General features: G+C 55.4%; 48 protein-coding genes, 2 pseudogenes and 3 riboswitches (2 of these 53 cut by a window edge). Of the genes and pseudogenes, 44 read left to right on the top strand and 6 right to left on the bottom strand.

Annotation, left to right across the window (positions count from 1 at the left end; translation table 11 throughout):
* From ptsP to Q7F15_RS00565, 5 genes and pseudogenes are all read left to right on the top strand, one after another.
* Positions 1-1,208, top strand: the 3' portion of a protein-coding gene (gene ptsP / locus Q7F15_RS00545) for a phosphoenolpyruvate--protein phosphotransferase (protein WP_304414884.1). Its footprint begins 520 nt before the window's first position; 1,208 of the gene's 1,728 nt are visible here — the last part of the coding sequence; the start codon falls outside the window, past its left edge; its stop codon occupies positions 1,206-1,208.
* A gap of 15 nt (positions 1,209-1,223) precedes the next feature.
* Complete coding sequence (locus Q7F15_RS00550; protein ID WP_171563978.1) at positions 1,224-1,481, top strand: HPr family phosphocarrier protein; 258 nt, start codon at positions 1,224-1,226, stop codon at positions 1,479-1,481.
* 224 nt (positions 1,482-1,705) lie between these two features.
* Positions 1,706-3,109 carry an alanine/glycine:cation symporter family protein gene (locus Q7F15_RS00555; protein WP_304414885.1) on the top strand — a complete coding sequence of 468 codons (1,404 nt, stop codon included), beginning with the start codon at positions 1,706-1,708 and terminating at the stop codon, positions 3,107-3,109.
* A gap of 231 nt (positions 3,110-3,340) precedes the next feature.
* Positions 3,341-3,440: riboswitch (purine riboswitch) on the top strand.
* Positions 3,441-3,528: 88 nt separating this feature from the next.
* Positions 3,529-4,961: pseudogene (locus Q7F15_RS00560) on the top strand (NAD(P)/FAD-dependent oxidoreductase).
* A 206-nt stretch (positions 4,962-5,167) separates the two neighbouring features.
* Positions 5,168-6,514 carry a sigma-54 interaction domain-containing protein gene (locus Q7F15_RS00565; RefSeq protein ID WP_304414886.1) on the top strand — a complete coding sequence of 449 codons (1,347 nt, stop codon included), beginning with the start codon at positions 5,168-5,170 and terminating at the stop codon, positions 6,512-6,514.
* Positions 6,515-6,619: 105 nt separating this feature from the next.
* Here the strand turns inward: Q7F15_RS00565 and Q7F15_RS00570 are convergent, their stop codons facing one another.
* Positions 6,620-6,958 (bottom strand): winged helix-turn-helix transcriptional regulator, encoded by a 339-nt coding sequence (locus Q7F15_RS00570; protein ID WP_304414887.1) that lies wholly within the window; start codon positions 6,956-6,958, stop codon positions 6,620-6,622.
* 265 nt (positions 6,959-7,223) lie between these two features.
* Here Q7F15_RS00570 and Q7F15_RS00575 point away from each other — a divergent pair, with 265 nt between their 5' ends.
* The 7 genes and pseudogenes from Q7F15_RS00575 to Q7F15_RS00605 all read left to right on the top strand — a co-directional run bounded on the left by Q7F15_RS00575 (position 7,224) and on the right by Q7F15_RS00605 (position 14,387).
* Entirely contained in the window at positions 7,224-8,450 is a 1,227-nt protein-coding gene (locus Q7F15_RS00575) for an MFS transporter (RefSeq protein WP_304414888.1), read from the top strand.
* A gap of 34 nt (positions 8,451-8,484) precedes the next feature.
* Positions 8,485-9,453, top strand: coding sequence for a TIGR03571 family LLM class oxidoreductase (locus Q7F15_RS00580; protein ID WP_230077857.1), 969 nt, complete (start codon positions 8,485-8,487; stop codon positions 9,451-9,453).
* Positions 9,454-9,465: 12 nt separating this feature from the next.
* The gene (locus Q7F15_RS00585; RefSeq protein WP_171563987.1) at positions 9,466-10,398 is read left to right on the top strand and encodes an aldo/keto reductase; all 933 of its coding nucleotides are present in this window, start codon (positions 9,466-9,468) and stop codon (positions 10,396-10,398) included.
* Positions 10,399-10,734: 336 nt separating this feature from the next.
* On the top strand, positions 10,735-11,424 hold the full coding sequence (locus Q7F15_RS00590) for a CoA transferase subunit A (RefSeq protein WP_304414889.1): 690 nt from the start codon (positions 10,735-10,737) through the stop codon (positions 11,422-11,424).
* A gap of 12 nt (positions 11,425-11,436) precedes the next feature.
* Positions 11,437-12,102: a CoA transferase subunit B gene (locus Q7F15_RS00595; protein WP_304415507.1), complete on the top strand. Its 666-nt coding sequence runs from the start codon at positions 11,437-11,439 to the stop codon at positions 12,100-12,102.
* Positions 12,103-12,153: 51 nt separating this feature from the next.
* Entirely contained in the window at positions 12,154-13,539 is a 1,386-nt protein-coding gene (locus Q7F15_RS00600) for a GntP family permease (RefSeq protein WP_171563990.1), read from the top strand.
* A 63-nt stretch (positions 13,540-13,602) separates the two neighbouring features.
* Positions 13,603-14,387: pseudogene (locus Q7F15_RS00605) on the top strand (3-hydroxybutyrate dehydrogenase).
* A gap of 123 nt (positions 14,388-14,510) precedes the next feature.
* On the opposite strand, the gene Q7F15_RS00610 reads toward Q7F15_RS00605, so the two are convergent.
* Positions 14,511-15,131: a DUF3298 and DUF4163 domain-containing protein gene (locus Q7F15_RS00610; RefSeq protein WP_171563992.1), complete on the bottom strand. Its 621-nt coding sequence runs from the start codon at positions 15,129-15,131 to the stop codon at positions 14,511-14,513.
* Between the two features lie 231 nt (positions 15,132-15,362).
* Between Q7F15_RS00610 and Q7F15_RS00615 the strand changes: the two genes are divergently transcribed.
* From Q7F15_RS00615 to Q7F15_RS00680, 14 genes are all read left to right on the top strand, one after another.
* Positions 15,363-16,844, top strand: a complete 1,482-nt coding sequence (locus tag Q7F15_RS00615) for a methyl-accepting chemotaxis protein (protein ID WP_171564195.1) — start codon at positions 15,363-15,365, stop codon at positions 16,842-16,844.
* An 87-nt stretch (positions 16,845-16,931) separates the two neighbouring features.
* Positions 16,932-17,042, top strand: a riboswitch (SAM riboswitch).
* Between the two features lie 213 nt (positions 17,043-17,255).
* Positions 17,256-18,278, top strand: coding sequence for a BMP family lipoprotein (locus tag Q7F15_RS00620; RefSeq protein ID WP_230077538.1), 1,023 nt, complete (start codon positions 17,256-17,258; stop codon positions 18,276-18,278).
* Positions 18,279-18,355: 77 nt separating this feature from the next.
* Positions 18,356-19,885 (top strand): ABC transporter ATP-binding protein, encoded by a 1,530-nt coding sequence (locus tag Q7F15_RS00625; RefSeq protein ID WP_212133142.1) that lies wholly within the window; start codon positions 18,356-18,358, stop codon positions 19,883-19,885.
* On the top strand, positions 19,860-20,930 hold the full coding sequence (locus Q7F15_RS00630; RefSeq protein WP_230077537.1) for an ABC transporter permease: 1,071 nt from the start codon (positions 19,860-19,862) through the stop codon (positions 20,928-20,930). Before Q7F15_RS00625 ends, Q7F15_RS00630 begins: the two co-directional genes overlap by 26 nt.
* A complete protein-coding gene (locus Q7F15_RS00635) occupies positions 20,917-21,834 on the top strand; it encodes an ABC transporter permease (protein ID WP_171563996.1) in 918 nt (305 codons plus the stop codon). The genes Q7F15_RS00630 and Q7F15_RS00635 overlap by 14 nt, the downstream gene beginning before the upstream one ends.
* A 35-nt stretch (positions 21,835-21,869) precedes the next feature.
* Positions 21,870-22,532, top strand: coding sequence for a sulfite oxidase-like oxidoreductase (locus tag Q7F15_RS00640; RefSeq protein WP_230077536.1), 663 nt, complete (start codon positions 21,870-21,872; stop codon positions 22,530-22,532).
* 2 nt (positions 22,533-22,534) lie between these two features.
* On the top strand, positions 22,535-23,260 hold the full coding sequence (locus tag Q7F15_RS00645) for a nucleoside phosphorylase (RefSeq protein WP_230077855.1): 726 nt from the start codon (positions 22,535-22,537) through the stop codon (positions 23,258-23,260).
* A 102-nt stretch (positions 23,261-23,362) separates the two neighbouring features.
* A complete protein-coding gene (locus tag Q7F15_RS00650) occupies positions 23,363-23,659 on the top strand; it encodes a helix-turn-helix domain-containing protein (RefSeq protein WP_171566349.1) in 297 nt (98 codons plus the stop codon).
* Between the two features lie 17 nt (positions 23,660-23,676).
* Positions 23,677-24,522, top strand: a complete 846-nt coding sequence (locus Q7F15_RS00655; protein WP_230077258.1) for an IS3 family transposase — start codon at positions 23,677-23,679, stop codon at positions 24,520-24,522.
* 585 nt (positions 24,523-25,107) lie between these two features.
* Positions 25,108-26,175: an ABC transporter ATP-binding protein gene (locus Q7F15_RS00660; protein ID WP_304414890.1), complete on the top strand. Its 1,068-nt coding sequence runs from the start codon at positions 25,108-25,110 to the stop codon at positions 26,173-26,175.
* A 116-nt stretch (positions 26,176-26,291) separates the two neighbouring features.
* Positions 26,292-27,119 carry a carbohydrate ABC transporter permease gene (locus tag Q7F15_RS00665; RefSeq protein ID WP_304415508.1) on the top strand — a complete coding sequence of 276 codons (828 nt, stop codon included), beginning with the start codon at positions 26,292-26,294 and terminating at the stop codon, positions 27,117-27,119.
* A gap of 70 nt (positions 27,120-27,189) precedes the next feature.
* Positions 27,190-28,017 (top strand): carbohydrate ABC transporter permease, encoded by an 828-nt coding sequence (locus Q7F15_RS00670; protein ID WP_212133638.1) that lies wholly within the window; start codon positions 27,190-27,192, stop codon positions 28,015-28,017.
* Positions 28,018-28,066: 49 nt separating this feature from the next.
* Complete coding sequence (locus Q7F15_RS00675) at positions 28,067-29,392, top strand: ABC transporter substrate-binding protein (RefSeq protein WP_212133641.1); 1,326 nt, start codon at positions 28,067-28,069, stop codon at positions 29,390-29,392.
* A gap of 14 nt (positions 29,393-29,406) precedes the next feature.
* Complete coding sequence (locus Q7F15_RS00680) at positions 29,407-30,126, top strand: glycerophosphodiester phosphodiesterase (RefSeq protein ID WP_212133643.1); 720 nt, start codon at positions 29,407-29,409, stop codon at positions 30,124-30,126.
* Positions 30,127-30,239: 113 nt separating this feature from the next.
* Here the strand turns inward: Q7F15_RS00680 and Q7F15_RS00685 are convergent, their stop codons facing one another.
* Both Q7F15_RS00685 and ggt read right to left on the bottom strand, forming a co-directional pair.
* Entirely contained in the window at positions 30,240-32,228 is a 1,989-nt protein-coding gene (locus tag Q7F15_RS00685) for a methyl-accepting chemotaxis protein (RefSeq protein ID WP_171563999.1), read from the bottom strand.
* A gap of 95 nt (positions 32,229-32,323) precedes the next feature.
* Entirely contained in the window at positions 32,324-33,946 is a 1,623-nt protein-coding gene (ggt, locus tag Q7F15_RS00690) for a gamma-glutamyltransferase (protein WP_230077854.1), read from the bottom strand.
* Positions 33,947-34,198: 252 nt separating this feature from the next.
* Positions 34,199-34,288: riboswitch (cyclic di-GMP riboswitch) on the bottom strand.
* Between the two features lie 394 nt (positions 34,289-34,682).
* Here ggt and Q7F15_RS00695 point away from each other — a divergent pair.
* The 6 genes from Q7F15_RS00695 to Q7F15_RS00720 all read left to right on the top strand — a co-directional run bounded on the left by Q7F15_RS00695 (position 34,683) and on the right by Q7F15_RS00720 (position 40,856).
* Positions 34,683-36,344 carry a glutamine--tRNA ligase/YqeY domain fusion protein gene (locus Q7F15_RS00695; protein WP_171564197.1) on the top strand — a complete coding sequence of 554 codons (1,662 nt, stop codon included), beginning with the start codon at positions 34,683-34,685 and terminating at the stop codon, positions 36,342-36,344.
* Positions 36,345-36,599: 255 nt separating this feature from the next.
* Positions 36,600-37,193 carry a TetR/AcrR family transcriptional regulator gene (locus Q7F15_RS00700; RefSeq protein WP_171564001.1) on the top strand — a complete coding sequence of 198 codons (594 nt, stop codon included), beginning with the start codon at positions 36,600-36,602 and terminating at the stop codon, positions 37,191-37,193.
* A gap of 107 nt (positions 37,194-37,300) precedes the next feature.
* Positions 37,301-37,759: a hypothetical protein gene (locus tag Q7F15_RS00705; RefSeq protein WP_304414891.1), complete on the top strand. Its 459-nt coding sequence runs from the start codon at positions 37,301-37,303 to the stop codon at positions 37,757-37,759.
* A gap of 13 nt (positions 37,760-37,772) precedes the next feature.
* Positions 37,773-38,360, top strand: a complete 588-nt coding sequence (locus Q7F15_RS00710; protein WP_171564003.1) for an NAD(P)H-dependent oxidoreductase — start codon at positions 37,773-37,775, stop codon at positions 38,358-38,360.
* Between the two features lie 287 nt (positions 38,361-38,647).
* Positions 38,648-39,931: an MDR family MFS transporter gene (locus Q7F15_RS00715; RefSeq protein WP_171564004.1), complete on the top strand. Its 1,284-nt coding sequence runs from the start codon at positions 38,648-38,650 to the stop codon at positions 39,929-39,931.
* 223 nt (positions 39,932-40,154) lie between these two features.
* Positions 40,155-40,856, top strand: coding sequence for a uracil-DNA glycosylase (locus tag Q7F15_RS00720; protein ID WP_171564005.1), 702 nt, complete (start codon positions 40,155-40,157; stop codon positions 40,854-40,856).
* Between the two features lie 16 nt (positions 40,857-40,872).
* Here the strand turns inward: Q7F15_RS00720 and Q7F15_RS00725 are convergent, their stop codons facing one another.
* The gene (locus tag Q7F15_RS00725) at positions 40,873-41,517 is read right to left on the bottom strand and encodes a thiamine diphosphokinase (protein ID WP_304414892.1); all 645 of its coding nucleotides are present in this window, start codon (positions 41,515-41,517) and stop codon (positions 40,873-40,875) included.
* Positions 41,518-41,815: 298 nt separating this feature from the next.
* Between Q7F15_RS00725 and Q7F15_RS00730 the strand changes: the two genes are divergently transcribed.
* From Q7F15_RS00730 to Q7F15_RS00755, 6 genes are all read left to right on the top strand, one after another.
* Entirely contained in the window at positions 41,816-42,712 is an 897-nt protein-coding gene (locus Q7F15_RS00730) for a GNAT family N-acetyltransferase (RefSeq protein WP_212133650.1), read from the top strand.
* 359 nt (positions 42,713-43,071) lie between these two features.
* Positions 43,072-44,229 carry a THUMP domain-containing class I SAM-dependent RNA methyltransferase gene (locus tag Q7F15_RS00735; RefSeq protein ID WP_304414893.1) on the top strand — a complete coding sequence of 386 codons (1,158 nt, stop codon included), beginning with the start codon at positions 43,072-43,074 and terminating at the stop codon, positions 44,227-44,229.
* A gap of 31 nt (positions 44,230-44,260) precedes the next feature.
* Positions 44,261-47,023 carry a DUF4855 domain-containing protein gene (locus tag Q7F15_RS00740; protein WP_304414894.1) on the top strand — a complete coding sequence of 921 codons (2,763 nt, stop codon included), beginning with the start codon at positions 44,261-44,263 and terminating at the stop codon, positions 47,021-47,023.
* A gap of 460 nt (positions 47,024-47,483) precedes the next feature.
* Positions 47,484-48,344: a leucine-rich repeat domain-containing protein gene (locus Q7F15_RS00745; RefSeq protein ID WP_171564009.1), complete on the top strand. Its 861-nt coding sequence runs from the start codon at positions 47,484-47,486 to the stop codon at positions 48,342-48,344.
* 312 nt (positions 48,345-48,656) lie between these two features.
* Positions 48,657-49,877 (top strand): IS256 family transposase, encoded by a 1,221-nt coding sequence (locus tag Q7F15_RS00750; RefSeq protein WP_230076618.1) that lies wholly within the window; start codon positions 48,657-48,659, stop codon positions 49,875-49,877.
* A 48-nt stretch (positions 49,878-49,925) separates the two neighbouring features.
* A complete protein-coding gene (locus tag Q7F15_RS00755; protein ID WP_304414895.1) occupies positions 49,926-50,366 on the top strand; it encodes a C39 family peptidase in 441 nt (146 codons plus the stop codon).
* Positions 50,367-50,625: 259 nt separating this feature from the next.
* Here Q7F15_RS00755 and Q7F15_RS00760 read toward each other — a convergent pair whose 3' ends face one another.
* Positions 50,626-51,882: an MDR family MFS transporter gene (locus Q7F15_RS00760; RefSeq protein ID WP_304414896.1), complete on the bottom strand. Its 1,257-nt coding sequence runs from the start codon at positions 51,880-51,882 to the stop codon at positions 50,626-50,628.
* 632 nt (positions 51,883-52,514) lie between these two features.
* On the opposite strand from Q7F15_RS00760, the gene Q7F15_RS00765 reads away from it, so the two are divergent.
* From Q7F15_RS00765 to Q7F15_RS00790, 6 genes are all read left to right on the top strand, one after another.
* On the top strand, positions 52,515-53,627 hold the full coding sequence (locus tag Q7F15_RS00765; RefSeq protein WP_304414897.1) for an aminopeptidase: 1,113 nt from the start codon (positions 52,515-52,517) through the stop codon (positions 53,625-53,627).
* Positions 53,628-53,791: 164 nt separating this feature from the next.
* A complete protein-coding gene (locus Q7F15_RS00770) occupies positions 53,792-55,045 on the top strand; it encodes a helix-turn-helix domain-containing protein (RefSeq protein ID WP_171564013.1) in 1,254 nt (417 codons plus the stop codon).
* 354 nt (positions 55,046-55,399) lie between these two features.
* Complete coding sequence (locus tag Q7F15_RS00775) at positions 55,400-55,570, top strand: hypothetical protein (protein ID WP_171564014.1); 171 nt, start codon at positions 55,400-55,402, stop codon at positions 55,568-55,570.
* Between the two features lie 104 nt (positions 55,571-55,674).
* Positions 55,675-56,607: an RluA family pseudouridine synthase gene (locus tag Q7F15_RS00780; protein WP_304414898.1), complete on the top strand. Its 933-nt coding sequence runs from the start codon at positions 55,675-55,677 to the stop codon at positions 56,605-56,607.
* 110 nt (positions 56,608-56,717) lie between these two features.
* Positions 56,718-56,981, top strand: coding sequence for a hypothetical protein (locus tag Q7F15_RS00785; protein WP_304414899.1), 264 nt, complete (start codon positions 56,718-56,720; stop codon positions 56,979-56,981).
* A gap of 183 nt (positions 56,982-57,164) precedes the next feature.
* Positions 57,165-57,671: the 5' end (the start) of an efflux RND transporter periplasmic adaptor subunit gene (locus Q7F15_RS00790; RefSeq protein WP_304414900.1), read on the top strand. The gene runs 723 nt beyond the window's last position; the window shows 507 of its 1,230 coding nt (coding positions 1-507); its start codon is at positions 57,165-57,167; its stop codon lies off the right edge, out of view.

Genomic DNA, 57,671 nt, shown 5'->3' on the forward strand with positions numbered 1-57,671 from the left:
GCCGCTATGTCAAAGGCTTTGTCACGGACATCGGAGGCCGTACCTCCCACTCCGCCATCATGGCCCGCTCGTTGGAAATCCCTGCGGTGGTAGGGACGAAGGACGTAACCAAGGAAGCAGCAGCCGGGGTGACGATCATTCTGGACGGGCATGAAGGACTTGTCATCATCGACCCCACGCCGGAAGAGATCGAAACATACCGGAAGAAACAGGTTGAGTACGAGCGGCAAAAGAGCGAGCTGGCCAAACTGGTTCATACCGCTACCACCAGCCAGGACGGCGTTCACGTCGAGCTGGCCGCCAACATCGGCAGTGTGCAGGATCTGGCCGGTGCTCTGGAGAACGGAGCGGAAGGCGTCGGGCTGTTCCGCACGGAATTCCTCTACATGGGGCGGGATGATTTCCCGTCGGAGGACGAACAGTTCCAGGCCTACAAGCAGGTGCTGGAGCAAATGGGTGAAAAGCCCGTCGTGATCCGCACCCTTGACATCGGCGGGGACAAGCATTTGTCCTACATGAACCTGCCGCAAGAGATGAACCCGTTCCTGGGATTCCGCGCCATTCGCCTCTGCCTGGAGCAGCAGGACCTGTTCCGGACACAGCTTCGCGCTCTGCTGCGGGCAAGCGCTTACGGCAATCTGAAAATCATGTTCCCGATGATTGCCACCCTGGAAGAGTTCCGGCAGGCCAAAGCGGTGCTGGAAGAAGAGAAACAAGCCCTGCTTGAAAAGGGCATCGCTGTATCGGAACAGCTGGAAGTGGGCATCATGATCGAGATTCCGGCGGCAGCGATGATCGCCGATCTGTTTGCCAAGGAAGTGGACTTTTTCAGCATCGGCACCAACGATCTGATTCAGTACACGATGGCGGCCGACCGGATGAACGAGCGCGTCTCCTACCTGTACCAGCCCTATCATCCCGCTGTGCTGCGCCTGATCCACCGCGTCATCCAGGCAGCTCATGCGGAAGGCAAGTGGGTCGGCATGTGCGGCGAAATGGCCGGCGATCCAGTGGCCATCCCGATTCTGCTGGGCATGGGACTGGACGAGTTCAGCATGAGCGCCGGCAGCATCCTGCCCGCACGCTATCAGATCAGCCGCTTGTCCAAGGAGGCAGCGGCGGCTTACACGGACACCATCTTGTCGATGAGCACGTCGCAAGAAGTGGAAGCATTTGTTCGCAAAACCTTTGCAGGAAACAGCATGTAAGGAAGGTGTACATTCATGATCGAAAAGAAAGTGGTCGTCGAGCTGCCGCACGGTCTGCACGCGAGACCGGCAGCCAATTTTGTGCGTCTGGCATCGTCCTTTGCCAGTGAGATCAAGATTGTCAAAAACGAAAAAACAGCCAACGGAAAAAGCATCATGGGCATTATGTCCATGGCGGTCGCCAAAGGCGAGGAAATTACGCTGATTGCCGACGGTGCCGACGAAGCGGAAGCTATCGCTGCTCTGGAGAAGGCGCTGAAGGAGGAGGCGTAACGGCACCTGCCGGTATGCGCAGCGAACACTCTGTCCGGTGAGGACAGGGTGTTCTTTTGTTGTCGTGATGGGGGTAATTTCCTCGCAGCGACATATATGTTGGCAGGGTTTCTTTTTGAAAGTTTTGTGATAAACTATCTTTTGTATTAACTTTTGATATATTCATATATTCAGGCTGTGGGGTGATTGGTCTAGTGTCGTTCCTTTTTGAATTATCAGAAAAAATGATTGCGGTAACAAACGATTTGCTCTGGTCCAAGATTTTGATCGCCTTGTTGATTGTGGTAGGCATCTATTTTACTTTACGTACAAAGTTTGTACAGTTCCGATTGGCGGGCGAAATGTTCCGTCTCCTCGGAGAAGGCGCAACGGACAAGAAAAAGGGGAGCATCTCGTCCTTTCAAGCATTCTGTATCAGCACCGCATCCCGGGTCGGGACCGGGAATCTCGCTGGTGTGGCCATGGCGATTTCCGTCGGCGGCCCCGGTGCGGTGTTCTGGATGTGGCTGATCGCCCTGATCGGTTCGGCGTCCGCCTTTGTGGAAAGCACGTTGGCGCAAATTTATAAAGTGAAAGATAAAGGCGGCTTCCGCGGCGGCCCTGCCTACTACATGGAAAAAGGGCTGAAAAAGCGCTGGATGGGCATTCTGTTCGCCATACTGATCACGTTCTGCTTTGGTCTCGTCTTCAATGCCGTGCAGGCCAACACGATTTCGCAGGCGTTTCAGACGGCGTATGGCGTTCCTCCTGTCGTGATGGGGCTGATTCTGGCGGCCATTACGGGCTTCATCGTCTTTGGCGGTGTCAAGCGTGTGGCAAAAGTCGCCGAATTCCTCGTCCCGTTCATGGCGGGCGCGTACGTCCTGGTGGCGCTGTACGTGGTCGTGACCAACATCACCCAACTGCCGGGCGTTCTGCTCCTGATCGTCAAATCTGCGTTCGGCCTGGAACAGGTTGCCGGCGGCGGAATGGGCGCTGCGCTGATGCAGGGAATCAAGCGCGGTCTCTTCTCCAATGAGGCGGGGATGGGGAGCGCGGCCAATGCTGCGGCCACCGCTGATGTGACCCACCCGGCCAAACAAGGGCTGATTCAAGCGCTGGGCGTGTTTGTCGACACGCTGGTGGTTTGCAGCGCGACGGCGTTTATCGTGCTTCTGTCCGGCATGTACACGACAGAGGGGCTGGACGGCATCGCTCTGACGCAAGCGGCGCTCAGTACGCATGTGGGCGCATGGGCGAGTGTGTTTGTCGCTTTAATCGTATTCCTGTTTGCCTTCAGTTCGGTCATCGGCAACTACTATTACGGGGAGACCAACATCGAGTTCATCAAGACCGACAAAACCTGGTTGACACTCTACCGCCTGGCTGTGGTCGGCATGGTGATGTTTGGGGCCGTGGCGAAAATCAGCATCGTCTGGGATCTGGCCGACCTGTTTATGGCGTTCATGGCGCTGTTGAATCTCGTTGCGATCGCGTTGTTGGGAAAAGTCGCGTTCGCCGCATTGAACGATTATACGAAACAATTGAAGTCCGGTCAAAACCCGGTTTTCCGTGCCAGCAACATTCCTGGGCTGTCTGAGGTGGAATGCTGGCAGGAAGACAAGGCAAAGAACACGATGGCGTCGTAACAGCCGGATAAGTGAAAGGAAAAAGCGGGAGCAATCCCGCTTTTTTTATACATGCAGCGTCCTATTATACTTGATGAAATGAGCATCTGATAATGTTCGGATTTTGGTTGTCTGACGACTGTGTTTGTACATGTTATTCGCCTGTTTTTCGTGAAACACGAATAAAATTAACCGAAGTGGTTGACATGATTAACATCGTGCGTTATTATGCAAAGTGTTGTCAAACCGCATACGCATACATTTCGCACGATTCGTATATCCTCAATAATAGGGTTTGGGGGTCTCTACAAGGAACCGTAAATTCCTGGCTACGAATGGGTGTCATTGACATACCCGTTCGTCGGTCAGGATTTTTTTGTGCAGCGGTTCTGCGAACGGGATTCTTCAAGGGATTGTCCGATACGGAGGAGGTTGCGATCATGAACAAATACGATGTCATCATCGTAGGGGCGGGCCCTGCGGGAATTTTCGCCAGCTATGAGTTCACACTGAAGGCGCCGGGCGCCAAAGTGCTGTTGATTGATAAAGGGCACGACATCTACTCCAGGCGTTGCCCGATCCTGGAGGAAAAGATCAAGCTGTGTCCGCCGCCGGCCGGCAAAAGGAGTACGCCGGCTGTCTGCCCGCCTGCTCCATTACCAGCGGATTTGGCGGAGCGGGTGCATACAGCGACGGGAAATTCAACATTACCACCGAGTTTGGCGGCTGGATGACCGATTACCTCAGTCCGTCCCAGGTGCTGGAACTGATCAAGTACGTGGACCAGATCAACCTGAAGCACGGGGCGACGACGACGATCACCGACCCGACCACGGAGACGATCAAGAGCATCGAGCAGCGCGCGTACGCTGCCGGGTTGAAACTGCTGCGTGCGCAGGTGCGCCATCTGGGCACGGAACAAAACCTGCAGATTCTGCAGTCCATCTACGAGTACCTGAACGAGCGAATCGACATGATGTTCAAGACGGAAGTAGAGGATATCCTGACGGTGAAGGAAGAGGACGGGTATCGCGTCACCGGCGTGGTATTGAAGAACGGGGACGAGTATCACAGCGACCACGTGATCATCGGACCGGGGCGGGACGGTTCCGCCTGGCTGACCAGCATCCTGAAAAAACGCCGCCTGAAAATGTACAACAACCAGGTGGACGTGGGCGTGCGCGTTGAGACGTCCGATGTGGTGATGCGGGAGATCAACGAGCATCTGTACGAGGGAAAATTCATCTTCAACACGTCGGTGGGGACGCGGGTCCGCACGTTTTGCAGCAACCCGTCCGGCCACGTGGTGGTGGAAAACCACAGCGGGGTGATGGCGGCCAACGGCCACTCCTACAAGGATCCGGCGCTCGGCTCCAACAACACCAACTTTGCGCTGCTGGTGTCCCACAAGTTTACCGAGCCGTTTGACAAACCGAACGAGTACGCCCGCGAAATCTGCAAACGGGCCAACGATCTGTCCAACGGCGGCGTCATCGTGCAAAAGTACGGGGACATCCTGCGCGGCAGACGCTCCACGGAAACGCGCATCAAGGAAGGTTTTCTGGAGCCGACCTTGAAAGAGGCGGTGCCGGGCGACCTCGGTCTGGTCCTGCCGTACAACACGATGAAAAGCCTGATCGAAATGGTGGAAGCACTGGACAAGGTAACGCCGGGGATCGCGTCGGAACACACGCTGTTCTACGGGGTGGAGGCGAAGTTTTACTCGGCCCGTCCCAAGCTGACGGTCGAATTTGAGACGGAAATCAAGGGGCTGTTCTGCGGCGGCGACGGCGCGGGCATCACCCGCGGATTGGCCCAGGCCGGTGCGGCCGGCGTGTGGATGGCCCGCAATATCATAAAGCGGCTGTCGTAATCCGTCTGCTGCCTGAGCATCGCAGCGCATTGAGCCTGCCTCGACAAAAACGAGGCAGGCTCTGTTCATTGGGGCCCCGATCAACAGCGGCCGGGGTTTCTCAGAAAAAGGAGTACCTACCTTGCCGTTACCTGCTTTATAATGGCTGGTAGTACACACGTATCGGGAGAAGGGAGGGCTCTTTTACGGAACAGAATCCCTCAACCATGGGCGAACTGCTGGAAGCTGTTTTCGAGAATGCATATGAAGCCATAGTTGTGACGGATCCAGACGGGAAGATCCTTCTCATGAACCGAAGTTATCGTGAGTTTTTGGGCGTGGACAACGTGGTCGGCCGCCACGTCACCGAGGTGATCGAGAACACGCGGATGCACATCGTGGCGCAGCAGGGCAAGCCTGAAATTGCGGAAATTCATCGAATAAAAGGACAAAACATGATTGCCACCCGCATTCCGATCATGAAGGACGGGAAGGTCATCGCCGCGCTGGGCACCGTGATGTTTCAGGACGTGCAGGAATTGTCGGGATTGGCGGCGGTGGTGGATCATCTGCGGGACGAGCTGAGCTACTACAAACGGGAGCTGCAGCGGCGGCTGGGGGCGATTTACCACTTTGACGAGATCGTGGAGCGCAGCCCCCGGATGAAAGAGCTGAAAGCTTTTTGCCAGAAGGTGGCGAAGAGCGATTCCACCGTGTTGATCACCGGGGAGAGCGGAACGGGGAAAGAGCTGTTTGCCCACGCCATTCACGCGGGGAGCCGGCGGAAAATGGGGCCGTTTATCCGGGTCAACTGCGCCGCAATTCCCGATACGCTGCTGGAGTCCGAACTGTTTGGATACGAAGAGGGCGCGTTCACCGGGGCGGCGCGCAAAGGGAAAAAAGGAAAGTTTGAATTGGCCAACCACGGCACGATTTTGCTGGACGAGATTGGCGACATGCCGCTGCCGCTGCAGGCAAAATTGCTGCGTGTGCTCCAGGAAAAAGAAGTGGAGCGGGTAGGCGGGGTCCGGCCGATTCCCATCGATGTGCGGGTAATCGCCTGCACCAATCAGGATTTGCCCAGCCGCATTCGCGAGGGGGCATTCCGGGTGGACCTGTACTATCGGCTAAACGTGGTGTCCCTGAACATTCCGCCGCTGCGGGAACGGCTGGAGGATCTGCCGGAGCTCGTTTCCACCCTGCTCAAGCAGATCGTCGAGACAACCGGCGTCCACGTGCGGGAGATTGACGATGCGGTGTGGGACGTGCTGCGCAGCCACTCCTGGCCGGGAAACGTGCGGGAACTGCGCAATGTCCTGGAGCGGGCGGTCCATCTGATGGATGGGGACGTGCTGAAAAAGGAGCACATCTGGCTGCCCGGATCGGGAAAGCCTCTCCCTGTTTCACCGGTTCGTCCCTTGAAGGAGACGTTAATCGCGGCGGAAAGGGAGGCGATCATGCGGGCGATGGAGGCGGCTTCCGGAAACAAGCTGGAAGCAGCGAGACTCCTCGGGATCAGCAAGTCCAGCTTCTATCAAAAATGGGAGAAATACAACCGGGACAAATTGGTGTAAGCGGTCCGGACAACGGATACGCACATCTGACGCCCGGCGGAACGATAAGGCAAATTAAAAAGCAGAGGTCGGGAACGCCTGTTTTCCGACACCTCTGCTTTTTTCTTATTTCTTGATGGCTTGTCCCTTTTTGATGTACTCCTCCCCCCATGTGCACAACTGATCCAGGACAGGCTTCAATGTCCACCCGAATTCATTCAGTTCATAGACCACTTTCGGCGGAACCTGGTTGTACACAATGCGGTTGATGACGCCATCTTCCTCCAGTTCGCGGAGCTGCTGAGTCAGCATTTTTTGCGTGATGGCAGGCATGGCTTTTTTCAGTTCGCTCGTGCGCATCGGCCCATGGGTCAAATGGCAGAGAATCACCGTTTTCCACTTGCCGCCGATGACTTCCAATGTCGCTTCCACCGGAATGTTGTACGTTTTTTCCGCCTTTTTCATGCGCTATCACCTCTCCTTGTATCAGCTCAGTTACAATTTGTTGCTTATATTACTGAAAGGTGCCTATAGCACTAAACAGTAACAATGGCACAAAAAAGTACGTACTTTCTATGCTGTCCTATATGTTACATAATACGATATGTCGTTGTCGATAAGAAATCCTGACAACAGACAGGAGGGATGACTCCGGGTTCACTGTTTGTCAGCGTAATACCTATTTTTCCTATCGACATACAATTATTTCAGTTCAAGGAGGTTGCCATTTATGGCTGTACTCAATCATTCTCACGCCAATGGCAACGGGACAAAGCACCATGGTTTCTTTGCCCTGCTTGCGCTGGCCATCAGCGCCTTTGCCATTGGGACAACAGAATTTATCAGCGTGGGCTTGCTTCCATCCATCTCGGAGGATATGCACGTTTCCGTCACCACCGCTGGGCTCACCGTTTCTCTCTATGCCCTGGGAGTGGCGTTTGGCGCCCCGATATTGACGTCCCTGACCTCAGCGATGTCCAGAAAGACGCTGCTGATGTGGATCATGATTGTATTTGTAATCGGGAACAGTATCGCCGCCACTGCCACGAGCTTTGAGATTCTGCTCCTCGCCCGAGTCATTTGCTCCTTTTCCCACGGGGTGTTTATGTCCATCGGGTCGACGATTGCGGCTGATCTGGTTCCGGAGGATCGGCGGGCGAGCGCCATCGCGTTCATGTTCACCGGACTGACGGTGGCCATGGTGACAGGTGTGCCGTTTGGAACCTTTATCGGGCAAACGTTCGGCTGGCGCTATTCCTTTGCGGGAATTGCCGCGATTGGTCTGCTTGCACTGGTGGCCAACGCCCTTTTGGTTCCGGCTCGTCTCCGTCAGGGTGCACCCACCACATTCGCGGATCAATGGAAACTGATTACAAACGGCCGCTTGCTTCTTGTCTTCATTATTACGGCGCTGGGTTATGGCGGGACGTTTGTCGTCTTTACGTATCTCTCTGTGATTCTGCAGGAGATTACGGGATTTCAAGCCGGCACGGTAAGCATCATCCTGCTTGTCTACGGGGGCGCGATCGCAATCGGCAACATCATAGGCGGCAAAGCATCCAATCGCAATCCCATCCGATCGCTGTTCTACATGTTTATTATCCAGGCGATTGTGCTGCTGCTGCTGCTGTTTACCGCACCGTACATGGGGGTGGGACTTGTCACGATCATTTTGATGGGACTGTTTGCCTTCATGAACGTTCCGGGACTGCAGTTGTACGTGGTCCAGTTGGCTGAGAAGTACGTGCCGTCTGCAGTTGATGTGGCTTCTGCCATTAATATTGCCGCATTCAATGCTGGCATTGCGATCGGGTCTTACCTGGGTGGCATCGTCACCGATTCACTGGGGCTCCTCCATACTTCTTGGGTAGGTGCCTTGATGGTGGCGGGAGCCGTGGTTCTCTCCCGGTGGAGCATGGTTCTGGAGCGAAGCAGCCGCGTTGATTCCATCGCATGAGAAACGTATGAGAAAGGAGGTGGTGCACTTGGGTATGACGGCATTGAAGAAAATGATTCCGTCGCGGCGCATGACATTTGGCGTTGAGCTTCCCCTGGATACCGACTGGTCACCGGCGGGACTCAAACAAGCGGAACAAGAGGGACGTCCCTTCGGTGTTCCGAACATGGAGCGTCATGCGGAGTATGCCCGATTGGTGGATCGGCTTGGCTTTACATCGATGTGGCTGCGGGATGTGCCCATTTTTGATCCCCATCGTTTTGGCGATGCCGCTCAATTGTTTGACCCCTTTGCGTATTTGGGATATCTCGCTGCCATTACGAATGAGGTCATCCTGGCCACGGGGGCGATTGTGCTCCCGCTGCGCCATCCGTATCATGTCGCCAAAGCCGCTGCCACTGTTGACCAGCTGTCCGGAGGGCGTTTCGTGATGGGGATTGCTACCGGAGACCGCCCGGTGGAGTTTCCGCTGTTCGGGGTGGAAGCTGAGCGGAAAGGGGAAATCTTCCGCCAAAGCGTCCGCATGATCAGGCATGCGTGGAACCGGGATCAGATGTTGGTAGACAACGAGCTCGATCTGCTCCCCAAGCCGGTTCAAGCAACGATCCCGCTCGTCATGGCGGGGCGGGGGACGCAAACACTGGACTGGATCGTTCAGCATCTGGATGCGTGGTTCAACTATCCCCGAGGAATCGCAGCGACTGAACAGCAGATGGCCGAGTGGATCAAAGCGCATGAGGACCATGGCATAACAGAGCGGAAACCGTATATTTCCGCGTATCATCTGGATCTCCACGAGGATCCGGACCACCCGGCAGAGCCGTTTAAGTTCGGGGCCACGATTGGCAGAAACGAACTCATTCGCCATTTGCAAAAGCTTGAGGAGATTGGGGTTGCGCACATCGCGTTTCATTTTCGCCACTCGCAGCGCCCGATTCCGGAAGTCCTGCACGAGTTGGCCGAATACGTACTGCCAGCGTTTCAGCAGCAAACAGCAAAATGAGGAGGAAGAATCATGGAAAAAAGACGATTGGGAGACAGTGAACTGTTTACGTCGGTGATTGGATTTGGCGCCTGGGCCGCTGGAAAAACAGGGTGGGGCGATGTTGAGGAACGGTCGATCGTGGAAGCGATCCAGACCGCGTACGATCTGGGCGTGAACTTCTTTGACACGGCACCTTTCTATGGATACGGTGAATCGGAACGCATCCTGGGAAAAACGCTCAAACCGGTGCGCGACAAGGTCATCATCGCCACGAAGTTTGGTCTTGTCTGGGATGACAAGGGCGGTTTGGTGAAGGATGTCAGCCGCAAAAACATCCTGCGCGAGATTGATGAAAGCCTGAAAAACCTGGACACCGACTACATTGACCTGTATCAGGTGCACTGGCCGGATGACAGGACACCGATCCAGGAAACGATGGAAACGCTGAACGAACTGGTCCAAAGCGGCAAAGTACGTTACATCGGCGTATCCAACTTCTCCATGGAACAAATGGAGGAAGCCCGCAAATACGCTCATGTCGTTTCGCTACAGTCCCAATACAACCTGCTCCAGCGCAGCGTGGAGAAAGCCGAGTATCCGTACGTGGAGCGTGTCGGCATGGGATTCATTCCGTACAGCCCCCTGGCGCAAGGGCTGCTGACAGGGAAGTTCACCAAAGAAACGAAGATTTCCGAACAAGATGTACGGCGTCAGTTTAATCCGCTGTTCAAAGACGGTGAATTTGAAGCAAACGTGGAGAAAGTGGAGAAAATGCGCGCCGTCGCAGATCGTTATGGCAAGCCGCTGGCGCAAGTCGCCGTCAACTGGCTGCTGGCTAAGCCGGCTGTAGCCACGGTCATTACCGGTGCCAAAAACAAGGAGCAGGTGATTGAGAACGTGAAAGCGGCAGAATGGAAGCTGCTTCCTGAAGATGTCGAGGCATTGGCTGGCATGACCAAGTAACGATTCGCAAAAAAATAACGAGAACTGCTTGTGCGAAATGGCTTCTGTGTCCTGCAGAAGCCATTTCGTGTAGTCGCAGAAAACGCAGATGTTGATGCCATCACACTTCCGCCGGGATTGCGTTGTATTTTTTCGAAAGGGCGTTTTCCAAAAACATGGACGACACTTTCCGAAATTTCGGAATGATCCCGCCAATACGAGTGTTTCGGTCACGACCGCGGAACACGTAGAATCCTGCTTGCGACAAGTTTTTGCAAAAAGTTCGACAGTTTGGCACAATCCCTGCATTAATGATGAAAGCGATTTCATCCATTTGTCTTGGGAGGAGTGCGAAACGTGAGCGTATGTGAATCGATTGAACAGGCCCTGGCTGGCATCACAGACGGGGCGACCATCATGGTGGGCGGTTTTGGCCTGGTCGGCATCCCGGAACATTTGATCATGGGCCTGTACGAAAAAGGGGTGAAGAATCTCACCGTCATCTCGAACAACTGCGGCGTGGATGACTGGGGTCTGGGGATTCTCCTGCGGAACAGGCAGATCAAAAAAATGATTTCGTCCTATGTGGGAGAAAACAAGGAGTTTGAGCGGCAGTTTTTGTCCGGAGAGCTGGAAGTGGAACTGGTTCCCCAAGGGACGCTGGCGGAGCGAATTCGCGCAGGGGGCGCCGGCATTCCGGCCTTTTACACCCCGGCTGGCGTCGGCACCCCCATCCAGGAGGGCAAGGAAGTCCGCACGTTCAACGGCAAGGAATACGTACTGGAAACGGGGCTTCGGGCCGATTTTGCCCTGGTGAAAGCCTGGAAGGGAGATAAGCTGGGCAATCTCATCTACAACAAGACAGCCCGCAACTTCAATCCGATCATGGCCGCTGCCGGGGCGATCACCATCGCCGAGGTGGAAGAGTTGGTGGACGTGGGCCAACTGGACCCGGACGCCGTTCATACCCCCAGCATTTACGTGCAGCGGATCATTCGCTGTGAGAACTATCAGAAACGCATCGAAAAACGTACGGTGAGAAGCTAGGAGGGAGCTGTCCTGATGTTAACGCGAGAACAGATTGCCAAAAGGGCCGCGCAGGAAATTGAAAACGGTTTCTACGTCAACCTGGGAATCGGGATTCCCACACTGGTCGCCAACTACATTCCGGCGGACAAACAGGTCGTGCTGCAGTCAGAAAACGGGCTGCTCGGAATCGGACCGTATCCGACGGAAGACGAGGTGGACCCGGACTGCATCAACGCCGGCAAGGAGACGATCACGATGATTCCCGGCGCTTGTCTGTTTGACAGCGCGGAATCGTTCGCGATGATTCGCGGCGGCCACATCGACGTCGCCATCCTGGGCGCGATGGAAGTCTCCGAGCGGGGGGACCTGGCCAACTGGATGATCCCGGGCAAGATGGTCAAGGGAATGGGCGGCGCCATGGACCTGGTGCATGGAGCCAAGAAGATCGTCGTGATCATGGAGCATGTAAACAAGTACGGCGAGCCGAAAATCCTGAAAAACTGCCGCCTGCCGCTGACCGGCAAAGAGGTGGTTCACCGCATCATTACGGATCGTGCCGTCCTTGACGTCACGCCGCAGGGGTTGGAACTGGTAGAGGTAGTTGAAGGCTATTCCCCGGCTGATATTCAAGCGCGTACCGAGCCTGAGCTGATTGTCTCCCCCAATCTGCGCGTCCTGTCATCCGCTGCGTTGTAACGTAGCGGACGGGACTCGGCGTTTGGGTGAGGGGCAGGAAAGGAGAATGGTATGGTTATCGAAGTGTTGGCGATTCTCGTCTCGTTGGGACTCTTGATGTTTTTTGCCTACCGCGGCTATCCCGTCATCGTATTTGCGCCGATTTTTACCCTGTTGGCCGCTGTTCTGTCGGGACTTGCGCTGATGCCCAGCTACACGGAGACGTTCATGACCAACGCCGCCAACTATGTAAAATCGTTCTTTCCCGTCTTCCTGTTGGGCGCGATCTTTGGCAAGGTGATGGAAATGAACGGAGCGGCCGCATCCATCGCCCAGTCGATCGTTAAGGCGCTCGGTTCCAATCGGGCGATTCTGGCTGTCGTGCTGGCCTGCAGCATTTTGACCTATGGCGGCGTCTCGCTGTTCGTCGTGGCGTTTGCGGTGTACCCGTTTGCCGCCGCCATTTTTCGCGAGGCCAACATCCCAAAACGGCTGATTCCGGGCGCGATTGCCCTCGGCGCGTTTACCTACACGATGGATGCGCTTCCCGGTACGCCGCAGATTCAGAACATCATCCCCACCAACTATTTTGGGACCGATGCGTACGCCGCTCCGCTGGTCGGGATCATCGGTGCCGTCATGGTCTTTAGCGGCGGCCTCTTCTGGCTGGAGCGCAGGCGCAAACAGGCAGCCGCAGCCGGCGAGGGATACGGAGAAGGCCACATCAACGAACCGGAGCTCAACCGGGAGCAAACCTACATGAACATTTGGCTGGCCGTGCTCCCGTTGGTGCTGGTCCTGGTGTCCAACTACCTGTTCAGCAGAGGGTTTCTGAGCGTGGAGACGTGGTACGACCCGCAGCTTTTGAAGGACAACTACAACATTGACAAGGTGAAGAACGTCGCCTCCTCCTGGGCGCTGATCATCGCCTTGAGCATCGGCATCCTGGCTGCGGTGCTGATCAATCTGAACCAGGTGAAAACCAAGCTCGCCTCCGGTTTGACCACCGCCGCGATGGGGGCTCTGCTGGCCATTTTCAACACGGCGTCCGAGGTGGGATTCGGCAACGTGGTTAAAACGCTGCCCGGTTTCAAGCTGATTCAAGAATGGATTCTCGGGGTCAGCAGCCATCCACTGGTTTCCGAAGCCGTGGCCGTCAACGTGCTCGCGGGGATTACCGGATCGGCGTCTGGCGGCATGTCCATTGCGCTGGAAGTGATGGGAAAACAGTACCTGGAGCTGGCGCAGGCGGCCGGCATCAGTCCGGAGCTTCTGCACCGGATCGCCTCGATGGCTTCCGGCGGGATGGATACCTTGCCGCATAACGGAGCCGTCATTACCCTGCTGGCAATCACGGGGCTGACGCACCGCCAGTCCTACAAGGACATTTTTGCGATCACTGTGTTGAAGACGCTGACTGTCTTTATTCTGGCAATCGCCGCTTCGCTTTTCGTCTAGGTCCATCCTGCAACCGGGGCGAAGTCGTTTTGGGTACCAATTGGTAAGAAGGAGTGTGTCATCGTGAACAAGCTGCTGGAAGGAAAAGTCGCACTGGTCACCGGTGCAGCAAGCGGGATCGGATATGAAATCGCCCGGACGTTTGCCCGGGAAGGAGCCAAGGTGCTGCTGCTGGACCTCAACCGGGAGGCCGTGGAAAAAGCGGCCGAGCAGCTCAGGGGCGAAGGGGGGAAGCCCTGGGAGCAGGCTGTGACGTGACGGATGAAGGCCAGCTCAAGGCGAGCATTGAGAAGAGCGTGGAGACGTTTGGCCGGCTGGACATCCTGGTCAACAATGCGGGGATGCAGTTTGTGTCGCCGATCGAGGATTTCCCGACCGACACATTTGAGAAGCTGCTCTCCATCATGCTCACGGCGCCGTTTATCGCCATCAAGCACGCCTTTCCCGTCATGAAGCGTCAGGGACATGGGCGGATCATCAACATGGCCTCGATCAACGGACTGATCGGGTTTGCCGGGAAAGCGGCCTACAACAGCGCCAAGCACGGGGTGATCGGCCTGACCAAAGTGGCCGCTCTTGAGGGAGCCGCCCACGGCATCACTGTGAACGCGCTGTGTCCGGGGTACGTGGACACGCCGCTTGTGCAAAATCAGTTGGCCGATCTGGCAAAGACCCGCAACGTCCCGCTGGAACGCGTGATGGAAGAAGTCATATACCCGCTCGTCCCGCAGCGGCGGCTGCTGTCTGTGCAGGAAATTGCCGAATATGCCGTCTTTCTGGCAAGTGACAAGGCCAGGGGTGTGACGGGGCAGGCCGTGGTAATTGACGGCGGGTATACGGCACAGTAAGACCGCTCGCCTTCCCGTCTGCTGCCGCCGTCTCCACACCCGGGCCCCGGGTGCCAGGCAATCATTCAGGCTGTCGACATCGTCGGCAGCCTGGTTGTTTTCCCGGAGAAAAAGCCACGCACGCTACGAGTTGGTCGCCATGATGCTGAGCGGCCCCGTTTCGCTGATAATCGGCTCCAGGTCGAACACCGAGATGGGAAACATGGGGAAGCCCACGTAATACGGCGTGATCTCGTACAGTTGAAAATAGATGACGAGCGCCTTGTCGGCCACGTAGAAATCCTGGTCGGGTCTGATCGCCTTGAACGGCTCCAGGGTGGGAATATGCCGATTGGCGATCTGTGTTTTGATGTTGTCTGACAGCACCTTGACATAGTCGCTGCCCGGTTTGAACAGGTCCCGCAGGGAAAAGACTTGCCCGGTCTGCACATCTGCTGTGAGCGACATCATATAGGTCATGCCGTGGGCCATCGGAGGCGTGTAGGCGTAGTTGTTCAGGGTGACGCTGAAGATGCCTCGCTGATTGTTTTTGATTTCGTAGCTTCCCTGCATTTCCGTCGTTCCCGGCACCTGGCTTTCATGCTGCTGGTTGATCAAATCCTGCACGTACCGCGACAAGGTTTGGTTGATGTTCTGTTCGGCCTGTCGATTGGCCAAACCGGCCACCTGCGGGTAATAAATGGTTACGTTCGGGCGGCTGATCGTGCGGGTCAGCACGGTGGTCGGCAGTTGATTCATTTCCATGGCGTTCCCGTTCCCTTCTTGAGAAATGTGATCCTGCTTTAGCCTATTCGTCAGAGGGGCCAAATGGTCATGGCAAACCGCGTTTCTGATTCGGCGGAACTACGGGCGCGTTAGAACTTTTTTCACATGTTCTCCATGATCCCAATAGAACTTGGAAGATTTTTCAGGATATAATGACAAAAGAATGTTGTATTCACCATAGCAGTAAAGGAGGAAATTATGCTTCAGACCATGTTTCAGTTGGTCCGCAACACCTTGACCAACAAAGAGGGCTTCATGATTTTTATTCTCTGGAATCATCTGTGGCTGGCCGGAATCATCGCGTATCAGGAAGACGTGAACTTCTGGAAGCTGACATCACTGGGCCTGCTGATGACACTGATTGTTTCACCGTACTACTTCATCCGCAAAGGCAGTTACGTGATTCGCTACCTGGTCGCGATCGGCTTTATGTATTACTCCATCGCATTCGACCACTTTACGTCTTATCCGGAGACGGCGTTTATTTCCTTTATCGTGCTCGGCTTCCTCGCGGCCTATCTGGACTGGAAGCTGGTCGTCTTCGCCGGGATTGTCCAGATCGCGGCAACATTTGTCGGGTTTTACACCGGTTTCTACGACATGTTCGATGAAGGTCGGACAGAAGTGAATCTGATCCTGCACCTCGTGTCTGTCGCATTGATGATCGTCGGCTTGACCTACCTGTGTCTGGCCGGACAAGCCTCGCTGAACAAAGCGGAGACGGCGAGGCGGGAAGCAGAGGAAAAAGAACAGCGGCTGGCGGAGCTTTTGGGCCACATCCGCATGGTGACGGAACAGTTGGACCGCACGTCGGAGCACGTGCATGAGCACGCGGAGACGACCAAGCGGAACACGGACGAGATGATGGTTGCGTTCCGCGAAGTGGCCACGGGGATGGAGGCGCAGGCCAACTCCACGGTGAAGATCGAGGAGGAAGTCCAGTCGATCGACCACGAGATCGTGGCGGTCAACGAACAGGCCAACGCGATGAAGGCGGAGGCCGATCAGAACAACCGCCGCCTCACCGAGAGCATCGGCATGATGAACGAGCTGTCGCATCAGATGGAGCAGATCGTGCAGGCGGTCAATGTGGCCTCGTCCACCATCCGCGAGCTGAATCGGCAGGCCAACCGGGTGGAGGAGATCGTGCAGACGATCAACCAGATTGCGACCCAGACCAACCTGCTGGCGCTCAACGCGGCGATCGAATCGGCCCGGGCCGGGGAACACGGACGCGGCTTTGCCGTGGTGGCCGACGAGGTGCGAAAACTGGCCGAACAAAGCGCTACCGCTACCCAGGAGATTGCCGAAATCCTGCAGTCGCTGCACAAGGAGAGCGAAAACGCCGTGCGCCACATGAGCAACGGGGAATCGTCGGTGGCCAAGGGACAGGAGCTGGCCGTCCAGACTGTCACCTCGATCGAGACGGTTCGGGCCGGAATGGAATCGTTCCTGCAGGCCGTCGAGCACGTGCGCTCCAGCATGGACAGGGTAAAGCTGCGCTCCGGTGAAGTGGCCGCCGAGATGTCGACGATTACGGCTGTGACGGAACAATCGGTGGCCAATCTGGAAGAGCTGTTTGCCACGGCGGAAAATCAGCATCAAAAGGTGCGGGAAATCACGGAAGAACTGGGCGAACTGAACGCGCTGTCGCGCAGATTGCAGCAGTCGTTTCGAGACCAACAAACATAATGTTTTGAAATGACAAAAAAATCATTTGCAATGTAAGAACCTTTTGCTAGAATTAGAGACATTACAACTGGATAGCGGATTCACCTTACCTTATCAAGAGAGGCGGAGGGACTGGCCCGATGAAGCCCGGCAACCACTGTACCCCGGTACAGAAAGGTGCCAATTCCTGCAAAACCCTCGGGTTTTGACAGATGAGGAAGAGGTTGGCGCAACTTGGCAAACTCTTCCTCTAGGAAGAGTTTTTTTCATACCATCATCAGGTGCGCCTTCCTGGGAAAAGGGGGAATATATCGAACGTTTATGGTGTATGTTTACTAAAATATTCGTGTTTTGCCTTGAAACTTTCGAAAAAAACCCGTAAATTACCGGTATGGGAGTAAAAAACTTTTTTACTAGATAGGAGAGAACAGCATGAAAAAGTACCTGTTGGCATTGACGACGTTTGCCGTACTGTTGGCCGGATGTGCGGCGGGAGGCGGTGCACCGGAGGGACAAGCCGGCGGCCATGAAGGCGCCGAGAAGAAGCGGGTCGCGCTGATCTTGCCGGAGAAGATCGGGGTCAACCCGTTTTTCCAGCAGATGGACGAGGGTGCCAAGAAAGCGGCGCAGGAATTTGGTGTCGACGTCAAAACCATCGAGTCGACCGACCATTTCGCCATCGAGGAGAACATCCGCGCGGCCGTGTCCGAGCAATACGATTTGATCATTACGTCGTCGTTTGAATCGGAGGATGCGCTGAAAAAAGTGGCGGCGGAAAACCCGGACCGCGTGTTTGCCATCATCGATACTGTCGTGGACTTGCCCAATGTCAGCAGCGTGGTATTTCGCGAACATGAAGCCTCCTATCTGATGGGAGCAGCTGCCGGCCTGGCGACCAAGACCAACAAGGTGGGGATCGTCGCGGCGATGGACATTCCGCTTTTGAAAAAGTGGACGGTCGGCTTCCAGGAGGGACTGAAGGCGACCAATCCGAACGCAGAGGTCTTCGTCAACTACGTCGGCAGCTTTAATGACCCGGCGAAAGCCAAGGAGCTGGCCCTGCTGCAGGCAAACAAGGGAGCAGACTTTGTCTACGGAGCTGCTGCTGTCGGCGACCTTGGCGTGTTTGAAGCAGCCAAGGAAAAGGGCTTCTACACCTCCGGCCAGGACGTCGACCGCACCGGCATCGATCCGGAACACATCGTCCTGTCCCAGTTGAAAGGGACCGACACGGCCGCCTATGAAACGGTAAAGGCGTTTGTAAACGGCAGCTTGAAACCGGGCGTGCAGACGTACGGCCTGAAGGAAGACGGCGTCGGCGTCACCTACGTCACGCGCGAAAGCGAGACGCCCCTGCATCCGTTCATCGGTGAGGAGGTCATCAACAAGGTGAAAGCGATCAGGGATGAGATCGTGGCGGGTACGCGCAAGGTGCCCGATCCGCTGCAGCAGTAAACGAGACGGCGACCGACTACTGCGGTAGTCGGTTTCCTGTTGAATGGGACCAACAGGAAAAAGGAGGGAAGAGCGGGATGACGTACCGTCTGGAAATGCGCAACATGACGAAAAGATACGGCGATTTTACGGCCAACGACAACGTATCGTTCACGCTGGGGGCTGGCGAGGTCCACGCCATCGTCGGGGAGAACGGCGCCGGCAAAACCACGTTGATGCGGATGCTGTACGGCATGGAACAGCCGACGTCCGGGGAGATCGTGCTAAACGGCCGCCCGGTGGTCTTTCGCGGCCCCGACGACGCGATCCGACACGGCATCGGGATGGTGCACCAGCACTTCATGCTGTTTCCCGATTTCAGCGTAATGGAGAACATCGTCATCGGCTATGAACCGCAGCGTGCCGGCCTGTTCCGGCGCAAGGATGCGGTGGAGGCGGTGCGGGCCCTCAGTGAGCGCTACCGCATCCCGATTGACGTGACCGCCCGTGTATCGCAATGCTCGGTCGGGGAGCAGCAGCGCGTGGAAATTCTCAAGGTGCTGTACCAGGGAGCGGACATCATCGTACTGGACGAGCCGACCGCTGTCCTGACACCGCTGGAGGTAAAGGAACTGCTGCAGACGATTCGCCACCTGGCGGAGAGCGGCAAGAGCGTCATCCTGATCACGCACAAGCTCAAGGAAGTGATGGAGGTGGCCGACCGAATCACCGTGCTGCGCGGCGGCCGGGTGACCGGGACCGTTTCCCGGCAGGAGACCAGCGTGGACGAACTGGCCCGGCTGATGGTGGGCCGTGACCTGCAGCCGTTGAGTGAGCGGGTGAGCCTGGACGGCAGGCCCCTCCTGCAGGTGGAAAACCTGACCGTTTCCGACCGGCAGACGATCGTGGACAGCGTTACATTTACCGTGCACCACGGGGAAATCGTCGGAATCGCCGGGGTCTCGGGCAACGGCCAGTCGGAGCTGCTGCAAGCCATCACCGGACTGCGGCCGGTCACGGCGGGCAGGGTGCTGCTGGGCGGAAAGGACGTCACCAACCGTCCTGTGGCAGCCATACGTGAAGCGGGAGTGGCCCATGTCCCGGAAGACCGCTACCTGTGGGGAACGGCCAAGCAGGAGAGCGTGGAGGAAAACGCCTTGATGGGCTACCAGCGCAAACCGGCGTTCAGCCGTCGCGGCGTCATTTTGCGGGACGCGTTTCGCCGCGTGGTGGAGCAGTGGGTGGAGCGTTTTGCCATTAAGACCGGTTCCCGGCACCTGCAGGAGCAGGCGGGCAACCTGTCCGGCGGCAATCTGCAAAAACTGATCGTCGCCCGCGAGCTGGGGCAACAGACGCCGCTGTTGGTCGCTGCCGAGCCGACGCGCGGCGTGGACATCGGGGCTATGGAACACATCCACCAGGCGCTGATCGAAAAGCGAAACAGCGGCGATGGAATCCTGCTCGTCTCGTCGGAGCTGTCGGAGATTCTGGCGCTGTCTGACAGAATTCTGGTCATGTACAAGGGACGAATCGTCGGCGAACTGAAGCGGTCGGAGGCGACGGAAGAGAAAATCAGCGTGTTGATGGCAGGAGGAAGCATCCATGGAAGCGGTCAAAAAGCTGTGTAAACCGCTGGTCCAGCCGCTGTTGGCGGTGGTGATCGGCTTGTTGACGGGAGCAGTCGTCATCAGCGCGGTAGGCGAATCGATCCTGGATACCTACCAGCAGATGTGGAAAGGAGCGTTTGGGAGCTACTACTCCTTTGCCTCCACATTGGCCCGGTCCACCCCGATAATGCTGATCGGGCTGGGGCTGTCGCTGGCGTTTCGCGCCGGGGTGTTTAATCTGGGCGCCGAGGGGCAGATGGTGCTGGGGGCGATCTGCGCGACGCTGGTCGGACTGTACCTGCCCGGTCCCGGACTGGTGAAAATGCTGGCCGCGCTGGCGGCCGGTGTGACCGCAGGCGGTCTCTGGTCGCTTTTGGCCGGGTACATGGAGGCGAAGTTTCGCGTCCAACTGCTCATCACCACTCTGCTGCTCAACTACATCGCCGTCCTGTTTGCCGGGTATTTGGTGAGTGAACCGTTTCAGGACAAGACAGGCTCGGCAGCGCTGGCTCAGACGTCCATGCTGGAAAAGAGCGTCTGGCTGCCCAAGCTGTTTGCCGGCATGAGCGTACACGCCGGCTTTCTGATGGCGTTGGCTGCTGCTCTGGCGTTGTTCTGGATCGTCCGGTTCACCCCGTTTGGCTACGAGGTGAAGATGCTCGGACACAATCCGTTGTTTGCCCAATACGGCGGGATTGACAAGGATCGGGTGATGCTTGTGGCGATGTTTGCCAGCGGAGGATTGGCCGGGCTGGCCGGCACCGTGGAAGTGCTGGGGGCGCATTACCGGTACGTCGACGGCGCGTTGACCGTCCCCGGGTATGCCTGGACGGGCCTGATGGCCACGCTGCTGGCCAATTGCCACCCGATCGGCGTCGTGTTTACCTCGATACTGCTGGCCGCCCTGCAGACGGGTGCGATGGGCGTGGAGCGCAACACCGAGGTACCGCTGGAGTTGGCCAGCGTCATCCAGGCCGTGCTGATTCTGTTTATCTCCGCCAAAATCAGTCATGACTGGTGGAAAAACCGCAAGAGCAAGAGGAGGGAGTCGCATGGAGTTGTTTGATGGAGCACTTGTCAGTTCCACCATCCGGATGGTGACTCCGATCCTCCTGGCGGCACTGGGCGGCGCGCTGTGCGCCCGGGTGGGCATCTTCAACGTCGGGCTGGAGGGGCTGGTGCTGGTCGGAGCGTTTTCCGCCATCGTCGGCAATCACTTTACCGGCAGCCTGCCGCTGGCTGTGCTGTTTGCCGCCGCCGTCACCGTGCTGTTTTCGCTGTTGTTTGCCTACATGACGATCGGACTGAAGGCAAATGAAATCATCGTCGGCGTGGCGATCAATTTCCTCGCGCTGGGGTTGACCACGTTTGCGCTGCGCGCCGTCTTCGGCGTGAAAGGGGCGTTTTACGACAAGGACATGGCCGGGCTGCCGCAGTGGCGGATTCCCTGGGTGGCAGACATCCCCGTGCTGGGGGACATCCTGTCGGGGCATTCGCCGCTGGTCTACGCGGCCTTTTTGGCGGCGGTGCTGCTGCACCTGTTCTTTGCCCACACCGTGACCGGCTTCCGTGTGCTGGCGGCCGGGATGAATCCGGTAGCGGCCCGCAGCCTTGGCCTGAAGGTGACGCGCCTGCAGGTGCTGGCCGTGGTGTTGTGCGGCGTTCTCTGCGGCATGGCCGGGGCCCAGTTATCGCTTGGGCAGGTGACCATGTTTACCGAAGGCATGACGGCGGGGCGCGGCTTTATCGCGCTGGTGGCAATGATGTTGGGGCAGTCTCACCCGTTGGGCATTCTCGCCTCCAGCCTGCTGTTCGGATTGATGGACGCGCTCAGTATCCGGCTGCAGGGCTTTTCGCTGCCGACGCAGTTTACCGCGATGCTGCCCTATGTACTGACGATTGCGGCGATGTTCTTCCTCAAGGACAAGGGCACAGCCGCAAGCACCGCCAGCCAGCAGAGTGCTCGCTAGACAAAAGACGGACTGACCTGGGAGGAAACGGGAAGATGAACAAGGCAGAGCGGATCAAACGGATGAGGGTGCCCGCGGTCGATCCGGCCCTGGCTCGGCGGCTGCCGCCGGGACAGGTGCTGACGGAGCGGTTTCCGATCCTGCATGAGGGGGAGGTGCCTGTCTACGACCTGGAGACGTGGACGCTGCGGGTCTTCGGGGAAGTCGATCGGGAGGTAACGCTCTCGTATGCCGACATCATGGCGATGCCGCAGACGACGATCACCTGTGACATTCACTGCGTCACCCGCTGGTCCCGGTTTGACAACCGGTTTACCGGCGTTCGTTTCCGCGACTTCCTGGCAGCAGCCGGTGTCACACCGCGGGGCAGGTATGTGATGCTGCACGGCGATTACGGCTATACGGCAAACGCGGCGCTGGCCGACCTGGAACGAGACGACGTGCTGCTGGCCCACTCCTTTGACGGAGCGCCGCTGACGGACAAGCACGGTTGGCCGCTAAGGCTGATCGTGCCGCACCTCTACTTTTGGAAGAGCGTGAAATGGCTGCGCGGAATCGAATTCTTGAACGAAAACAACCCTGGCTTCTGGGAGCAAAACGGTTTTCATCTGAACGGAGACCCGTTTCGCGAAGAGCGTTTCTCCGGCGAAGCCCTGCCGATTCCGGAAGACGAATGGGAGAAAAAGGAGTTTGATTGATGATGCTGCCCAATCTGAAAGTTGATCCGGAAAACCTGCCAAAGCGCGCGATCGTCTGCGGCGATCCGAAGCGGGCAGCCCGCATTGCCGCCCTGCTGGACGAGAGCAAGGCGATCGGGGAAAACCGGGAATACCACAGTTATGCGGGAACGTGGAACGGCACGGCGGTGGCCGTCGTCAGCCACGGCGTCGGCTCGCCGGGGGCGGCCGTCTGCTTTGAAGAGCTGGCCAAAGGCGGCGTGAAGACCATCATCCGTGTCGGAACGGCCGGTTCCTACCAAAAAACGATCGAACCCGGCAGCCTGGTGATCAGCACGGCGGCTGTCCGCCGGGACGGACTGACCAGCCAATTGGTGCCGCCGGGTTTCCCGGCCGTGGCCGACCGCCGCGTCGTCGATGCGCTGGCCGCCGCAGCCGCGAAGCGCGATACGGGACTCCATGTGGCCGAGGGCGTGACACTGACGATGGACATGTTTTACAGCGGCGTGGTGGAGTTTCCGCACAAGCTGTACCAACAGGCGGGCGTGCTGGCCGTGGAGATGGAGAATGCGGCCCTGTTCGTGATTGCTGCGCTCCGAGGCATGCGTGCCGGTTCCATCCTGGCGATCGATGGGTACGCCGACGCTGATCTGTTGGAAACGTACAACCCTCATACGGAGACCACGGCCAAAGCGATTGAGGCAGAAGCGCGCATCGCGCTGGATGCGATCGTGGCGGTGGAGAATTGAGTGAAATAAACAGCCCCGATATGAAATAGAGTGCACCCCTTAAAGTAGACATTGGAAAAACCCCTTGGGATAACCGATGTTACTTTAAGGGGTGAATTTTTTATGGCTATCAAAGGTCAAAAGTTCAAGCATTATCCTTTGTCGTTGAAAATGGAGGCAATACGATTGCATGTAGAGGAGAAGTGGACATACAGACGTATCACTGAGCATTTAGGAATCCAGGATAAGGATCGAGTAAAAAAATGGATGCGGAAATACAAACAACTTGGGGAGTTCGGTCTTTTGGATCAGCGTGGACGACGTCCAGAGTACATCGATCAAGATCGACATGTGAAAAAATTGAAACGGGAGAACGAAATTCTAAAAAAGTGTTTGGAAATCTGGATGCGGGAGGTGTAAGAAAAAAGTATCGTGTGATGGAGAATGTGGCAGCATTGTACCCGATTACCGAACTCTCCAAACTTCTTGGTGTATCGAGGAGTGGGTATTATCGATATCTTGCACAGAAGGAGTGGGATAGAGACGGAGAACTGAAACAGCAGATTCAAACCATCTATGATGAACGAAAAGGAATATATGGGTATCGAAGAATTCAAGCGGAACTCCTTCGTCAATACGGCAAGGTTGTGAATCATAAGAAGGTGTTACGGCTCATGCAAATTCTTGGGCTGAAAGCCATTATTCGTGGCAAACGAGCGTATCGGAGCACGTATCGAGCGGCTGAATCAGATGGTCGTGTTGCCGAAAATTTGTTGAAGCGTGACTTCACAGCCGAGAAACCGAACCAGAAGTGGGTCACCGATGTTACCCAGTTTCGTGTAGGAGATCAACGTATCTTCTTATCTACGATTAAAGACTTGTTTCACAACGAAATCGTGGCGCACCATGTGAGCTTACACAATGACAATGTCCTTGTCCTAGAGACGTTTCGGAAAGCATTTGAAAAGCATAAGGACGTGACTGGACTGATCGTACACAGCGATCAAGGCTTCCAGTACACGTCCCATGCATACCACGACATGCTGCAAAAGGTTGGCGCCCGAATCAGCATGTCCCGAAGGGGCAATTGTTTAGACAATTCCCCTATGGAGAGTTTCTTCTCGCACTTAAAGGCAGAAGCTCTCTATCCTTATGATATTCGAAGTTTGGATGAGGCGCAAAGACGAATTGAGGAGTACATTCGTTTTTACAATGAGGAGCGTTTGCAAATCAAATTAAATAAGCTGACGCCAGTCGAGTACAGGCGTCAGCATGCGGCCTAACGGCCGGGGGTTTTTTAAGTGTCTACAAAATGGGGTCTTGACCAGAAACGCCCGAATGCGAGATTCGGGCGTTTCAGACTGAAGACAAACTGCTTTTATTATGATGTAGTTTCCCAAGGAACCGATCTTCCCATCGTTTCCAGGCCGCAAGGCCTGCACATTAATCAACCGAAGGTGGAGAAAAAGTACATGGCATGGGGTGATGGGGCAAAGCGAGCTCCTTTGACGACCTGCAAAGCGAAAAGACGCAAGACGCGGGGAATACAGGGGGCACAAGTCTCACTTCGTCGAAATACCCAGATGTTTGCCCCCTGCCCGCGTCGCGTTTTGGAGCGGACTCTATCGACTTCGTTGCTGGTCGTCAAGAGAGCGAGTGGGCCCCATTACCCATGCACCACGGACTTTGTCTACACGCTGAAACGCCCGAATGCGAGATTCGGGCGTTTTTTTTACATCGGGCACTCCTTTACAAAACCCTGGCCCAACGTTAATACGTGCTTCACGTTTCCTTAACTCTCCAACGGTACCATCGAAATTGTCAAGTGAACGACGGGAGTTGAGGGCACTGGGAGGGAATGGAGCCAGATGGCACGAGTGATATTGAGGCAGGTAACGAAAACATTTCACGGCCAGACGGTGGTCAAAGGGCTGAACCTGTTGATACCGGACGGTTCCTTTACCGTGCTGGTCGGACCGTCAGGGTGCGGAAAATCGACCACGCTGCGGATGATTGCCGGGCTGGAGAGCGTCACGGACGGGGACATCCTGATCGGCGACCAGCCGGTCAATCATCTGCCGCCCGGTAAACGGGATGTGGCCATGGTGTTTCAAAACTACGCGCTCTATCCGACGATGAACGTCTACGACAACATCGCGTTTGGCCTGCGCAACCGGGGGTACTCGAAAAATGACTGCCGGACGATGGTAGAAGAAATCGCGGACGTAGTCGGATTGAAACCGTATCTCAAGCGGAAGCCCTCGGAGCTCTCCGGCGGACAGCGGCAGCGCGTCGCACTGGCCCGTGCGATGGTGAAAAAACCGCAGGTGTTTCTGATGGATGAACCGCTGTCCAACCTGGACGCCAAGCTGCGCAACCAGATGCGGGTGGAGCTGACCAGCCTGCACAAACGGCTCGGCACCACCTTTATCTACGTCACCCACGACCAGGTGGAAGGGATGACGATGGGCGATCAGATCGTCGTCATGAGCGAGGGTGCGATCATGCAGGTGGCGCCGCCGATGGAGCTGTATCGGGAACCAGCCAACCTGTTCGTCGCCCAGTTTATCGGCTCACCCGCGATGAACGTCGTCCCGGCGGACGGGAGGGCGGAATACTTGTGGGGGTTTCGCCCGGAAATGGCCGTCCTCCTGCCGGGCAGCGTGTCGGCGGTCCCGGCGGAAACGGCATGGTCGCTCGACGGCATTATCATGTCACGGGAAATCCTCGGTTCGGACGCGCTGTACCACGTGGAAACGACGAGAGGACGCGTCGTGGTCAAGGCGGAAACGGAGCGGATGGCGGAGATCGGCGAAGCGGTGCTGGTGTCGGTGCCGCTGGCGCACATTCACGTGTTTGACCGCGCGACCGGGAAACGGCTGGGGCGGCTGGAGGGACGGACGCAGAACCATTCGCTGGCGGGAGGAGTGGTCTGATGCGCAAAACGGTCGCTGTCCAAGAAGTGGCGAACGCGCAATCGGCGGGGACGCTGCCGGCAGCCCGATTTGTCTTCGCCGAGCGGATTCGTCCATACCTGTACATCGCGCCGGCCATGCTGTTTTTTGCCGTCTTTTTCTTCTTTCCGATCGCGTATGTAATCTACTTGTCCTTTCACGACTGGTCGCTGCTCAACCTGGAGGAGATCGAATGGGTGGGGCTGGACAACTTTGCCGAGCTGTGGAAGGACGCCGATTTTCGTCAGGTGCTGGCCAATACATTGATGTACACATTCGCCACAGTGGGGCTCGGCATTGTGATTTCGTTTTTTCTCGCGCTGTGGCTCAACCGCAAGGCCAGGGTGTACGGTCTGGTGCAGGCGGCCGTGTTCAGCCCTCACATCGTCTCGCTCGTCTCGATTTCGATGCTCTGGATGTGGCTGATGGACCCGCAGTACGGTCTGCTCAACGCCCTGTTGGAATTCGCCGGACTGCCGGCGTACACCTGGCTGTCTGACACGAAAAGCGCGCTGGTGTCGCTGATCGTGGTCAGCCTCTGGAAAGGGATCGGCTACAACACGGTGGTCTTCATCGCGGGGCTGCAAAGCATTCCCCGTGACATCTACGAGGCGGCCGCCCTGGACCGCTCTCCGTGGTGGCGCACCCTGTTCCGCATTACGGTTCCGATGCTGTCGCCCACGCTGTTCTTTTTGTTGGTGATCAATACGATCTCATCGTTTCAGGTGTTTGACACGATCTACATCATGACCCAGGGCGGTCCGGTCAACAGCACCAACATGCTGGTTTTCTACATTTACGAGCAGGGCATGGATTTCTACAACGGCGGCATCGCTTCCGCTGCGTCCGTCGTCCTGCTGGGGATGGTCGGATTGTTGACACTGCTGCATTTCCGCCTGATGGGAAAACGGGTCCACTACCGCTGACGGGCCCCTGATCCGGCCAAGTGTGGCAGCGAATTCGCCCCAGGATCGCCGAGAGGGAGGAGGAGGTTGTATGAGACATGCGGGACGTGCGGCGTGGAAAGCGGTGGAGTGGGCGCTTCTCGCCGTCGTTTCCCTGATCTTTGTGTTTCCGTTTCTCTGGATGTTTTTGACCGCGTTCAAGACGATGCCGGAGGTGTACCGGTTCCCGCCTACCTGGTGGCCGGAGTCGTGGCATTTGGAGAACTTCCGCATCGCGTGGGAATCGGGACCGTTTCTCACCTACGTCTGGAACAGTTTTCTCGTGGCGGCGGGGATTCTCGTCCTGCAGCTGTTGACGGGTGTGCCGGCCGCGTACGCCTTTGCCCGCTACCGGTTTCGCGGGCGGAACCTGCTGTTTGGCCTGACCCTGATCGCCTTGATGATTCCCCCTCAGGTGGTCTTCTTGCCGGTCTATGTGGAAATGAGCCACTGGGGGCTGGTGAATACGCTGTGGGCGCTGATTCTGCCGTACGGGGCGAGCGCCTTTGGGATTTTTTTGCTCCGCCAGTGTTTCATGCAGGTGCCCGATGAGGTGATCGAAGCCGCCCGGCTGGACAATGCCTCCGAGTGGACGATCATGTGGACGATCATGGTGCCGATGGCCAAGCCGGTGCTGGTCACGTTCGGGCTGTTTAGCTTCATCTATCACTGGAACGACTACTTTTGGCCGCTGATCATGACCAACAGCGACACCGTGCGGACGCTGCCAATCGGCATCTCCATGCTGAAGGCGGCGGAAGGCGGCAAACTCTGGAACGTCATCATGGCGGGCAACATGATCCTCGTGCTGCCGGTCCTGGCGATCTTTTTCATCGCCCAGCGGCACATCATCAGCGCGTTTGTCTATTCATCCAAATAAAAAAGGAAAACCCGCGTTCCTTCCTGAAAAGAAAGAGGAGGCATGCATTGTGAAAAAGATCCGCGTATCCTTATTGGCTTGTGTATTGAGCGTGACGGCCGTACTGGCCGGGTGCAGCGGCAAGCAGGAGGCGGCTGGCGGCCAGCAGTCCGGTACCGGAAGCGGCGGCCAGCAGCAGACAGCCGATGCCGGAAAGCCCGTGGAAATCGACTTTTGGTACGCGCTGGGCGGCCGCAACGGTGAAGTGATCGAAGAGATGGTCAAACAATTCAACGACACGCACAAAGACATCGTCGTCAAGCCGTCCTATCAAGGCAGCTACTATGAAAACCACGCCAAGGTGCTGGCTGCCGTCTCAGCCGGAAACCAGCCCGACGTGACGATGGTGGAGATCGCATCGGTGGGCGCGTTTGCCGATGCCAAGGTGCTGCAGGACCTGGGGGCCTACGTGAACGGGGAGGAAAACAAATACATTCCCGGCCTGATGGGCAACTCCTACTGGAACGACAAACTGTACGCCGTGCCGTTCAACCGTTCGACCCCGCTCTTGTACGTCAACCGGGACATGCTGAAAGCGGCCGGATTGAATCCCGACGGTCCAAAGACATGGGAGGAACTGCGCCAGTACGCCAAGGCCCTGACCAAAAAAGAGGGGGGCAAGACGAAGACCTACGGCTTCTCCACGCCGATCGACATCTGGTTCTACGAAGCGCTGGTCTTTGAGAGCGGCGGAAATATCCTGAGCGAAGACGGCAAGAGCGTGGCGCTCGACAACGAAGCGGGAAAGGCGCCGTTGGAGTTCTGGATCAGCCTGCTGAAGGAAGGGGTGATGAAGGCTCCGCCGGGCGAAAAATACAACGCCTGGGACGTGGCCAAGCAGGATTTCCTCAACCAGCAGGTGGCCATGATTTTTACATCGACCGGAGACCTGCACGCGCTCAAGGAGAGCGCCGCGTTTGAAGTAGGGGCGGCGTTTCTGCCGGCCAATAAGGATTATGGGGTGCCGACTGGCGGCGCCAACCTGGTGATGCTGGCCAAGTCTTCGGATCAGGAGAAAAAGGCGGCATGGGAATTTATCAAATGGATGACGGATACGCCGCAGACAATACGTTGGTCGCTGGAAACCGGGTACATGCCGGTGACGAAGGAAGCGGTCGAGTCGGACGAGATGAAAGCAGCATACCAGAAAGAGCCAAACTTTCAGGTGGCGGTCAAACAATTGGAGTATGCCCAACCGCGTCCGATGGTTCCCGGCTATAAGGAACTGCAGGAAGTCATCATGACGGAGATTCAGCGGGCGGTGCTGAACCAGGCGACCGTGGGCGAGGCGATTGCCAAGGTTGTGGAAAAAGGCGAGAAACTACTGAAAAAGTAATGAGGTGATGTTGCATGAACGTTTGCATGGCGCATCGCGGCTGGTCGGGCAAGGCGCCCGAAAACACCATGAAGGCGATTGAGCTTGCGCTGGCGGAACCGGCCATTGGCGCGATTGAGGTGGACGTGCAGCTTTCCAGGGATGGCGTGCCGGTTCTGTTCCACGATTTTTCACTGGAGCGGACGACGAACGGCAGCGGACGGGTGCAGGATCTGACGCTGGCGGAACTGCGGGAGCTTAATGCAGGGAGCTGGTTTGATGAGCGCTTTGCCGGCGAACCGATTCCCACGCTGGAAGAGGTGCTGGCTGCCGTGAAGGGACGATGCACACTGAACATTGAGCTGAAAACGGCGGCCGACATGCATCCCGGACTGGCGGAACGCGTGCTGACGCTGCTGGATCGGCACGGGATGAAGCAGGATGTGTACCTCACCTCGTTTGACCACGAGCTCATCCGGCAGGTGCGGCAGCTGGACACTGACGTCAAGACCGGGCTGATCGTCTACGGACGGCCGATCATGATCCTGGAACAACTGCGGCAGGCGGGAGCAGATGTGCTCTCCATGTCCTATCCGTTTCTCACCCGGGAATTGGCCTGCGAGGCAATCAATGAGGGGGTTGGCGTCATCGCCTGGACGGTGGACGACCCGGACGCTATCCGCAGAATCATGGAGTGGCATCCGCAGGTGCAAATCTGCACCAACCATCCGGACCGCATGCTGGCCCTTCGCTGAGCGCACTATAACTAACAACAGCGGCTGTGAGGACACTCCCTCGCGGCCGCTGTTTCATTCGGTACAGCCGGCAGCAAAAAAGGCACCGCAAAACGGGTGCCTTTTTGTTGTGCTTATATCTTGAAGCGTTTGACGTGAGCCTGCAGCTCTTCGGCGATTCTCGCCAGCGAGCTGGCAGAAGACGTGACTTCCTCCATGGAGGCCAACTGCTCCTCGGTGGCGGCGGAGACGCTTTGCGTTCCTTCTGCGGAGCTTTCCGCCACTTCGGCAATTTGCGTGACCAACTGAACCACCTGTTCCGTACCTGCGGTCATCTGGCGGGAGTGGTCTTTTACCTTCTGAATCTGGTCGGCCGTGTGGGTCACCGAATACTGAATCTGTTCAAACGATTTGCCGGCATCGTTGACGACCTCGAGGCCGAGCGCCACTTCTTTTGTCCCTTTTTCCATGGACTGTACGGCCAGGTCCGATTCCTGCTGGATGGCCAGAATGAGCTGTTCGATCTGTTGAGCGGATTGGGCCGATTGTTCCGCCAGTTTGCGGACTTCGTTGGCCACGACGGCAAATCCCCGTCCCTGTTCCCCGGCACGCGCTGCTTCGATGGCGGCATTAAGCGACAACAGGTTGGTCTGCTCGGCAATGTCGGTGATGACCTGGACAATTTGACCGATCTCCTGGGAACTTTCGCCCAGCCGTTTGACGATAAGGGCGATCTGGTTGACCGTCTCGTTGATGGACTGCATTTGTTTCGCGACGGTTTGGATGGTCTGGTTGCCGTCGATCGCGATTTGCGAAGCCCTGAGGGCAGAATCTGCGGCGTTTTCCGCATTGGTGGCAATTTGCTGAACACCGGAGGACACGTCCTGGATCGCACGGACGCTTTCCTCCACGCTTTGCACTTGCCGTTCTGCGCCGTACGCCACTTCCTGGATGGTCGTTGCAATCTGCTCGGTGGCCTTGCTTGTGTGCTCGGCGTTTACGGTCAGCTGCTCTGCGGACGCTGCCAAATTTTCGGCGCTGGCGTTCATCTGCTGGATGATGGTGCGCAGATTATCCACCATGGCGTTTACGGCCTGGGACAGTTGGCCAATTTCATCCTGCGTGCGGATGCGGAGCGGCTCCACCGTCAGTTCTCCATCGGAGATGCGTTTGGTCACGCTGGCCACTTCCATGATCGGTCGCGTGATCCGCAGCGACACGGCGAATGCAAGTGCGATTACGAGAACGCTGACGATGAGAACGATGACAGCGATGTTGGTGTTGAGAGCGGACACAGCCGACGTAATGGATTGGACCGGGATATGCAGGAACAATCCGTAGTTTGTCGTTGCAATGGGCGCATAGGCAACCATGTACTCGCTGCCGGCGTCCGTGTAGGTATAGGAGGCTGTCTCGCTGCCGCCGTGTTTGAGGAACTCGGCCAACCCCTGCGGCAGGCCGGCTTCTTCCACTGCTTTGCCGATCAGCTCTTCGTTGGGATGGGCTTGAATCAGCCCTTTGTTGTCTACGAGAATGGCGTATCCGCCGTTGCCAAGGTTGAGATGTTGCAGAAAGGTTTCGGTAAACTGGTCAACGTTGACGAGACCGGTCAGTACGCCAAGAATTTGGCCGTTTTGGTTTTTGACGGGAGAGGCGACGACAATGGAGCGTTTGCCAGTCGTCTTGGCAATCACGATGTCGGAGTAACTGGCTTTTCCGGCCATTCCTTCCTTGAAAAACGGCCGTTCGGACAAGTCGATGCCGACGCTTGTCGGAAACGTGTCGGCCGAAACTTTTCCGTCTGGAGAGATGAAGGTGTTGCCGTCAAATATCTTCATTTCCTCGGTAAACGAGCGGATGAACAGGTTTTTCGCGGCAGCGTCCGTCGATTGAATATCCGATGAACGGGCCAGCACCTGAATCTCCGTCATCCGTCTGTCCAGGTATTGATCCATCGCGACGGCGGTGCTTTTGGCAAGGTCGATGTAGGACTGCCGCTGTTTGTCCGTGATGATTTCCGAGCTGCTGGTGGTGATATACAGGGAGGTGCCGATGAGTGGTATGATCGCTACGACAAGAAACCAAACAATCAGTTTGTTTCGAAGTTTGCCGAAGACAAACACGAGGGAATTCCTCCTTTTGTAATCAGGCCTATATGCACGCCTGAAGCGTAACAGCATTCAGACTGCCGGGAATGCTCCCGGCAGTCTGGAGTGAATCAATATCCCATTGCTGCACCTTCGCCGCGCGGATCGGCGCCGCCAAACTTCACGTTGGTGACGGGATCGATCAGAATCGCTCCGGATTGGCCCATTTGATCGGTGTAGGCGTCTTCCAGTTTTTCAACCGGGTGACCGCGTTTGATCAGTTCGTCCAAAACAGCTTGCGGAATTCGGCTTTCTACCTTGAGGTTGTTGGAAGAAGCACCCCAGTTGCGTCCGTGCAGCCATCTTGGCGCTTCGATCGCGTCCTGTACGCTGAAGCCAAAATCGACAATGCGGGTCACCAGAGCGGCCTGGGTCTGAGGCTGTCCTTCTCCGCCTTGGGTTCCGTAGAGGAGGTAAGGCTTGTCTCCCTTAAACAGCATCGCCGGATTGATGGTGTTGAAGGAGCGTTTGCCCGGCTCCAGGTGGTTGATGTGGTTCGGATCCAGGGAGAAGTAGCTGCCGCGGTTTTGCAGCAGGATGCCGGTGCCTTTGGCCACGATGCCGGAGCCCCAGTCGAAGTAGTGGCTTTGAATCATCGAAACGGCGTTGCCATCCTTGTCGACGACGCCGAGCCATACAGTGTCCCCTTTCGGATCGAGCGGCTCCACCGTTTGGGCTGCCTGTTTCATGTCGATCCGCTTGGCCAGTTCTTGACCGTGCTCTTTGGACAGCAGGTAGTCTACCGGAATGTCGGCAAACTCGGGGTCGGTCAGCCATTTGTCACGGTCGGCAAAGGCTTGCTTGGTGGCTTCCACAATCACATGGTAGTAATCGGGAGTGCCTTCGCCCAAGCTCTTCACATCGAAGTTGTTCAGGATGTTGAGAATGGAGAGCGAGGCCATTCCTTGCGAGTTGGGCGGTACGTTGTACGCCTTGTACCCGCGATAGTCAACGGAAATCGGTTTTGCCCACGTAGCGGTGTGTTTTTCAAAGTCTTTCAGGGTGAGCAAGCCGCCGTTTTTCTGCATGTCTTCGACGATTTTCTTGGCGATTTCGCCTTTGTAGAATCCGTCGGCCCCTTTTTTGGCGATGATTTTCAAGGATTCCGCCAGGTCTTTCTGCTTCAGGATTTCGCCAGCCTGATACGGTTCGCCGTTGGGTTTCAGGTAGATTTTGCGGAACTCTTCAAAGCGCTGCAGATTTTTCAGATCGTTGTCGGTCGGATCGGTCGCGTACTTGGTCCAGTACACCTGGTTGGGGGAGACGGGATAGCCTTTTTCCGCGTACTCGATCGCCGGCTCCAGCAGTTTGCTCCACGGAATCTTGCTGCCGCTCATTTCCTTGCGAGCGTAGTTGTACGCTTCCCACCAGCCGGAAACGACTCCGGGGACGGTGTTGGCGGCCAGATAACCGCGGGACGGGATTTTCTCGTATCCTTTGCTCTTGTAGAACTCAATGGTCGCTTTCTCCCCGGCACGGCCGCTGCCGTTCAGGGCGCGCAGTTCTTTCGTTTTTGCGTTGTAGATCAGCCAGAAGTTGTCCCCGCCGATGCTGGTGTAATGAGGATAGACGACGGTCAGTGTGGAAGCCGCAGCGATCGCGGCATCGACCGCGTTACCGCCTTCCTGCAGCGTCTTCAGTGCAGCGGCGGTAGCCAGGTAGTGCGGAGTGGTAACCATGCCATTCGGCGACATGGAAGTTGGACGGTGTGCAGCATTGCCCGCAGGTGTGAAGGCGGACAGGCTTAAAACGCCGGCAAGTCCCAGGGCGCCTAGTTTTTTCCAGAACCTTTTCACAGTCGTTCCTCCTTTGGTCTAGTTGTAAAAGCAAGTTGTGCTGGATGGTACGTAGCTCTGGCGCCTCACCTCCCCCCTATGGACTGCAACCGCCTGCTTACACAAAAAAGACCGATGACATAGGATCATCGGTTTGTCCTACATCAATACTTCGGTAACTGGCTGGCGTGTCCGCTCATGGCGGAGGTAGCCCCTGTAGCTTTGCGTCGCCGGGTTTCCCCGGGTTTGCCGTTTCGATATCAATGCGTGGTCGTAAATTTTCAAAATGCGTAAAATGAGACCATCTTCATTCGTCTCGCGGTGCAGGCAGTCCAATGGACTTGGGAAAATCACATTTCTATTTCATTAGATCGGTAAATTCGTCCCGATGTTTAAGGGGGAAATTAAAAAAATCTGCGGATTTTGTGACTATGGTCCGATGTCCCTGCACTTGGCGGAGGATGTTTTTCGTGCGCGCACCTTTCTGCGCACATCCAAGCTGCTGAATTCAATAATGAACATCGGCTGCGGCCGTCAACAGCGACGGCATGTGCCCCATTGTGGTAAGGCGGGACGAGGCACGGCCCGATTTGTTGAACTCTCGATGCGGAATCAGTATTATTGATTGTAAAGGTGAAGTGAAAGGTTGATTCAATTGGAAAACAAGTCGGCAACATCCAATTTTATCCGCAGCATCGTCATTGAGGATTTGCAGGCGGGACGAGTGAAAGAAGTCGTGACCCGTTTCCCTCCGGAACCGAACGGGTATCTCCATATCGGTCATGCCAAATCCATCTGCCTGAATTTTGAGCTGGCTGACGAATTCAATGGCAGAACCAACCTGCGCTTTGACGACACCAATCCGCTGAAAGAAGACACCGAGTACGTGGAAGCGATCAAGGAAGACGTCAAATGGCTGGGTTTTGAGTGGGATGGTCTTCATTTCGCATCCGACTACTTTGAGGAAATGTACAATCGCGCGGTGTTGCTGATCAAAAAAGGCAAGGCGTACGTCGACGACCTCTCCGCGGAGGAGATCCGCAAAACGCGGGGGACGCTGACAGAGCCGGGCACGGAGAGTCCGTACCGCAACCGTTCGGTGGAGGAAAACCTGGACCTGTTCCAGCGGATGCGCAACGGCGAGTTCAAGGACGGCGAAAAAGTATTGCGCGCCAAAATCGACATGAGTTCGCCGAACATCAACCTGCGCGACCCCGTGCTCTATCGGATCGCCCATGCCACCCATCACAACACCGGAGACAAGTGGTGCATCTACCCGATGTACGACTTTGCCCACCCGCTGGAAGACGCCATCGAGGGCGTGACCCACTCGCTGTGCTCGCTCGAGTTTGAAGATCACCGTCCGCTTTACGACTGGGTCGTACGCGAATGCGAGATGGAGCACGTGCCGCGGCAGTATGAATTTGCCCGTTTGAACATGACCAATACGGTGATGAGCAAACGCAAGCTGAAATTGCTGGTGGACGAAAAAATCGTGGACGGTTGGGACGACCCGCGGATGCCCACCATCGCCGGTCTGCGCCGCCGCGGCTACACGCCGGAAGCGATTCGGGCGTTTGCGCGGGAAATCGGCGTCTCCCGCAGCAACAGCGTGGTGGATGCGAAGATGCTGGAGCATTTCATCCGCGAAGACCTGAAGCTGAAGGCGCCGCGCACGATGGCCGTGCTGCGCCCGCTGAAAGTGGTCATTACCAACTATCCGGAAGGCCAAGTGGAGATGCTGGACGCGGAAAACAACCCGGAAAATCCCGAGATGGGCATCAGGCAAATCCCGTTTTCCCGCGAGATTTACATCGAGCAGGATGACTTCATGGAAAATCCGCCGAGCAAGTACTTCCGCCTGTTCCCGGGCAACGAAGTGCGGCTGAAGCACGCCTACTTCATCAAGTGCCACGACGTGATCAAGGACGAACAGGGGAACGTGGTGGAACTGCACTGTACGTACGACCCGGAAACGAAGAGCGGCACCGGGTTCACCGGCCGGAAAGTGAAGGGGACGATCCACTGGGTGGACGCCAAACACGCCGTTCCGGCGGAGTTCCGCCTGTATGAACCGCTCATTCTGGACGGGCAGGAAGACGGCGATTCGTTCTTGGACAACATCAATCCCAATTCGCTGGAAACGCTGCACGGTTTTGTCGAGCCCAACCTGAAGGACTGCAAGCCGCACGACAAGTTCCAGTTCTTCCGCCACGGCTACTTCAACGTCGATCCAAAGTATACGACTCCGGACAAACTGGTGTTCAACCGGATTGTCTCGCTGAAAAGTTCGTTTGAACTGCCGAAGAAGGGATAAATTCGCGCATACATGGAAAAGCTGTTAACACGGTTAACAGCTTTTTTCATATTCTTGGGGACCCCCGCCGGGTGCTGCATGAGCACACCTGAGCGGGGGATTTTTTTGAGAGGGGCGGCCGGATATGCTCGATTCCGGTCACAATTTTAAAGAAAAAATGTCATTTGGACGGCAGGATTTCCCATGGAATATATTGAAAAATTACACAGATGATATATTGGTTGTACAACCAATCAAAATGAATGGTGATCTGGAATGAAACCAAAAGCAGGTAATACGCGAGCCCAATTAATTGAAGCGGCTTACAAGGTTCTTGCCGAAAAGGGATACGAAAACAGTTCCGTTAAGGACATTGCTCGTGAGGCAGGCGTGTCGCCCGGCTTGGTGCACTACCATTTTGCAAACAAGGAAGACCTTTTGGTGTCTGTTGTCAAAGAAGCAGCCAATGAGTACTGCCAACAGATGAGAAAGTTACGGAAGACAGTTGCGGAAGACAAACTTGCCGACGCTGCGCTGGCGGAGTCTTTGGAGCGAATAAAGAGCAATGCCGATTGGTACAAGCTGCGATATGAATTGTATGTGCTTGGCTTGCGAAATCCCGCGATTCAGTCCGGGGTGAAAGAGCTTATCGCAAGGGGAAGGGAGGGAATCGAAGAAACAATCCAAGCGGTGGCAGGAAAAACGCTGCCAAATGGGGCTGAGATGTCCGCCATTTTGTTCGCCTGTTTCGAAGGGCTCGCCTTGCAGTCTTTCGTTGATTCGGAGTTTGACCTGGAAGGCGCTTACCAATTCCTTGGTCAAATGGTCGAACAATTCTTGCAATCGCAATCGGAACGTGAGCGGACGTGACAGTGCGCGTACCGCGCGAGGATTGAAAGGTATGTGTGTGGTGTCAATAGAGCCGTTGTTATCTGTATTGGTTGGTCATACAACCAAAAAATTATGGGGGTGTTTTCATGTTGAATCTGGTTCTGGCCGCAATGGAACGATTGGCACTGACAGTGATCGTGGGCGGAGGCGTTGTCATGGCCGCCGGTGTCCGTCCTCTCTTACTGTCCATTTTGGCAAAGCCGGGACAACCCGATTTGGCTGAAACCGTTGAGGGGCTCTCAATCAACGCGTGGAACCGATACAACCGATTTGCCTTGTGGGCGGCCATTGTCGTGGCGGTCGTTGATCTCGTGCGTATTGTTACGGGGCTGGCTTTTTCCTGGTGGCATGTTGGCCTGATCCTTACAATCTTTGTGGCTTTGCTTGGAAAGTTATTGATCGATCAGACACTGAAAACGCGGCTTAATGAGACTGGCGCTGAAGCTGTCGGCAGTGCCGAGCAGCGTGCCGGACACCGGCGGGTTGAGTTTCTCTCGGTCGTCATTCTTGTTTTGGCTGTGTTGTTGGTCATCCTGCCGTTCTGACGGAGGTATCCAGATGAATGTGTTGATTGTCTACGCACACCCGAACCCGAAGAGTTTGAATGCCGCCATTTTGAAGGAAGTGGAGCGCGGCCTGCAAGAGGCCGGCTACCAGTATACGGTTATCGATCTATACCAGGACAACTTTCAGCCGGTTCTGGTGTACAATGACAGCATCCGGCGCAGCGAACTCAAGAACGATCCGGAAACGGCGCGTTATCGTGAGCTGGTGCGGCAGGCCGATCATCTCATCTTCATTTATCCCGTTTGGTGGTATGGTGTCCCGGCGATTCTTAAGGGCTTCTTTGATCGCTTGTTTGTTTCGGGATTCGCCTATCACTACGAGGGGATGGTGCCAAAGGGATTGCTCAGCGGAAAATCGGCATGGGTGTTCTATACGATTGACTCTCCCGGATGGTATGTCAGACTGGTTCGCCGCAGTGTCGAATGGAAGATTATGAGAGATGCGATCCTCGCGTTTTGCGGAATACGAAAGGTCAAGAGATTCATGTTTGCCGGCGTCAAGAGGAGCAGCCAAAAGCGGCGTCAAAAATGGCTGGAATCCGTCTATCATCAGGTGCGTTTTGGACTCAGGGAATCATGATGAAGATTCGGTTATCCCGTTGGGTCGATACCCGGGCGTATGGCAAGGAAAACAGGTGGCACAAGTCTCACTTCTTCGAAACACCCAGATGTTTACCCCTCCCCTTAGCGTTTTGAAGCGGACGCTATCGACTTATTGCTGGTCGTCAAGAGAGCGAGCGGGCACCATCACACATGACACCACGGGCTTTGGTTGCAATGCGTCGCCAAAATGAAAATGCAGGTGAAATTGCCATAAATTAGTGTATAATGTGTGTATAAAATTTTGACAAAAGGGGGTGGGGAACCATGAGATTTCGCGACCTTCACATCAACATCAAGGTGCGCCTGCTGACAAGGTTTTTAAGCATTTTGGTCGGTGCGACGATTTTTCCGTTTATGTCGATATACTTTACGGAAAAACTGGGGCAGGCGATCGCCGGGGTTCTCATGCTGTCAACGGTCATAACCACGGTGATTATCAGCTTCTACGGCGGATTTTTGGCCGACAGGATCGGGCGGCGAAAAGTGATGATCATGTCGCAATCGGTACTGCTAGGGGCGTACTCCGTCATGACCATCGCCAACTCCGAGTGGCTCGATTCAGCCTGGCTCACCTATGCGATGCTGCTGGTGCAAAGCGTCGGCACCGGCATGCTGTTTCCCGCCGTGGACGCCATGATCATCGACGTGACGAATCAGGAGAATCGCCGGTATGTCTACAGCTTGAACTACTGGTCGATCAACCTGGCCATGTCGATCGGTGCGCTGGGGGGCGGCTTTCTGTTTCAAACGCACCGGTTTGAATTGTTTCTGCTGTTCACCTGTGTTCATGTGTTAACGCTGATCATGTTTGTCTTGTTTATGACCGAATCGCACCAAACGAAGCGGAATGAACAGGTAAGAAACAAGGCGGTGTGGAAGGATCTGCTGCAAAGCTATCGGCTCGTGGCCAAGGATCGCACTTTTCTCTTTTTTTGTCTCGCAGTGTTGTTGGGCAACGCCCTGCTCAATCAGAAAACCTATTACATAGCTGTTCGTCTTCAGCAGGAGTTTGGCAGCCAGCTTCTGAACGTGGCGAATTGGTTTTCGCTCAAGATCGACGGGATCAGAATGGTTGGCATCATGCAGACGGAGAACACTATTTTGGTTGCCATGGGCATGTTGTTCGTGACGAAGTGGATCAAACGGTTCTCGGACAGCCTTGTGCTGCGAACAGGCGTGTTCTTGTACATGATTGGCTTCGCCGCCTTGGGAAGCAGCAACGGGCTGTGGATTCTGCTCCTGGCGGTGTTTGTCGTGACATGCGGCGAATTGTTGCTGACGCCGGTAAGCCAGTCCGTAATCGCTGATCTGGTGAACGATGAAGCGAGGGGGTCCTATATGGCGGTGTACGGACTGGTTGGTCATGGGGGAAGGCTTCTGGGCGCTGGCGGCATCCTGGTCGGGGTGCTTGTGCCATCCTGGATGATGAGCGGACTCTATGTTCTGATCGGAATCTTCATGCTCTGCTTGTTTCACTACGTGTTAAAACAGCGTCAGCAAAAAAACGAGACCGACGCTGCTTCTCACAATACACCGCTCCCTGTGTAGTGCCGTAGATATGTCGGGGGAGCGCAACAGGGTGCCCTTGATCGTCCAGGGGTGCCCTGTTGCGTTTGATTGTTCCGCTGGCTGGATGTCCGGTACCCCTGCGTCGTTCGCGTGTATTCGCGCACTGGGAGAAGGGAGCGGCCAGCTCGGGGAAAGTTATCGCCGGACCCGTCTCTTTTTGATACAGTAGACAAAGGAGAAGAAAAAGCAAGGTGTGAAGGATATGGCAATTTTGCACAACGATTGGGCCGAACTGCTGGCGGACGAATTTGAAAAACAGTACTACCGGCAGTTGCGGCAGTTCCTGAAGGCGGAATACCAAAGCCGCACCGTGTATCCCGACATGTACGACATTTTCAACGCGCTTCATCTGACGCCGTACCGGGAAACCAAAGTGGTGATTCTCGGTCAGGACCCGTATCACGGACCGGGACAAGCCCACGGCCTCAGCTTTTCCGTCAAACCGGGGGTTGCGCCTCCGCCATCACTGCAAAACATCTTCAAGGAACTGCAGAGCGATCTGGGCTGTGCCATCCCCAATCACGGCTATCTGGTTAGCTGGGCAAAACAGGGGGTCCTGCTGCTCAACACAGTGCTGACCGTGCGCGCGGGCAGCCCCAACTCGCACAAGGGGATGGGCTGGGAGCAGTTTACCGACCGGGTCATTGCCGTCCTAAACGAGCGGGAAACGCCGATGGTCTTTATTCTCTGGGGGCGTCACGCGCAGGAAAAAGCAGCGTTTATTGACAAGCAAAAGCATTGTGTCATTCAATCCCCGCATCCAAGCCCGTTTTCGGCCAATCGGGGCTTTTTCGGCAGCCGGCCGTTTTCCAGGGCCAACCGCTTTTTGCGGGAGCAGGGCTTGGGCGAAATCGACTGGCAGCTTCCCCTGCAGGTGGAACTGACCGCCGCAGGAGAGCAGTAAGCGAGGCGCGTTTTCGTTAATCCTTGCTGCGGATGACAAGCAGGCACCCGCTTGCGACGGAGATTGTCCCGCTGTCGGCCGTCAGCACGTTGCTGATGCCCAGCGTGTCACCGAGGCGCAGCGTCGCATGTTCCAGCGGATATTGAAATCCGGACAGGGTAATGCCGGTCACTTCCGGGGTGAGCGGCAGCAGCGAGATGTGGGGACAGCGGCTGGGGCCGAGGGTCAGCTCGCGGTCGACGAGCATGATGTCATTGGCAGCATCGACGATCCGGCAGCGTACGCCGCTGCGCAGCCCTTTCCACAACAGGTGAACGTTGGCCAGCGTGTGATCGAAACGGGACCCCAGTGCCCCCGTCAGGACAATCTCCTGCGCGCCCTGATCCAGTGCCCAGACGAAGCCCATCTCCGTGTCGGTCATATCTTTCAAGACCGGGTCGCAGGAGCGCACTTCTTCGCTGTGCGCGCTGATCTCCGCCCACTCCTCAGGCGTGACCGAGTCAAAATCGCCGATGGACAGGCGGGGGCGTAGACCGTGGCGGATGAGAAACAGCGCTCCCCGGTCGACACCGACCAGACAGTCACCCGCCTCTACTTCCTCAAGCGCCCAGTCACCCAGATTGCCTCCTGCAAACAGGATGATTCGTGTTGGATTGCTCATGATTTTTTCCTCATTCCGTGTCGATTGCGTTTGTCATCCCCAGATCGTTTTTCCTGGGAGCAGGCCCGTCCTACCCAATCAGGGGCTCCGGGCCCGAAAACGGTTCTCTTCCACAATATCATGGACCCGCCCTGATGTGCCAATGAAGATGAGCCCATCCGCTTCACCTGCCCATAGACGGTCCTCGCGAAAGATCTTGCCGGCGGTCATCGCCTGTCATGCAATACCAGTGAAAATAATTGAATGTTTTGGATTTTGTCGATTAAAATCATTTTATCAACTGCGGGAAGGTGAAGAGATGATTGTCGTCAAGCGCATGAATCAATGCACGCTGGCTGAGGTCACACTGGCGTGGAACCGGGGGTTTGAGGGCTATTTTGTTCCGGTGACGATGACGGAAAAAAGTCTGCTGCAGCGGCTGGGACGGGAGGATTACGCACCATCCCTGTCTGTGATTGCGTTTGCGGACGGGGAACCGATCGGTCTGGTCGCCAGCGGCGTTCGCACCATCAACGGGAAAAAAGCGGCCTGGAACGGAGGCACCGGCGTTGCTGCGGCGTACCGTCGGCAGGGCGTTGGACGCCGATTGATGGAGGAGACGCTGGCCCTGTACCGCAAAGCGGGCGTCGAGCTGGCGACGCTGGAAGCGTTCCGGCAAAACGAGCAGGCGATCGCCCTCTACCGGCAGTTCGGTTATGAGGTGACGGACCGGCTGCTGTTCTTGCAGCGTACCGACGCGCTGACGGATCGGCCGTTTGGCGATGTCACTTCCGCCCCCTACCGGCTGCGGCATGGCATTCCCCAGGAGGCGGCGGCGCTTTCCTTTTACGAGGCGGACGTGCCGTGGCAAAACCAGTGGCCCAGCCTTTGCGATGGAGAGGCGGTCTTCGTGGAAGACGAGAACGGCGAGACAGTCGGTTACGCCTTTTACAAACGGACGCTGGACGAGGCGGGCAAACCGACCGCTATCGTATTGCGGCAGTGTGCGTACCTGCCCGGACGGGCTGATGCGGAGGCGATCGTTCGTTTTGCGCTGGCCCATGTGTGGGGATCGCCGGAACTGGCCTGCACGCGTTCTACCTTCAACCTGCCGGCCTCCTGCAAGCTGGTGGTGAGCGTGCTGGAACAGGCCGGGTTTCAGCCCTCCGGCATCGAACAGGTATACATGATCCGTCAGATGGAGCAGGGCGGCTAGGTGATTGGGCTTCTTGTCGACATGTGAAGCGTCCTCTGTCTCGATACAGGAGACGGCAGCATGTAGACAAAGTCCGAGGCGCATGGGTGATCGGGCCCGCTCGCTTGCTTGGCCCATCACTCCATGCGGTGTACGTTGTCTTCAGCTTTGGTTGATGAATGTTCAGGCCTTCCGGACTGGATATTATGGGAATCACTTCCTTGTGGACGCTTACTACATAAACAGTTTGTCTGCAATCTGGCGTCACCTGTCTCGATACAGGACTTTTGTTTGACAAACATGACCAACGCATCTGTCAAATCGGGTAATATAGTAGAGGGGTTTCACCCTGCCATATCCGAACGACAGGAGATTGTATCATGCAGAAAGTAGAATTAATTGCCACGGCGACATTTGGCCTGGAAGCCGTGGTCGCCCAGGAAGTAAGGGCGCTGGGCTACGAAGACGTCAAGGTGGACAACGGCAAGGTGACGTTTACGGCAGGCATTTCCGCGATACCGCGGGCAAATTTGTGGTTACGAACGGCGGATCGCGTGCGTCTTAAAATGGGAGAGTTTCGGGCGACGACGTTTGACGAGCTGTTTGAGAAGACCAAGGCGCTGCCCTGGTCGGACTGGCTCCCGGAAAACGCAACGTTTCCGGTGGAAGGCAAATCCGTGAAATCGACGTTGTTCAGCGTGCCCGACTGTCAGGCGATCGTGAAAAAAGCGGTGGTGGAAAGCCTGAAAAAAACGTACAAGCGGGACTGGTTCGAGGAGCAGGGGCCGATGTACAAAATCGAGGTGGCCTTGTTGAAGGACGTCGCCACTTTGACCATCGACACGTCGGGACCGGGGCTGCACAAGCGGGGATACCGCGGATTGATCGGCGCGGCGCCGTTGAAAGAGACGATGGCGGCGGCGATGATTCTCTTGTCCCGTTGGAAGCCGGACCGCGTCCTGATGGACCCGTTCTGCGGTTCTGGAACCATTCCGATTGAGGCCGCCCTGATCGGGCAGAACATCGCCCCGGGAATGAACCGCGAATTCGTCTCCGAGAGCTGGCCGAATATCCCGAAGACCGTGTGGCGGCAAGCCCGCGCGGAGACACACGATCTGGCCCGCTACGACCAGAAGCTGGAGATCATCGGCACGGACATCGATGACGAGATTCTGCGGGTCGCGCGGCGCAATGCGGCCGAAGCGGGCGTGGAGGACCAGATTCACTTCCAGCGCATGGACGTGCGCGACGTCCGTACCAAACGCAAGTACGGTTATCTGATCTGCAATCCGCCGTACGGCGAACGGCTGGGCGACTGGAAGCAGGTAGCACGGTTGTATCGCGACATGGGTGAGGTTTTTTCCGCGCTGGACACGTGGTCGTTTTACGTGCTGACGTCGGACGAGCAGTTTGAGAAGCATTTCGGCCGGACGGCCAGCAAGAAGCGAAAATTGTACAACGGCAACATCAAGGTGGACTACTACCAGTTTTTCGGCCCGAAACCGCCTCGTCCGGCAGTGGTTGTGCCGGATGCGTAATACAGAGAAGCAATATGTTGGAGGAGGAAACATGGTGTTGAAGCGTATGGCAGCCAGGGCAATGACCGTTTGTCTGGCGCTGTCGATGCTGTTTACTCAGGCCGCGGCGGCCGCTGGTTCCGCGACGGCAGCGGAGCAGCAGGGTGGGGAACTGCCCTACGAGCAGAACGTGAGCTTTTCCGATTTGCAAAACAGCTACGCCCGGGAGGCTGTCAACCGGCTGGCTGCGGTTCAGCTGATCAGCGGCCAGGGCGGGGACCGCTTTTATCCGCAAAAGCCGATGACCCGGCAGGATGTGGCGGTGCTGCTGGCCAAGGTGATGGGCGTGCAGCCGAAACTGCCGAAACAGGCGGTGTTTGCCGACGTGCCGGCGGACAGCCCGTACGCTCCGTACGTCTACGCACTGGCGGAGCTGGGGGTGATGCAGGGACGAAGCGATGGCAAGCTGGGAGCAGCCGACCCGTTAACCCGGCAGGAGATGGCCGTTCTGCTGACACGGCTGTGGAAAGCGGGCGGCGGCCAGATGCAGAGCGCAGACGCAGCACCGTATGCAGATGAGGAGGAAATTGCCGACTACGCCCGGCAAGCAGTGACTGCTGTTACCGCCCAGCGCTGGATGCAGGGAGCTGGCGGCAAATTCCGCCCGCAGGGGACGGTGACCCGGGGCGATGCCGCGATCATCGCCGAGCGCGTGCTGAACGCTCGCTCCCAGCAGGCGGAACAGGCCGAGTTTACGCTCAATGCGGCCAAGCTGTCGGTCATGACGGGCACCAGCACACGGGTGGAAGTGGCGCCAACCGTCGGGACTTTGCCGTTTTCCCCCGTCTTTGCCTTTGACCGGCCGGAATTGGGCACCGTGCTGCCGGACGGCACGTTTGTCGCCGGACCCACACCCGGAAAGGGCACGCTGACCGTGACAGTGGGGTATCGCACGAAGGAGATTCCCGTGGAAATTACCGCTGCGCCAGCGCCACAGGCGCAGGATGCAGTGGAGCCAGATAAACAGCTGGAGGAAACCGGAGGGGAAGTGAAGGCGGACACGGCGGCTGCGGGTGCGGAGAAAAAGGCTGAAGCTGGCGCGAGCGAGACTGACAAACTGGCTGCGGGCGAAGCCAACAAACCGGCCGAAACCGCCCAATCCGACGATGGCGTAGATGGCGATCAGACCGGATCGGACACAACACCGGCCGCAGCTGATCAGGACGGGGATGGATCAGAGCCTGTCTCACAACCTGCAGAGGAAGATGGCCTGATCAACTTCGCGCCGGGCAGCTTTACCTCTGTCCAGACGATGGGCAAGCCCGATGCCTATTTCGCCCAGGTGGAAAAACAGTACCCCGGCCCGGTAGGCGGATTGGTGACCCCGTCGGAGATCTGGACCGGTTACTACCGTCTGTTTGGGCGAAAAGTGACCGTCGCCCTGGATGAGGTAAAGCGGCTGGAGCGGGTAACCCTGACGTTCCAGCAGCAAAAAGGCTCGGGCATCACCATGCCGGAATGGATGGACGTGGAAGTTTCCCGAGACGGCAGGGCCTGGTATTACGCCGGTAAAGCGAAGCATGACGTATCGCCGGCGGAGGAAGCGGTGGTGGTGCGCACGCTTGCTGTGACGCTGCCGAAAGTGGAGGCACGATACGTCCGAGTCTCGTTCCCGGTAAAAGTGTTTGCCTTTGCCCGCCAGTTGGAAGTGTGGGGGACCAATCTGAGCAGGGGTGAGAGCCCGTCCGTCCTGCTGCCGCCGGAAAATCAAAAGCAGACCGTTGTCGAGGATAAAACGGTCCGCCGCGTGGAAAACATGCTGCTGGCCTATTCCGGTGCATACGGTGAGCGGGGCATCTGGCGGAAGGAAGATTTCCTGCCGATGGTCGGCTATCTGACCAAGGACGGGTACATGGTCGACCAGATGTTTGACACGGTGCTCTTTTTGCCGTATCAAATCCTGCCTTCAACCAAAGAGGGTTGGAAGGAATACATGAATGACCTGTTCCGCACCGGCCAGCAGCTGGAAGCGCTGAACGACGCGATGCGCGAGTTCAACCGCCTGCGGGGGACGTTGTACGGCACACCGACGGTGGAAAACGTCGTGCTCGCCCTGCCTTATCCCAATCCATCCCAGACGGACTTCGGCAGTCTGGACGACAAGCAGCCGTCCCTCTCCTTTAACGCCCGCCAGGTGGGCGAAGAGCAGGCGTATGAAAACCGCAAGCAGGCGCTGGAGTGGTACTACCGGGAGCTGAAAAAGCGCTGGGACAAAGCCGGTTTTGCCTATCTGAGGCTGGAGGGCATCTACTGGTTCCACGAGCTGATTGATGACAGCGCGCCCAAGGAGCGGGAGCTGATTCGTCACATGGCCGGCATCGTGCACGACGACGCGCTCCGCTTCTATTGGATTCCGTACTTTGGTGCGCCGGGGCTGGCCGAGTGGAAATTGCTCTACTTCGACTACGCGTTCCTCCAGCCCAACTACTACAGCGACAAGCCGGTGCAGCTCGACCGCCTGGAAGGCACCCTGGACGTAGTGAACAAGTACGACATGGGCGTGGAAATCGAAGGGGACGAGCGGATGTACCGCGATCCGAAGTTTTACCAGCTCTACTACAACCAACTGGTGGCAACGCACAAGCTGGGCCTGGATAAAAACCGGATTCACGCCTACTACTTTGGCTCCAAAACGCTCTTGGAAGCGGCCAACAGCGACGATCCGGTGATCCGGGGCATCTACGACGATACCTACAAGTGGATGCGCGGCCGTTTTGACCGGAATGAGTATTTTCTGCCGGAAGTGATGCCGTAGGGCATTGCCGCGCTGGAAACGGGAAACAACAAACCTCCGTGGTGATGACAGCCGCGGAGGTTTGTCGTAGTGGACGTGCATGTAGGAGGTGGTCACGATTAAAGAAAAATTTTGTACCTTTCCTGCTTTTGCTGATCCTTGTCACTTCCCTGTATGACATTTTAAAAAAGAAGTGGATTTTTCGGCCGATCAATGGAGGGGCGATGTGCGTTATACTCTATCAGATTAGCCCTGATCATTGGTGGACAAGTCTGATCGTGCTGGTTTTCTTCTATGTGTTTGAATGGTGGAGACACCATCGAGCCTGACAACGCCGGAGAGGGAGTATTCTGTTGGCCAGCAACAAGCGTTTCCGTGAATTCTCTCTTAATACATTAAATGCGCAAGCTATAGGGAAATGGGTTAATTTACCATTCAGGAAAATTATGTTAGACTCAGGAAACAGAAAGGAGTGATAACATTGAAGAAATTCGGAACCCTTCTGTTAATCATTGGCATTTCAACCTATTTGACAGGATGTGCGCCAACTGATTCAAATCCTTCTGCCTCTCGCCAAACTTCTGTCAGTCAAACAACTATAGAAGAAAACGTTCCATCATTTGTTTTAGAAGCCGTTGCTCAAATGTTACGTAAACCAGTGAATGCCATTGAAAAAGAGGACTTTACAAAAGTAAAAGAGTTGCATTTGAATGTTGGAGAATTGGGAGAAGATCAAAAAAACAATGTTTATGATCTTTCAGTCATCGCCGGTATGAAAAATCTAAAAGATCTGTACATCGATCACATCAAAGTTAAAGACTATAATTTTTTAGCAGAATTGCCGCAACTTGAAACGCTCAACTTATCCGGTGTTCAAATGAACCAATTGCCGTCATTTGATCAATTTAACAACTTACGAAGTCTCTCTTTAGAAGATGGAGACATTTCTGATTTGCACTTTCTCCAAGATGTGACTTCACTCCAATACCTCAATTTGAGGAATAACAAGATTACAGACATTGCTCCCATTCAGTCACTAAGCACATTAACCTTCTTGGATGTTTCAGATAATCCGATTACCAGCATTGATTCAATAAAGAGCTTTTCTAACTTAGAACGCTTTCAAATGCGAAATACATCGGTTGATAATCTTGAATCGCTAAGTCAATCACAAAACCTAAAATATCTTGATATACGTGGGTCAAAAGTGACTTCTATAAAACCATTGTTGAATTTAGCTAAACTCGAATTTTTATTAGCGGATCTTGAAAATATCGATGACATAAATCTTTTACCGAAAAAAGTGCAACGTTCTCAAGAGTCGATATTAGAGAAAGAATAGTGTTAGATTCTTTAAGAAACATCAAGTTTTTTAATTTTTTCCGAATGGTTGTTTTTTTACCATTATTTTTCCTTAATAGGTGAGCGGCAAGGAGCCGCGGCATTTACAAAACCTATTGAGGAGGATTGAATCTTATGGCTACTAAAACTTTTTCCCGTGATTTGGGCACCACGAGTTTCAAGCAGTTCGACAGTAAGTGGGCAAGTAAAACTACATCATGCGGTGGAACAATGGAGTCTATAAACTATTTTGTGTAAACTCCTAACCTTCAAAATAGAGTACAATGAATTCTAAGAAAGGTTGGGAGAGCCCATGAGCCTGATGACCAAAGAGCAACTCAAGCAGTGGATCAAGGAAAAGAACATGCAATCGGTGGAAGACGTCCAATCGGCCCTGAAGGAGTTGTTTGCCGACACCCTTCAAGAGATGCTGGAAGCCGAACTGGAGACATCTCTTGGCTACGCCAAGCACGACACGAAAAACAAGAAAACCACCAACAGCCGGAACGGCTACAGCAAGAAAAAGGTGCGTTCCGAGTACGGCGATGTGGACATTCAGGTTCCGCGTGACCGGGCCGGTGAGTTTGAGCCGACCATCGTCAAAAAGAACCAAACGAACGTGACGGGTATCGAAGACCAAATCATTGCCATGTATGCCAAGGGTGTTTCTACCCGCGACATTCAGGATCACCTGCAGCAGCTCTACGGCATCGAGGTTTCTCCTACCCTCATCTCCAACGTGACCAACAAGATCGTCCCGCTGATCAAAGAATGGCAAAACCGTCCTTTGCAGGCGGTATATGCGGTCGTGTTCCTGGATGCCATTCACTTCAAGGTGAAACAAGACGGTGCCATCGTCAACAAAGCCGCCTACATGGCCATTGGCATTGACTTGGAAGGCCACAAAGATGTACTTGGCATCTGGATCGGGGAAAATGAATCGGCAAAGTTCTGGCTTCATGTCGTAAACGAGTTGAAAAACCGGGGCGTGCAAGACATCCTCATTACCTGTGTGGACAATCTTCGCGGCTTCTCCGAGGCCATTTCCGCTTGCTATCCCATCACGGAAATCCAGAAGTGCATCATCCACCAGATTCGCAACTCGATCAAATACGTTTCCTACAAAGACATCAAGAAGATCACGTCGGCCCTGCAGCCGATTTATAAAGCGGCCACGGAAGAGGCCGCCTTGGAAGAACTGAATCAATTCGAGCAGACGTGGGGACAAAAGTACCCCCTTATTGTCCGTTCCTGGCGTACGAACTGGGCGGAAATCTCCACCTTCTTCAAGTACTCACCCGAAATTCGCAAACTGATCTACACAACCAATGTCATTGAGAGCTACCATCGCCAACTGAGAAAAGTCACCAAAGGAAAAGCCATTTTCCCTACAGACGAAGCCCTGCTCAAAATGCTCTACCTGGCAACCATGGATGTGTTACGAAAGTGGACGGGGAGAGTTCAGAACTGGGGCCAAATTCTGTTACAACTGTCCGTTCAGTTTCCGGAGCGAGTTCAACCATATCTCCGCTGAGCCTAACGGCTATTGGAGTTTACACAAAATCATTGACAGACCCGAACAATGCGTTCCGAAGGTTGCTACATCACGTCAATCGCTATGATTTTCAACAGCTTTGGCGACAATGTTGATCCTGGTACTCTGCTGGACAATTTGAAAAACACCGGTAAAGATTGTCCGATTGACTGGAATGCTGCTGCCTCTCGGTATTCCCATACCTATCATGGAAAAATGTCTGGTACATTCGACAAATTGAAGGCAGACATCTTTGACTTAATTGTAAATGAAAGAATCCCAGTAATGATCCACGTACCTAATCATCTTGTTGTTGCAAAAGGATTTAAAGGGACGCTCTCAGTTGACGTAGACGGCTCTCCATACTACAGCCAAATCACTCCAGAGATGATTTTGGTTAACGACCCAGGTAGCAGTTCTCACCAAACGTTGCAGGACGTTATTAACCAACGAGGGGCAGTCGATTATTACACTTACTACACGGACTAAGTCTAAATGTAAAAGAAGAGTCTCCCTAATAAGACGGGAGACTCTTCTTTGTTGACATACGCTGGCTGGAGTACCAGTGTCCTTAGGCAATATCATTAACCCCTTGTATGCCTTCGAGAGCTTGCTCCAAGTGGAAGCTTGTAAAAACGTACACCCCTTAGTCATGGGAATCCCCTCGGGAAACCGATGATGACGTGAAGGGGTGTGTTGTGTGCAGGAAACGTGACTTGTCCGGGCCGGCGGCTGACGAAGCGTCTGCCTATGGCTCTCGGACATGCGCGTCAGTTTTCTTGGCTTGTGGAATCAGCCGGAACATGTACACGTAGAGCAGCGCACTCACCAGCGTGAGCCCGAGAATGACCGCGAAAACGCCGACGGGGGAGAGTCGCTCTGACAAGCCGATGGTCAGCGGCGCGAGGAACCGGCCGATCGAAAACTGCAGCGAGGACGCCCCCATGTACTGGCCGCGTGCGTCCTCCGGCGCGTATTTGCTGATGAAGCTTTGGGCCACGGGGGTGCGAATCAGTTCGCCCAGCGTCATGATGACGATGCAGCCGAACAACAACCAGATGTTGACCGTAAAGCCCATCAGGAACAGGCCGAGACCGCACAGAACGGACGACAGCACGAGACTGTTGCGGTCGCTCCAGTTTTCAAACCGGCGCGTGACCGGCAGCGTGAACAGCACGACCAACAAGCCGTTCAAGCCGATCAGCCAGCCGAACGCGGAGGTGCCCCCAATCGAAAACGACCAGTCACCCCACCAGACGAGCGGCTGGATGGGCACGTGTTCCTTGACGTACAGCGCCATGAACAAATCGAGCTGCATGAAGGCGATCGCGATCAGGACACCCGCTCCGATGTAGATGGCAAACGGCTTGTCGCGAAAAATCACGACATAGCTTTGGAACTGCTCCTTCAATGAGAACGCTTGGCGAGCACTTCCTGCCTGGTGCGACGGCAGTGTCTCCTTGATCCAGACGTATATCGCAAGGCCGAACAACAGTTCGACGATCATGCAGATAAGCAGCAGTTCAAACCGGTGGTGCACGAAAAAGAAGGAGCCAAGAACAGGCCCGGCAACGACGCCAATGTTCATCGCGGTGTAAAAGGTGGCAAATATCAGGCGCCGATCCTCTTCCGATGTCAGGTCGGCCACCATCGCCGAACTGGCCGGCCAGTACAGGGAGCCGGCAATCCCGATGCCGATAAAGGCGATGTAATCAACCCAGGGCGAGGGAGAAAAGGCAAACAGCCCGAACATCGTCGAAGACAACGCGATGGACATCAGCATCGTCGTACGTCGGCCGATCCGGTCGGCCAGGTATCCTCCGGCCAGGTTGGCGAACATCCCCAGCAGCGGAGGTACGGTCAGCAGCAGTCCAGCCTCCTTTTTGCCGAACGCGTCGCTGAAATGAATCGCCATAAAGGGAAAGTACATCCAGAAAAACGTATGCGTAATCAGCTCGCCGAAAAGCCTGATTTTCAAATTTAGGTCCCAAGAACGCCAATGCATGACAAGAATCCCTCCGATTTCTCGATGGTTTGCTGTCTGCAGGCGCCCTTCCCACGGCGTTTTCCATCCGCGCGCAAATGCAAAAGGAGGAACGAAAAAAAGCGCAATCGGGAGAAGCGAGACCTCTACCTCTTCCGCATGCGCTTGCTCGACAAGGTCGGGATACGGGCACGGGGAAACGGACGAGTGCGAAAACGGCGCGTTTTCACCTGCCCATGCCAGGAAGCCGATGGTGACAGCTGTCCGGCCCGGCCCCTTATCGAAAAGGACGGAAGTGGTTCAGGCGTCCTGCAGCTTTCTTGCAAGACAGGGATGTGAAAGGGGCGGAGACCCCTCGCACAAGGTCCCCGTCCTATGCCAGAAAAACTGCAGCAATCGCCATGAACCAACACTCCCATCCTTTGACTGTTCATTCAAAAGATTTGTACAGATAAACACTCTTTGATGACTAGAATACTCCATAGATGTGAAAACATGCAAGAAAAATTTTTTATCCACCAGCGGTTCCGCTGTTCGCCGATTGTGTGCGGGTGGGCGTTCCGAATACCGGTAATGAGCAGTCTCATAATTGAAAAGTATCTGTCCATTCGGTAAAATAATTTTTATCTATTGCACCCTGGGGAGGAGTTAGGATGTTGGATCCACGTATCGGCAAGCTGGCGGAAACTCTGCTGAATCACTCCGTTCGTTTGCAGGCACAGGAATGTTTGTTGATTGAAGTACGCGGAGAAGGACAGGCGCTTGCCAAGGAACTGGTCAGGCAGGCGTACGCCAGGGGAGCGTATCCGTTTGTGCGGTTCATCAATCCGGCCCTACAGCGTGAATTGATGATGGGCGCTGACGAAAGGCGGGCGTCCTACCAGCTCAAGTGGGAACAGGCGATGTTTCAAGACATCCAGGCGTTTATCGTGATCAACGGGCCCACCAACACCAGCGAGGCAGCCGACGTGCCCATCGAGCGCAGCCGTGCCCATCAGGCGGTGATGCAGCCCCTTTCCGACTACATCATCACCCAGATGCGCTGGGCGCTGCTCAACTACCCGACGCCGGCGATGGCCCAAAGCGCCAACATGTCCACCGAGGCGTTCGCAGACTTTTACTTCGACGTCTGCTCACTGGACTATCAGAAGATGCACGAGGCGTTTTTGCCGCTGAAAGCACTGATGGAGCGGACGGACAACGTGCGCCTGGTCGGGCCGGGTACCGACCTGACCTTTTCCATCAAAGGCATGCCCAGCGTGATTTGTTCCGGCGAGGCGAACATTCCGGATGGAGAGATATATACGGCGCCGGTGCGCGACTCTGTGAACGGCACGATTACGTTCAACACGGCCACCACGTATCAGGGTACCCGGTTTGAAAACGTGCGGCTCACGTTTGAAAACGGCAAGATTGTAGAGGCGACAGCCAACAACACCCAGAAGCTGAACGAGATTCTCGACAGCGATGAAGGAGCCCGCTACATCGGCGAGTTTGCCATCGGCGTCAACCCGTACATCCTGCACCCGATGAACGACATTTTGTTTGATGAAAAAATCGCCGGCAGCTTTCACTTCACTCCCGGGCGCGCCCTAGAAAATGCGGACAACGGCAACCGCAGCCAGGTGCACTGGGACATGGTGAATATCCAACGTCCGGAGTACGGCGGCGGCGAAATCTGGTTTGACGACGTGCTGATCCGCAAAGACGGCCTGTTCGTCCTGCCGGAGCTGGAGGCGCTCAATCCGGACAAGTTGAAAGGCTGAACAACTGAAATTGGACGTCTGGCCCGTTTATCCAAGCGGGTCTTTTTTTGTCGCAGCGGTCATTACCGGGAAAGATAGTAAAATATTTACAGTAAATTGAATCTTGTGATAATCTATATAAAAAAGTTAAAAAGGATAAACAACTTTCGTAGGGGGCTTCTGCTATGGTAGAGGACGTTCGAGAGATGCTTCTGAGGTATCGACTCCAGGAGAACATCACGCTCAGTGAGTTGGCGGAGCGGACAGGTGTCAGCAAAAGCGTCCTGTCACGGATTGAATCCGGGGAAACGAAACGGCCCGGATTTGCCACCTGCAAAAAAATATCGCAGGCGCTGCAGATTCCCTACGCATCGCTAATCAGCGCGTACCTGGACATGACCGAACAGGCTGAAATGCTGAAGTTTCTGCTGGAAGAGGCTGTTTCCCTGAATAACAGGTCGCTGGTTCGGAAAGCGGCGCAAAAGTTGCTGGAGACCCCTAAATTGGACCCCTTTCTTGCCCTGGATACGTTGCTGCATGTCGCAAAAGAAAAAGAAGAGGCGGAAATCAAACTGGCCCTGTATGACGTATTGATAGACTATACCAGAAGACGCGGCATTCCTTACTACCTGGCAAAAGGGTTACTGGAACGGTATGAAATCGAACGCGACCACTTTACCCAATTCGAGGAGATTTACCGAAGAGGAAAGGAACTGCTGCATTACATCGAATACCTGCACCCGATGGAGCGAATCACAGCCTATTATCGTTTGGGCGTACATGCGTACATTCTGGATTACTATCAGGAATGCATTGATCTGTGCAGCAAGGGGATTCGTGAAGACCAAACCGACAACAAACATAAAGCCTCCGCTCTGATTGCCATAGTCAACGCGTATCTGCGCCTGGACGATCTCATTTTGGCCGAGCTTTACCTGAAAAAGTATGAAAAAAGCAAATATGCGGACTACCGCAAACACCACCTCCGGGCACTGCTGTATGCAAAGAAAAGGGAATATGACGAAGCAATTCGTCTCTATAAAGAATGTCTTAATGAAGCTAAGCAGGATGCTCGAATTTCAATTGTCAGTGATCTTCTGGAAGTATATCTGGAAACCGGAAGAAATGACTTGATCAACGAGTTGATTGATTCTGAAGATCATTTTTTACCTGTTGACTGTCATCCACACAGGATCAAAAATGCCGCTATATATTACCAACGAAAGAGCATGTGCCAGTTCTCAATGGGACAGATTGACGAGGCGAACGACAGTCTTCTGAAAAGTATTGAATACTATCGGCAGCTTGGCGATTCTGAAAAGGTGATCGAGTGTTTCGGCCTGCTCGTAAAGCACCATCGACTAAGCAGCAGAAAATTGTCAAACAAGCATATGGAAATAATTGAAAAAATATGCTATATTAATGAAATAATGGCATAAGGAGGTGTGTTCCTGTGAAAACTTTGCTTTCGCTGCTTGCGTTTGCATTCCTCTTCACCGCAACCGCTGTCCCCGCAGCACTGCCACATCAAAATGGACAAGGTTCTATTGTCGTAACGGGTGCTGACCCGGACTGGGACTAAATCAATTGAGGATCTGAAATCAGCTTCCCCCACATTGAGATGCACACTCTCAATATGGGGGTAATTTTTTTGGCAAAGATCATGAGCGTGCGCGGAACAATTCCTGATAAGCACAGTTTAACTACTTTCTAAACAAATATGTTTACAAACACCCTTACCTCATATTATACTTATCATAAAGAAAAGTATGGTAAGTGAGGTGGATGTAGCCATGATCCGTTTGGGATGGAAACGTCGGCTGCATGTGATGTTTGCCGGGAAACTGCTGGGACGGGAATTGTACGCGGATGAGGGGTATGTGACACAACTGCTGGAGATGGGCCAGCAGGAAGCGATCGCAGAGTTTGACCGCGACTTGCAGGCGGTGATTGTTCGCCCCTGACACGGCTCGAGGTCGTTCCCTCTTTTCACGGCAGAGGGAGCGCTGGCACAGCAGCCTGCTTTTTCAGTACAATGGGGAGAAAAGCGTGAAACAGAGGGATTAACGTGAGTCGCAAGGGATGGTTGGAATACGTCGTGACACAGGAGGATGCGGGGCTAACCGTCGAGCAGATTGCCCGGCAAAAACTGAGCGTATCGGGGCGAATGCTGCAGCGGTTGACGCGGAGCAAAGGGATATTGCTGAACCGCAAGTCTCCATTTTTGCAGCGGCAGGTAAAGGCCGGCGACAAGATAGCGGTACGGGTGCAAGACAACAGACTGGGGCAGGATAAGGGGCCGGCGATGAAGGCATCTTCCCTTCCGATGCCACCTGTTGTGCAGGTAGATGTGCTGTTTGAAGACGATCACCTCTTGGTCGTATGCAAACCGGCGGGGATGATGGTTCACCCGACCCGCCGAGAGCAAGGAAACACGCTGGTGCACATTCTGGCCGATCAGTACCGGTACAAGGGAGAGAACATCCAAATCCATGCGGTACATCGTCTGGACAAGGAAACGTCCGGTGTCATTTTGCTCGCCAAAAGCAGCTACGGTCATCTACTGGCTGACCGGCTGCTGCGGGAAGGGAGCATCAAGCGGGAGTACCTGGCTGTCGCCTCCGGTGTGGTGGAGAACGATGCAGACACGATTCATGCCCCGATCGGCCGCGACCCGCGCCACCCGACCAGACGGCGTGTCATGGACAGCGGTGATCCGGCTGTCACCCACTATGAAGTGATTGCCCGGTCAGAGGAGGCCACATTGGTGCGTGTATGGCTGGAGACGGGACGCACGCACCAGATACGCGTCCATTTTCAGCACATCGGACATCCCCTGGTGGGCGATGCCATGTACGGAGGAAACAGTGGGCTCATACGGCGGCAGGCCCTGCACGCCTGGAGGCTTTCGTTTGTGCATCCGGTGAGCGGCGAAGAGATTGTGTGCACTGCCCCCATGCCGGAAGACATGACAAGCCTGATCACCCGGCTCCGGTTGTAGGCTGGGGGACCGCACCCGTCGGGAAAGCTGGGACACGTAAGTCCGGCAGCTTTCCCGGTTGTATGACAAGGCTTCATTGTACAAGAAAGTCCTGGACCTTCACATCTTCGTTGGGCAAATGGATGACCTGTTCGATCTTAAACGATTTGCCATCAATAATTGCCATGTTTAGCAGCAAGACCCTGGTGCTTGCCATCACTGCTCCGCTTGTCTTCTTCCTTCATGCACTGGCAAGAGGGGCGGGTACCGAACTGGAGCATTTTGTTGATGAACTGCGTGCAGGTGAACTGTGGGCCATCTTTGTATTGTGTGCGTTTGCAGAAATCGTATGGTGGTACGGAAAAACCTTGTGGGAATTCCGAGGTAAAAGGTAACCGGAGGCAGATGTCCAATGGCGACGATTGTACGGCTCGCCGTCTTTTCAACTGTTTCGAAATGCCGCCCGATCATTTTGCTGAGGGGTATATCCAGTCTGTGAAATTTGCTCAATTGCTTCATCGTATGATACAGATGGATTAATCTTCTCATTAATGAAAGGAACTGAAGCGGAGGGTGGCATGAACAGCAAACAGTTGATGATTGCACTCATAGTTGGACTCTTGTTCACGACTGCCTGCAGCGGACAGGAGCAGGCATATGATCCGGCCGAGGTCAAGAAAATAGAAATCACCACGGTCAAAAAGGAACAGGCGACCCAGGTGTCAGAATTATCTGGCACACTGCAGCCGTTGGAAGAGGCGCTTGTTTCGTTTGAAGTGGGCGGCCGGGTGGTCGAACTGGCCAAGGAAGAAGGGGACAACGTCACGGCAGGCGAACTGCTCGCCCGGTTGGACAGCAGCGACTACTCGCTGCAGGTGGCGTCTGCCGCCGCAGCCGTCCAGCAGACTGCCGCCAATTTGGAAAAGGTGAACAACGGGGCGCGCGATCAGGAGGTTACGCAGGCGCGGCTGCAGGTGGAAAAAGCGACGATCGCCTACCGGAAGGCGCAAGACGACTTCAAACGAATCGAGCGGCTGTATCAGGAAAAAGCGATTTCCCAAAACGAGTACGAAAATGCCAAAAAC

Origin of the sequence: Brevibacillus aydinogluensis (genome assembly GCF_961514395.1) — a bacterium.
Taxonomy (GTDB): Bacteria; Bacillota; Bacilli; order Brevibacillales; family Brevibacillaceae; genus Brevibacillus; species Brevibacillus aydinogluensis.

Excerpts from the sequence above, each read along its gene's own strand:
- Q7F15_RS00550 (WP_171563978.1), top strand. The coding sequence starts at position 1,224 with ATGATCGAAAAGAAAGTGGTCGTCGAGCTGCCGCACGGTCTGCACGCG.
- Q7F15_RS00555 (WP_304414885.1), top strand. The coding sequence starts at position 1,706 with ATGATTGCGGTAACAAACGATTTGCTCTGGTCCAAGATTTTGATCGCC.
- Q7F15_RS00565 (WP_304414886.1), top strand. The coding sequence starts at position 5,168 with ATGGGCGAACTGCTGGAAGCTGTTTTCGAGAATGCATATGAAGCCATA.
- Q7F15_RS00570 (WP_304414887.1), bottom strand. The coding sequence starts at position 6,958 with ATGAAAAAGGCGGAAAAAACGTACAACATTCCGGTGGAAGCGACATTG.
- Q7F15_RS00575 (WP_304414888.1), top strand. The coding sequence starts at position 7,224 with ATGGCTGTACTCAATCATTCTCACGCCAATGGCAACGGGACAAAGCAC.
- Q7F15_RS00580 (WP_230077857.1), top strand. The coding sequence starts at position 8,485 with ATGACGGCATTGAAGAAAATGATTCCGTCGCGGCGCATGACATTTGGC.
- Q7F15_RS00585 (WP_171563987.1), top strand. The coding sequence starts at position 9,466 with ATGGAAAAAAGACGATTGGGAGACAGTGAACTGTTTACGTCGGTGATT.
- Q7F15_RS00600 (WP_171563990.1), top strand. The coding sequence starts at position 12,154 with ATGGTTATCGAAGTGTTGGCGATTCTCGTCTCGTTGGGACTCTTGATG.
- Q7F15_RS00610 (WP_171563992.1), bottom strand. The coding sequence starts at position 15,131 with ATGGAAATGAATCAACTGCCGACCACCGTGCTGACCCGCACGATCAGC.
- Q7F15_RS00615 (WP_171564195.1), top strand. The coding sequence starts at position 15,363 with ATGTTTCAGTTGGTCCGCAACACCTTGACCAACAAAGAGGGCTTCATG.
- Q7F15_RS00620 (WP_230077538.1), top strand. The coding sequence starts at position 17,256 with ATGAAAAAGTACCTGTTGGCATTGACGACGTTTGCCGTACTGTTGGCC.
- Q7F15_RS00625 (WP_212133142.1), top strand. The coding sequence starts at position 18,356 with ATGACGTACCGTCTGGAAATGCGCAACATGACGAAAAGATACGGCGAT.
- Q7F15_RS00630 (WP_230077537.1), top strand. The coding sequence starts at position 19,860 with ATGGAAGCGGTCAAAAAGCTGTGTAAACCGCTGGTCCAGCCGCTGTTG.
- Q7F15_RS00635 (WP_171563996.1), top strand. The coding sequence starts at position 20,917 with ATGGAGTTGTTTGATGGAGCACTTGTCAGTTCCACCATCCGGATGGTG.
- Q7F15_RS00640 (WP_230077536.1), top strand. The coding sequence starts at position 21,870 with ATGAACAAGGCAGAGCGGATCAAACGGATGAGGGTGCCCGCGGTCGAT.
- Q7F15_RS00645 (WP_230077855.1), top strand. The coding sequence starts at position 22,535 with ATGCTGCCCAATCTGAAAGTTGATCCGGAAAACCTGCCAAAGCGCGCG.
- Q7F15_RS00650 (WP_171566349.1), top strand. The coding sequence starts at position 23,363 with ATGGCTATCAAAGGTCAAAAGTTCAAGCATTATCCTTTGTCGTTGAAA.
- Q7F15_RS00655 (WP_230077258.1), top strand. The coding sequence starts at position 23,677 with ATGGAGAATGTGGCAGCATTGTACCCGATTACCGAACTCTCCAAACTT.
- Q7F15_RS00660 (WP_304414890.1), top strand. The coding sequence starts at position 25,108 with ATGGCACGAGTGATATTGAGGCAGGTAACGAAAACATTTCACGGCCAG.
- Q7F15_RS00665 (WP_304415508.1), top strand. The coding sequence starts at position 26,292 with ATGCTGTTTTTTGCCGTCTTTTTCTTCTTTCCGATCGCGTATGTAATC.
- Q7F15_RS00670 (WP_212133638.1), top strand. The coding sequence starts at position 27,190 with ATGAGACATGCGGGACGTGCGGCGTGGAAAGCGGTGGAGTGGGCGCTT.
- Q7F15_RS00680 (WP_212133643.1), top strand. The coding sequence starts at position 29,407 with ATGAACGTTTGCATGGCGCATCGCGGCTGGTCGGGCAAGGCGCCCGAA.
- ggt (WP_230077854.1), bottom strand. The coding sequence starts at position 33,946 with ATGTCGCCGAATGGCATGGTTACCACTCCGCACTACCTGGCTACCGCC.
- Q7F15_RS00700 (WP_171564001.1), top strand. The coding sequence starts at position 36,600 with ATGAAACCAAAAGCAGGTAATACGCGAGCCCAATTAATTGAAGCGGCT.
- Q7F15_RS00705 (WP_304414891.1), top strand. The coding sequence starts at position 37,301 with ATGTTGAATCTGGTTCTGGCCGCAATGGAACGATTGGCACTGACAGTG.
- Q7F15_RS00710 (WP_171564003.1), top strand. The coding sequence starts at position 37,773 with ATGAATGTGTTGATTGTCTACGCACACCCGAACCCGAAGAGTTTGAAT.
- Q7F15_RS00715 (WP_171564004.1), top strand. The coding sequence starts at position 38,648 with ATGAGATTTCGCGACCTTCACATCAACATCAAGGTGCGCCTGCTGACA.
- Q7F15_RS00720 (WP_171564005.1), top strand. The coding sequence starts at position 40,155 with ATGGCAATTTTGCACAACGATTGGGCCGAACTGCTGGCGGACGAATTT.
- Q7F15_RS00725 (WP_304414892.1), bottom strand. The coding sequence starts at position 41,517 with ATGAGCAATCCAACACGAATCATCCTGTTTGCAGGAGGCAATCTGGGT.
- Q7F15_RS00730 (WP_212133650.1), top strand. The coding sequence starts at position 41,816 with ATGATTGTCGTCAAGCGCATGAATCAATGCACGCTGGCTGAGGTCACA.
- Q7F15_RS00735 (WP_304414893.1), top strand. The coding sequence starts at position 43,072 with ATGCAGAAAGTAGAATTAATTGCCACGGCGACATTTGGCCTGGAAGCC.
- Q7F15_RS00740 (WP_304414894.1), top strand. The coding sequence starts at position 44,261 with ATGGTGTTGAAGCGTATGGCAGCCAGGGCAATGACCGTTTGTCTGGCG.
- Q7F15_RS00750 (WP_230076618.1), top strand. The coding sequence starts at position 48,657 with ATGAGCCTGATGACCAAAGAGCAACTCAAGCAGTGGATCAAGGAAAAG.
- Q7F15_RS00755 (WP_304414895.1), top strand. The coding sequence starts at position 49,926 with ATGCGTTCCGAAGGTTGCTACATCACGTCAATCGCTATGATTTTCAAC.
- Q7F15_RS00760 (WP_304414896.1), bottom strand. The coding sequence starts at position 51,882 with ATGCATTGGCGTTCTTGGGACCTAAATTTGAAAATCAGGCTTTTCGGC.
- Q7F15_RS00765 (WP_304414897.1), top strand. The coding sequence starts at position 52,515 with ATGTTGGATCCACGTATCGGCAAGCTGGCGGAAACTCTGCTGAATCAC.
- Q7F15_RS00770 (WP_171564013.1), top strand. The coding sequence starts at position 53,792 with ATGGTAGAGGACGTTCGAGAGATGCTTCTGAGGTATCGACTCCAGGAG.
- Q7F15_RS00775 (WP_171564014.1), top strand. The coding sequence starts at position 55,400 with ATGATCCGTTTGGGATGGAAACGTCGGCTGCATGTGATGTTTGCCGGG.